Raw genomic sequence first — 43,051 nt, 5'->3', positions numbered from 1 at the left:
GGACGTGGGAAAGCAAAAGGTTGTGTAGCAACATTTATTGAGCGAATGACACGGTGGTATGTTGGCTTTTTGATACCGGATCGCTCAGCTCAATCAATGGAAAGAGCAGTACGTCTACTTCATACTAAATTACCCAAAGGCGCTATAAAAACAGCCACAACAGACCGAGGTAAAGAATTTAGCTGCTATAAAGTGTTAGAAAATAACTTGAAAATTGATGTTTATTTTGCGGATGCCTATTCTTCTTGGCAGCGCGGAAGTAATGAAAATGGGAATGGATTACTTCGCGAGTTCTTCCCTAAGAAAACAAATTTTGAAGAAGTATCACCAGAAGAACTAACAGAATCATTAAACTATATCAACAACCGACCAAGAAAATGTCTTGGTTGGAAGACTGCAAACGAGGCTTTTAATGAGCAATTGTTGCACTTAATTTGACAAATCATCAATAATAAAAAGCCACTCATTTGAGTGACTAATATTTTTATTGCTTATGAATATATATTAAAAACTCCAACCATAAGATTTCACTTCAATTGTAGAAATATTTTTTATAACCTCTGATGGTACATCAGGATAACTTAATTCGAAACCAGCTTCACTACCAGGTGCGATTCCTACATCAACACTACCTTTTAACGCTCCTAATAAATTTCCGTTTGCATCAAATAGAGCCGCAGCTAAACGTACATCATCTTGTTGTTCTTTAGTAATATTCTTGACAACACCAGTTACCTTGTATCCGAAATCTCCTGCGATACCTTTTGTACCACTAACTTCTAAAACGTTAAGATCCTGTTCGGTTTTATTGAAACTGAAATAAACCTAACAGAATCAGAGCGTGCCATCGTTTAGAGAATAGAGAACGCCCAGTGCCATTTTATAAATGGCTAAATGAACGTGATGATCGTACACAATCTACAAGTGGTGGAGAATAAGAAAATGCTTTTGTGATATAAGTTCTGAAAAATTATGAATTAACTTTTAAATTACATTTGCGTAAAAGAGTCCAATATCTACATTCGCAATAACTAGCGCTATTGCAGGTACATGGTGGATCCCAGGTATTGGGGAAATTGTAATTACTACTGCTGGAGACATTTTAGTAGGTGGTGCAGTAATCAAAGCAGGTACATGGATTTATAATACATAGAAGCTTATTTTGCTGAAAGAACTTATAATGAACATAAAAAAAAATGGACTAAAACAGATTGTCACACAGTAGATAGTAATAAAAATAAATTACCTATGACTGGAATTCCTCTTACTAGTCGTGACAGAACTGCAAATGGCGCTTGGAACGGAAAAGTTGAGCAAAGAAGATATTATGATAAAAATGGGAATGCTGACATGGATATTGACTATACAGATCATGGCAATCCAAAGCAACATCCAAAAGTACCCCATAGACATGACTGGAATGGTTATAACGGAGGCCCTGCGTATTAAAAAGGAGGTAAATATATGACAGAAAATGAATACTTAGAATTCATAAGCCATCTCGCAATGAATGATGAACTGAATTTTAGTTATAAAGATGATGATTATTGGATAAGTCATAATCCTGGTAAATCCTATCTAACAAGATCTAAAGATCAATATTCTCAAGAATTTAATGGATATGAAGAACTCCTTGAAAAGGGAACAATAGAAGGCAAGAAAATCTCGGAAATATATTCAGAAATAAAATGGTGAAATAGACTGTTTTATTGTTCAACCGTGATGGATGGTCTTAAAATCAAGGTAAACATTATAGTTATTAACCAGCGTTGTGGTATGTCCTCCTGGGACGTCTATAGGTTCAGATAGAATAAGTTTGAATCAACTGAAAAGCGCTTCAGATCCTTTGTTATCAAGGATTTGAAGTGCTTTTCCTTTTTCGAGAATAAGTTAGAAAAGGATGGAGAATGAAAAGCGAGAAAAGTTTTTATGGAGAAATATATCATATCATCTAAAAAAAGAAACTTTAAAAAAATGGAGAAAGAAAATATCACTGCATACTAAAAAAAGTTATAAAATTATCGTTTAATAGGCGGAGCATAAATCAATGTTTATGCTCTCTTTTTTTGTTTTTGTCTATAAACCTGTCGATTATACTGCTGGTACGACGCTATCAGACGCTTCTCAAAAGCTACAAAAAGAAGAGGTTTTTTAAATTAAAAGATTAATATAATTTATGAAAACTCCATATCCAAATTTTTTTAGGGAGTAAAGCATTTTCATTACAAGCAGATAATCTGTATTTATCGTTAATTTCATTAGTAAATATAATATCGTTTTCATAAATCTCAAAAGAAATTGATGTTAAAGGGAAAGAAAGATCTTCCCCAATAGGTTTAATAAGGAACTCAACCTAATCAATTAGTAGCTATCTTTATGGAAAAAGGGTGGGAACAAGTTGTCGGTGTACTTGGTATTTTACAATCTGGTTCAGCATACGTACCTATTGATCCGGCACTTCCGAATGAACGTATTCTATATCTACTGCGTTCTACAGGTGTAAAAATTATTCTTACCCAATCAGGAATGAAATCTCAAATAGAATTACCAGAAGAGATATCTATTTACGAAGTAAATGAGCAATTTTTGTCAGATTGGTCTGACGAACCGTTGCCATTCGTTCAAAGTCCTGATGATTTAGCCTATGTAATATTTACTTCTGGCTCCACAGGTGATCCAAAAGGAGTGATGATTACTCATTCTGGTGCAGTAAATACCATTATTGATATAAACAGCAAGTTTAATGTAACGGAGAAAGATCGTGTGATTGCACTTTCAGCCTTACATTTTGACCTATCAGTCTATGATATATTCGGAAGTCTTGCCGCAGGTGCTAGTATTGTCATACCTGATGCAGATGCCGGGTTTAATCCAAAGCATTTGGAATGGCTTTTGAGCATTGAGAAAGTTACAGTGTGGAATTCAGTCCCTGCTTTAATGGAGATGTTTATGAATCATTTATCGCAGAAAAATGGATATGCTGACAATCTTAGACTAGTTATGCTGAGCGGGGATTGGATAGCCGTTTCGTTGCCAGAACTTATTCGTTCGTATTCATCTACAGAATTAATTATAAGTTTAGGAGGTGCAACTGAGGCTTCTATTTGGTCTATTTTCTACCCTATTGAAAATTTGCAAGCTAGTAGTAAAAGTGTACCTTACGGAAAAGCGCTTTCTAAACAAAAAATGCTTGTCTTAAATGAGTCACTAGAACCTTGCCCTGATTGGGGTACAGGACAAATTTATATAGGTGGTATAGGATTGTCTACTGGATATTGGAAAGACCAGGTCCGAACAAATGAGAATTTTATCTATCATCCTAAGACGAAAGAACGTTTATACCGAACAGGAGATTTGGGTAGGTATTTACCAGACGGCAACATTGAATTTATAGGTAGAGAAGACTTTCAAATAAAAATTAATGGATATCGTATTGAAATAGGTGAAATTGAATATATGTTACTTCAACATCCTGCGATAAAAGATGTAGTTGTTACTGTGGCTGACGAAGGAACAACAAAAGACTTTTGGCTTTTTATATACAGGCCCATGGAGAAACTGTCGAGAGTAGAAATTTACGAACATTTCTTATTCAAAAATTACCCGAATATATGATTCCAAAAAATTATATAAAAGTTGATAATTTCCCTTTAACTTCAAATATGAAAGTAGATCGTCAACTTCTAATAAGAAATGTAGATGTAGAGAGCTTAACAATTAATTGTTACGAAAAACCTCGGACTGTAGTAGAAAAAAAATAGCCGAAATATGGTCTAGTTTGCTTGCATTGGATAAAATAGGCGTACATGATAGCTTTTATGAACTTGGAGGAGATTCTTTACAATCAATGAAAATGATTGAGGAAATCCGAGAAACTTATCAAATCAATTTCCCTTTAAGGGCGTTATTACAAACCAGTACAATTGAAGAGATGGCCACTTATATTGAAGAGCAATTGGAAATAGAAAACAATTCGGTTAAAGCAAGGTCGTTTGAAGGGAATGTTAAAAATGAATCAGTTAACTCTCATTAAGTACAATCCATGGATCGTTACTTTTAAAGCTATAAAGGCACCACGTCTACGCCTTTTTTGCTTCCCTTTCGCTGGGGGGAATGCCCTAACATATAAAGATTGGGGTGACTATTTACCTGAAGATGTTGAGGTATGCTGTATTCAATTACCTGGTAGAGGGAATCGATTGCTCGAGAAGCCAATTTCTAATCTTCCGAATCTTTTAGATGCACTCCAAGAAGCATTTTTGTCGTTTATAGATGATGTTCCTTTTGTATTTTTTGGACATAGTATGGGCGCATTAATAGCCTTTGAGTTCACCCGTCATTTGGAGAAGCGTCATGGTGTTCGTCCAGTTTGTTTATTTGTCTCTGCTCACAGAGCACCACATTTACCACGGAAATCTTCAACTTTTTATCATACTCTACCAGATAATGAACTTTTAGAAAGGGTGAAGAGTCTAAATGGAACACCAGATTGGTTCTTTGAGGAGCAAGAACTTGTTCAACTCTCTTTACCTATGATAAAAGCTGATTTAGAAATATGTGAGTGCTATGTTTATGAACGAGGGCCGTCTCTGAAAATTCCTATCATTGCGTTTGGCGGAACACGAGATAAAGAAGTGAGTGAAGAGAGTATTTTGGAGTGGGAAAAAATTACAAATTCATCCTTTCAAATGTTTTTGTTACCAGGAAATCATTTCTTTTTAAATAGCTCGCAGGATCGTCTTCTTTCTGAGATATATAAATATATACGTACCATATAAAGTCGTGTATAAATGGATAATCCCTGTTAACAGGATGTTAAAGAGCTTCGAAAATGTGTATACATATGAACGTTCGATAAAGAGGGTTCGAGCATTGAAGAGTTTTTATATCCACTTATTTGTATATATAATTGTTAATTTAGGATTGATAATTATTAACTTATTCTCTTCACCGGGAAGCTTATGGTTTATTTATACTTTACTAGGGTGGGGAATCGGAATTGTAGCACATGGTATTTCAGTATTTAGTAGTGGCACGTTTTTGGGGAAAGAATGGGAGAAGAAGCAGTTAGAAAAATATATGAATAAAAAATAAATTCAACTTTAATAATAAATAATTTCGATTTACCTGAGACGTTTCAAAAGCTCAATGTTTTTGAAACGTTTTTTCTTCTATTTAGATGCATGAAAAGGATTTGTTGAATAAATTTGGACTGGAATTCCACCAATTCGAAGTGTTAAGTGCTTGATGTGTCTAAGAGGCAAAAACTTAAATATGCAACTTATTAAAGAAAATAAACACCTTGTAGTTAATTTAATACATTTCATTTAGATTTTTAATTTTATGGAAAATTAGGTGGTATTATTATTTATAGTGGCATGGAGGTCTAGATGAAAATAAAGATAAATATCGAAAAGCAATATGATGAAATAGAAGTACACATTTATGCAAATGAATATAACGCTGAAATTGAACAGTTGATGAAACAATTAAAAAAGAATGAAGTTAATGTCATTGATGGGTATAGGGATAATGAAATTCACATGTTAAAAACAAATGATATTCACTGTATCTATGCAGAAGGTATAAAAGTTTTTTTTCAAACTGAAGAAGAAGAATTTGACTCAAAGCGGAGAATTTATGAATTGGAACAATTACTTGGCGACAAATTTGTGCGTGTCAATAAATCAACTCTTGTTAATATTTCCAAAATTACCTCTATACAATTAGGGCCACTTGGATCAACACAACTATTTTTAGAAAATGAGATTTCCGTTGTTGTGAGTCGAAATTATTTAAAGAAACTAAAACAAGCACTCGGTATTGGGAGGAATTAACAATAAAAATTTTACAAAATGGGATAATTGGACTTCTTATTGGATTAAGCACGTCCTATGTAATAATAACACTGGGTAGTGTTGCTAACCCAGGTAGTTTAATTAGTGGTCAAGATCTATTAAGAGAGCTATTGACTGCAGCAATTATGGGTATTTTAATTGGCATTGCAACACTTATATTTGAAACGGGAATTGTGTCTTTCAATGTCCAATTAACACTTCATTTCTGTTTTGTTACTATTTGTGTCTTCGTCGCAGGACTTGTCGGCTCTTGGTTTGAATTATCAAAATGGCATACCATCTGGCCTGTTTTTTTAATTGAAGCCATCGCCTATATCATTATTTGGATTCTATTATGGCTACTAACAAAGCGTGAAGTAGATGAAATTAATAACTTATTACAAAATAGAAAGAGAGGTTAGTTAAATGGAATTAGTAATTGACGTGAAAAATTTAAGTAAGAAATACGGTTCACATGAAGCCGTGAAGGGAATTTCGTTTGAGGTAAAGAAGGGTGCATTATTTGCATTTTTAGGGACAAATGGTGCTGGAAAATCTACATCTATTGAAATGTTGTGTAGATTGTTGGAAAAAACTTTAGGATATGTAAAAATTAATGGTGTGACTCTAGGTAGTCGAACAAATAATTATTTAATTCGAAAAGCAATTGGCGTTGTTTTTCAGCAAAGCATTTTGGACACACGTCTAACAGTGAAAGAAAATATCTTACATCGAGGTAACATATATAACTTGACAAAAAAAGAATTACAAGAAAACTGGGGATTTGTGAATCGCTATTTACATTTAGAAGATATTGCGAAGAAAAAATATGGGACATTATCTGGCGGTCAAAAGCGACGTGCAGATATTGCAAGAGCAATTATTCATAAACCAACTATTTTATTTTTAGATGAACCCACAACAGGCCTTGATCCACAAACACGCGTCTTTGTTTGGGATGCAATTAAAAAGCTACAAGAAGAAACGAATATGACAATTTTTTTGACTACTCATTATATGGAAGAAGCTGCTGTAGCAGATGAAATAGTAGTAATGAAGGAAGGAAAAATCGTGTCTAAAGGTACACCAAATACATTAAAAGAGCAATATACATATGATGAATTATTTGTCTTTTTTAATAACGGTGTAGATGGTTCATCATTACTAACGCAAAACAATCTTAATTTTGATGAGAAAAATGGCGAGTATCGCGTGCGTGTTCAATCTACCATTCATGCACTTGATATTTTAAAGGAACTTCAGACTTTTATCAGCTCATTTGAAGTAAAGAAAGGTTCGATGGACGATGTATTTATTCGTATCAATGAGGAGGTGCCATTAACATGAACACAATGTTGAATTTGGTTAATAGGCATAATAAAGTATTTCGACGTGATCGTATGCTTGTATTTTTTTCAATCTTATCAGTGATTATTGTTATCATGCTGTATGCGATTTTTATTCAAAAAACACAAGTAGATGCTATTGAACAATTAGTACCAGCATCGGATCAATTGAAAACTATGGTGAATGAATGGATGGTTGCAGGCTTACTCTCCATTATTGCTGTAACTACGACGTTAGCAGCTCTAGGTATTTATATAAAGGACTTAGAGACAAAAGTAATGGCTGATTTTTTAACAACTCCTAATGCACGTGCAAAAATTCAATTAAGCTATGTTATCAATTCCTTGCTTATTGGCTTTGTTTTATCGCTTATTGGGTTAATTGCATGTCAATTATTTATTGTGTTCATGGGCGGATCCTGGTTTACGTTTGAAAAAATAGTTCAACTCATTGGGATTATTGTACTTGCGGTTACACTAAGCAGTGTTTTTAACCTATTTCTTACTCTGTTAGTCTCAACACAAAATGCTTTTTCAACTTTAAATACAGTCGTAGGTACCGCTATTGGTTTTTTATGCGGAGTGTATGTGCCACTTGGCGCAGTACCTGATTTTGTACAAAAAATAATCATGGTATTCCCGATTAGTCATACAACAGTTTTGTTTAGAGAAGCTTTGATGCGTGATTCCCTTGATAAAGTTTTTGAAGGAGCACCTGAAGCAGGAAATACTTATGAAATTCAATTTGGTGTCCATTATGAATGGAACGATATGATTTTTTCCCCTATGCATAGTGTAATTTATATTATTGCTTCTATTATTGTTTTTACGCTTATCTCATTATGGCTATATGGCAGAAAAAACAAATAAATATTTACTCAACTTTCGTACACTAAAATATCAAGACATTACTTTCCAAACCTTAGTTAGGACGACCAACTAGCAGCAAATTATAAGTTTTTATTACTACTTATTAATGGACTAGAGGTATTTATTCGTTAAATACACATTATAACTTCATTTGCACTAGTGGAAGAACCACATACGTACTTACCGTACGTATGTGGTTCTTTTTGTTAATCAGCATGTTTGTGTCCCTTATAGGAAAAGTGTTTAAAACAAATTTGAATATAAATTACCGTACTTGTAGATGCGTCCAAAAAATGTTAAAACCCCTACTAGTTTATAAAGTTCATCCTTATATCATAGTTAGAGTCATTGTATACAAGGTTGTGAACAGCTAGAGCCAACTCGAAGGACGATACGATTTTATGCCGTTTTCCCTGTTTTAGAATAATTTATATAAAAAACGGAAAGGAATATGTGTAAAAATGTTGGAGTTGATAGTGATGGAATTTGATAAAGAGAAAGAAGTTTACTGCTACAGCTGTCGAAAAAAAACTGTATTTACTCGAAAAGATATGCATAATAAAAATGGGGTAGACAGTCACTGTAGTGAATGTTCTGGTTTTTGGTTTGAATGGCAAAATCGAGCCGTGGAGAGAGAAATGGAAAAGTGGATTGAATATAATAAACGGCTCATAAATTAGCATAGTTAATGATAGCACAAGAGGAGCTAAAACTTATAAAAAGCGTTATAATACAATAGGAAGAAACTCAATAAAGAGAGATGGATTTTAACATGAACGAACAATTAGAAGATTGGATTACACGTTTTCAAAAGGAGAAAGATATAGAGGCTCTCGCAAACTTAAAAGATTATTGCTACTATATGATTGAACCTTTAATTGAGGAATTTACGGAGAAATACGGTAACGATGCTGGGGAGTTATTACGATTAAAATGGGATAAGCGTTTTTATTTTATTTTTACAAAGTATCAATTAAATGTTGGGCTGCCTTTAGATTCTTTCGTTAAAAATACGTACCGTTTTTATTTTATGCAGGTTTTAAAAAAAGCGGGCTATTGAATTACATATAGGGGAGTGTTTCAAATTTGAACATGGCTCCATAAAAAATCCTTGGCTCGTATAAAAGCGAGACAAGGATTTTTGTGTTTTATCATGCTCTTTGGCAGGAGAATAACGGCCTGTAAAAGCCTAATTGGGGAAGACTAATCTTCAGTAGGGGATGAAGAAAAGCGCCTACTGATGAAAGTTTCTCTTTATTGATACATCATATCTTCTGCAAGGTGGGCAAATACCTCACCGATAATGGAGTCTTCATCATAAACGGAAGAACCTGTATTTTCCTCAGGTTGCGCAAATGGAACTTGAGCGAGAATACTTGTCTGAAGCTCATCTGCTAATTTTTCTGCGCCACCTTGACCGAATAAATAGTTCTTTTCACCATTTGAGTTTTCGAAGTAGGCCATGTTTTCAACTACACCAAGAATCGTATGTTTCGTATGTTGAGCCATCAGACCTGCACGAGAAGCAACATGAGAAGCTGCAAGGTGTGGTGTTGTGACAATAATTTCCTGCGCTTGTGGAATCATTGCCGCCATATCAATGGCTACATCTCCTGTACCAGGTGGTAAGTCTATAAGGAGATAATCTAATTCATCCCAATGTGTATTGACAAGGAAATTACGAATCCATTTGTTGAGCATTGGGCCACGCCACATGACAGGTTGGTTTTCGTTTGTGAAAAAACCCATCGACATGATCTTCACACCATGACTTATTACTGGAATAGCCGTTTGGTCAATCATTGTTGGCTTTTGTTGAATCTTCATCATGGCAGGAATACTGAAGCCATATATATCGGCGTCTAAAATACCTACACGTTTTCCAAGACGGGCAAGAGCTACTGCTAAGTTAATTGTCACGGTAGATTTACCGACGCCACCTTTACCACTAGTAACTGCTATAAATTTAACACCAGAATCGGGAAGAAGCATTTTAGGCATACCTTTATCCGTCACTTTTTCTGATTTTAAAGAAGCTGTTAAACTACGACGTTCGTCATCTGTCATAGAACCAAATGTAATGGAGACTTTTGATGCGCCGATCGCTTTCAACGCTTCTTCAACATCTTGTTGGATTTTGGCTTTTAAAGGACATCCTTGAATAGTCAAAATAATATCAAGTGAGATATCCGTACCGTTGACTTGAATATTGCGTACCATATTCAAGTCAACGATGCTTTTATGAAGTTCTGGATCATCGATTTTCTGCAAAGTTTTTATAATGTGTTCGTTCGTTAGCATATTAGAAACCACCTTCCTATTTTAGGCCTTTGCCAAGCCCTTTTAAGAAGTGAACGCCAAAGTTTACAGCACGATTAACATCAGGATCGTTTAACATTTTGAACAACTTAAAGGCACTAACCTTTTCGTCCGATTCAACGGCCTTGTTCGCTTCATTTATACCAGTATTTAAGCCCTCAACAAGCTTTGTTGTTGTTTCGGGATTCAGTTCGGTTAATGCTCCCGCAACACCCATTAAGTTGTTGATAATATTCGTCACTGGCTTACGCGTTAATTGACCAAGAGCAATATGTGCAACATCCTCTTTTGCTTCAAGTAGTTTCGTAGCAGCTTCTAGCGCTCCAATATCATTTAATTCTGCCATGATCGTAAAGACCTGGTTCACCATTTCTTCATTCTCAGAAAGAAGTTGCTTTAAATTCTCTAACTTTTCTTCCTTTAGTTGTTCTTCTGTTTTTTGCGCTTTTTGAATTGTCGTAATTGGTGCTGCCATGAACTCACTCCCTTTCGTTAGTTGTTAAGTGAACGTAGCCAGGACGATTCCATTTACGTTGTACCTCAACACCATTTTGTGGATGACGTTTTTTATAACGCGGATTTGTTCTAGGAAGTGGTGATTTTCCTTTTTGTTTCAATACTTCAACGCGTACTTTTGTTTGTTTATACGCCGGAGTCGATGTATTGATGTCTCCAGCTGGGCCCGTTAAGAAATTAATCGCTGAATCTTTGCTAACCGAGTTCATTGGTAAGAAAAGTTCATTTCCTTGTACGCGATCTGTTACTAGGGCATTTAATTTTAATGCGCCTTGAGGAGACACTAAACGAAGAAGAGCTCCATCTTCAATGCCGCGTTCTTTTGCTAGTTCTGGTGATACTTCAACAAAAATTTCAGGTACTTTCGATTGAATACCTTTTGATTTATTTGTCATATTACCTTCATGGAAGTGTTCAAGCATACGGCCATTGTTAATATGACAGTCATATTGCGCTTCATATTCAACCGGTCTAATCCAATCATTTAAAGCAAAACGAGCTTTTTTGTCAGGGAAATTAAAACCATCTTCATATAGTAAAGGTGTGTCTTTACCATCATGGCTACCCCAACAGAAGCTACCCCAATTTTCTAATACATCATAGTTCGCTTGCGAGAAGAATGGAGCAAGACTAGCCATTTCAGCAAAGATTTCACTTGGGTGACTGTAATTCCAGTCAGCACCTAGGCGACGTGCTACTAATTGAAGGATTTCCCAATCGGCTTTTGATTCACCAAGTGTTGGTAATACTTGATATAGTCGTTGTACACGACGCTCTGTATTCGTGAACGTACCTTCTTTTTCAAGAGAAGGTGCTGCTGGTAAAATAACATCCGCATATTGTGCTGTACGTGAAAGGAAGCAATCTTGTACAACAAAGAAGTCTAATTGTGAAAGTACTTTATCTACATGGTTAGCATCGCAATCTACAAGTGCCATATCTTCCCCAACTAAATACATTGCTTTCATTTTACCTTCCATGATCGCATCTAACATTGCCATATTCGTACGACCTGGTTCAGGTTTGATTTTCACACCATATGCTTCTTCAAATTTCTTACGTGCTTCGTCGTCTATTACTTTTTGATTACCTGGTAATAGATTTGGTAGTGTACCCATATCACAAGCACCTTGAACATTGTTGTGACCACGAAGAGGGTAGGCACCTGCACCTGGACGACGATAGTTACCAGTAGCTAGAAGTAGGTTAGAAATTGCAGCTGATGTATATGAGCCACCTGTATTTTGTGTAACACCCATACCCCAAAGTACACATGTACCGTCAGCATCACGAATCATTTCAGCAACATTTATCAACGTTTCTTTTGCAATGCCCGTTTCTTTTTCTGCATATTCTAGTGTGTATGTTTCAAGTACATCTTTAAAATCATCAAAGAAGTGCACGTTCTCTTTAATGAAGGCTTCATCATGCCAACCTTGATCGATCATATATTTTGTAACGGCCATTAACCATACTTGGTCTGTTCCTTGTTTTGGACGCATGAAAATATCAGAACGCTCAGCCATTTCATGTTTGCGAACGTCGGCAACAATTAATTTTTGACCGTGTAACTTATGGGCACGTTTTACACGAGTAGCTAAAACAGGGTGACCTTCTGCAGGGTTGGCCCCAACAATAATAACAAGGCCAGCTTTTGCGATATCTTTGATCGTTCCAGCGTCGCCACCTATACCAACTGTGCGTAGTAGGCCATCTGTAGCTGGAGATTGACAATAGCGTGAGCAGTTATCAACATCGTTTGTTTCGAATAATTGACGTGCCATTTTTTGAATTAAGTAGTTTTCTTCGTTTGTAATTTTTGAAGAAGAAATAAAGCCGACAGAACCAGAACCGTGTTCTTTTTGAATGCCACCTAGTTTAGTAGCAATTAAGTCAAGCGCTTCATCCCATGAGGATTCAACAAATGCATCATTTTTACGAATTAATGGTTTTGTAATTCGTTCTTCAGAGTTGATGAAGTCCCAACCGAATTTTCCTTTTACACAAGTAGAAATAGCATTTACAGGACCGTCAGAAGGTTGCACTTTTAAAATTTTGCGGTCTTTTGTCCAAACTTCGAACGAACAACCTACTCCACAGAAAGTACAAACTGTTTTTGTTTTCTTCGTACGTTTACTACGCATTGCAGCTTCGACTTCAGAAACAGCGAAGATACCGCTATACCCAGGTTCAACTTCCTTAATTAAATTAATCATCGGATCTAATGTATCTTGTTTAAGCCCAGTCATAAAACCAGCTTCACCAAGCATTGATTTTTCCATTAAGGCATTACATGGACAAACTGTAACACATTGTCCACAGCCTACACATGAAGAATCGTTAATGGCAACGCCTTCATCCCAAATTACTTTTGGTCTTTCGGCTTCCCAGTCAAGAGATAATGTTTCATTAACTTGTAAGTTTTGACAAACCTCTACACATTGTCCACATGCGATACATTGGTTTGGATCATATCGATAAAACGGGTGAGACATGTCTACTTCGTGTGGTTCAACTTTTGGTTGATAAGGATATTTTTGATGTTCGATTTCCATTAATTCTGCTGTGTTGTGTAATGAACAATTTCCGTTGTTATTATCGCAAACTGTGCAGTACAGCAAATGATTTTCTAGTAAACGGTCCATCGCTTCCGTTTGTGCAGCTTTCGCTTTATCAGAAGTAAGTTGGATATCCATGCCGTTTAGTGCTTTTGTTGAACAAGAGCGAACTAATTGTCCATTCACTTCGACGATACATGTATCACAAGTTTCGATAGGATCAACAGCTGGTACATGACAAATTTGTGGATGGGCGATGCCATTTTGATTAATGGTATCAAGTATTGTAGCTCCCTCTGCTACATCATACGGTTGGCCATTAATTTTAATTGTAGTCAAGGTATTTTCCTCCTTTTGCTCTTTGAGACTTATTTGACAACAGGTTAATACTTAGGATAAACGGGAATAGAGTTACGAGTTTTTTTATTTTAATTGTCTTGTTATTTTTAAAAAATTGTCTTGTTAATGTCATTTCCCAATTTGTCCAATTTCTACACCAACATAGATGCAAAAACATGTAGTATTAGTTGTCGATGTTGATATTGCTCAAAAATAAAAAAATCCACCATGAAAAGGCATGTACTAACATGCTATTTATTCATGGTGGATAAAATTCTTAACAGGCCTTGCTAAAAATTCAATCAACTTTTATTTTTTATTCAATATAACTATAGAATTTAAATATTAAAACCACCATGCCTATAGTTCAAACTTATTTGTATGAAACCATGACAAAGGAACCAAAATACTTTCATTCCATATGTAATACCAATTATTATAGCCTTTTCAGCCAAAATCGACAATATTTATAATAAAATTTATCTTCATTCAGTAGAAATTCCTATCTCAGAAGGTAGTTAGATAAATTCAGATGTAGCTTCTTTTTCAATAGGTTTCCCTACTTCCTGAATGAAGATAAAGCCTCCGGCGGATGTCACGGATTTTGAAAGGAATGAATTGTGCGGGCACAATTCAAAATCCGGACGCAATTACGCCAAGGCTTAATTGATCGAGGACTGATAATAATTATCATTGGATATTTTCTCTTTAATTTTTATTTAAGTTGCTATATTATTAACAAACTGTAAGGGTGACCCCGTGAACATTGGATAAAAAAGATTAATTACGTTGGGAGAATCGTTAAAATGTCAAAAAAAGTGCATGAGTTCAACGACATTATTCGAAAACTACGCAAAGATATATTTGGAAAAGGACCAGAGCGTATTCATACAGTTTTCGTAGAGAACATGGCTGTCTCAACTTTATATGGTAATATCACACCGACAGAAAAATTTATTGCGAGTACGACTGAAGGGTTAAAAATGGTTCATGCTGCACGTACAAGAATGATTCAAGATTTGTATACTAAATCACCTCCAGACGGCATGGAAGAATTGATGGGCACTAAGTTACTCCATTTATTTTCAGATATCAAAATTGAAGAGGATTTTGCTATTTCTGTCTTTGTTTTTGAAGATAATATTAGTGAATAAAGGGGATGCCATATGGAACGCGCAGTAACTAGAGAAATAATACGTGTTGAAGGTAATCAAATCAAAGAAATAGAAGATACTGTTGTCACAGAATATGCGGTCACAGTGAAGATTAATGAGCAAGAATTCGTGACGATGGTTTGCACACCAGAGTATGTAGAAGATATGGTTATTGGCTATTTGGCTTCTGAACGAATTATTCGCGATTACGAAGATATTGAAGCCATTTGGCACCAAGAAAAAGAAGGTTTTGTGCACGTTAAAACAAAGCGTGTGAATCCTTACTTTCAACAAATTCAAAATAAACGTTACATTACTTCTTGCTGTGGCATGAGCCGCCAAGGGTTTGTTTTTGCTAATGATGCATTAGTAGCTAAAAAAATGGAAGGCATTCATGTGCGTATTACTACAGATGATTGTTTTCGTTTAATGCGCGATATGCAAGATTTGGCCGAAACATTCAAACAAACTGGTGGTGTTCATAATGCAGCGCTATGTGATGCGAATGGCGTTTTATTAAGCCGAATAGATATTGGGCGTCATAATGCCTTAGATAAAATTTATGGTTATTGCCTAAAAAACAAAATTAGCATTCAGGACAAAATTATCGTATTTAGCGGAAGGATTTCATCTGAAATTTTACTTAAAGTATCGAAAATTGGCTGTGAAATTGTGCTGTCTAAATCGGCTCCAACAGAATTAGCATTGCAATTGGCAGAGCAACTCGGTATTACGACGGTAGGCTTTATTCGCCAAAATACACTTAATATTTATACACACAAAGAACGTATTCAATTACCTACAAATAAAATGAAAGGAAGAGATTAACATTACTAGTCTACAAGACCAACTACACAGACCATTAAGAGATTTAAGGATATCCGTAACAGACCGTTGTAATTTTCGTTGTCAATATTGCATGCCTGCAGAAGTATTTGGTCCAGATTACGCTTTTTTACCGTCCGATAAAATATTGAGTTTTGAAGAAATCGAAAGATTAGTAAAGATTTTCGTTTCATTAGGTGTGAAAAAAGTACGCATTACTGGTGGTGAGCCTTTACTACGTCGTGATCTGCCGACATTAATTGAACGTCTACATCGTATAGCTGGAGTGGAGGATATTGCCTTAACGACCAATGGCACATTGTTGAAAAAATATGCCAATGAATTGGCGAGAGCAGGTTTATCACGAGTAGCTATTAGTCTAGATTCTCTAAATGAGGAACGTTTTTTCGAGATGAATGGCCATCGAGGAAAGGTGAAAACTGTATTAGAAGGTATAGAAAAAGCGGCAGAAGCGGGCTTACAAGTGAAGATCAATATGGTCGTTCAAAAAGGAAAAAATGAGCAAGATATCATTTCGATGGCAGAATATTTTAAAGAGAAACAGCATATTCTTCGCTTTATTGAATATATGGATGTCGGTAATTCGAATGGTTGGCGGCTAGATGAAGTTGTGTCAAAGAAAGAAATCATTGACCAAGTCCATCAACTTTCCCCTCTGCATCCTGTTGACCCTAATTATAAAGGGGAAGTGGCTACACGTTATCAATATGAGGATGCTCAAGGTGAAATTGGCGTAATATCATCTGTAACAGATTCGTTTTGCTCCAGTTGTTCACGTGCCCGTATTTCGGCAGAGGGAACATTATATACGTGCTTATTTGCAACAGAAGGTACGAATCTACGAGAATTGTTAAGGTCAGGGGAAGATGATGAAACGATTACCCAATGCATTTCGAATGTTTGGGAAAATAGAAAAGATCGCTATTCCGATGAACGAAATGAACAGACAATGGAAAAAAGGAAACACTCAAAAATTGAAATGTCACATATCGGTGGTTAGACGAAATAGAGTGGTATTAGTTAGTGCTGTTAGTATGGGTGTGAAAAACAGAAAAAAATCGGCAAAATAATGCCGATTTTTTATCTTCATTCAGCAGAAAACTACTGCCCTAGAAGCTGCGATATGGATGCGTATGAGGTTTCTTTTAAGTGGGTGTCCAAGTACCTGCTGAATGAAGATAAAGCCTCCGGCGGATGTCACGGATTTTCAAAGGAATGAATATAAGGATGTTAGCCTAAAACCTTCGCATCCTGCGAAAACGGCTAACTGACCTGCATCCTGCAGGCCTTAGCACAATTCAAAATCCGGACGCAATTACGCCAAGGCGAAATCGATTTGATGTTTATTTATGCACAAAGTCGCCACTTTTTCCGCCCGTTTTTTGAACGAGGTATGTTTCTTTAATCACCATAGATTTGTCGACGGCTTTACACATATCATAAAAAGTCAGAGCAGCAATGGATACAGCAGTTAATGCTTCCATTTCGACACCTGTTTTACCATTACATTTAACTGTAGCTTGAATGTGAAGTTCGTAACCTACTTCTGCTTTTGTATATTCGAATTGTAGATCTGTTCCTTGTAACATAATCGGATGGCACATTGGGATAATATCAGCAGTTTTTTTAGCACCCATAATCCCAGCAATTTGTGCCACTTGCGTAGGGTCGCCTTTTTTAATGCCTCCCTGTTGGATAGCTTGATAGACTTCATCGGATAACGTGATTGTACTACGAGCGATCGCTGTACGGTTTGTGATTGTTTTATCTGAAATGTCGACCATTTTCGGACGACCTTCTTCATTCCAGTGTGTAAAATTACTCATTATTAGACTCCCTTTCAAATGTTTGTAGCCAATCTTGTTGAGAATTGATATTGATAAATGTGGAGCTTTCTTCAAATGGGACATAACATACTTGAAGTTGCTCTAACAAGACTTTCATACTACGCTTGTTTTGTTGGACTAATTGCTGTGCTTTTGGTAAAGCGCTGCGTCGATATAAAGCAGCAAGAGGTTGTAATCTTGAAGCTTGTTCAGGAACAATCGCATCATAACGATCATCGATAAATGTGAGCATAGTTTGGACAAATTCTGCATCAATAAAAGGCATATCACTAGCAATGACGAAAAACCACTCTACTTCCGGGAAACTTGTCATTATATTATGCAAGGCAAACAGAGGACCTTGATGAGGCTGTTTTTCAATAATCCATTGGACATTTTCTTCTACAAACTTTGATTGCAAGCTAGCATTCGTAGCAATAATTAAAGGCTGTAGTTGATTTTTTTGTAAGGCTATGAGACTGTGCTTATACAAAGGTAGACCAGCAAATAATTCAAACATTTTCGGTTGACCATACCGTGAAGATTGGCCGCCAGCTAAGATAACACCAGCCATTTTCATATGCGATTCAACTCACCGACAAAATGTTGAACAGTAGGAAGAATTAGTTTTGTCATGGCAAGTGTCACGGCATTAGTTGAACCTGGTAGTACATAGATAGCCGTTTTATCGCGACTGCCTGCTGTTGCACGACTAAACATGGCTTTTGGGCCAATTTCTGCATAACTTAGTGTTCGAAATAATTCACCAAAGCCCATCATTTCTTTTGCGAAAAGAGGGAGGATCGTGTCGTAAGTTTGGTCTCTCGGTGTAAATCCTGTTCCTCCTGTTACGATAATGGTATTAATGCTTTGATCTTCGCACCATTTGAGTACATGATTTGAGATTTCGAGAGGTTCATCTTTTGACATTTGGTAGTCTACTAATTCAAATGAAGCTTCTTGAAGTAATGATTGAATACGCTGACCACCACAATCATCCGCCTTCGTGCGTGTGTCACTCACTGTTAAAATGGCAGCTCGGATAAGAAGTTCGCTATGTGTGGGATGCAAGGTAAAAGACCTCCATTTATAAAGTTGTTTTTGTTTTTGCTGAAAAACATTGCTTTTATTATAAAGCTATATATTAAAAGGTCAAACTAAAATTCATAGAAAGAAAGGCAAAAACGTTTATGCATAATAGATATTCTAGACAACAATTATTCAGCCCAATCGGAGAGAACGGGCAGCTACTACTAAAAGAAAAGCATGTCCTGATGATAGGAGTGGGTGCTTTAGGTAGTGCTAGCGCTGAGGCGCTTGTAAGGGCAGGCGTCGGAAAGTTGACGATTATTGATCGTGATTATGTAGAGTGGAGTAATTTACAAAGACAACAACTATATACCGAACAAGATGCGCAAGAACAAGTACCGAAAGTAATCGCTGCAAAAAAACGACTACAAAGCATTAACGCAGAGGTAGAAATTAACGAATATATTCTTGATGCGTATACAGAGCAAATAATCCCACTGCTTGCAGATGTAGATATTATGGTGGATGCAACGGACAACTTTGATATTCGTTTTATGATGAACGATCTTGCACAAAAATATCAAATTCCTTGGGTTTATGGTTCTTGTGTTGGCAGTTATGGCGCTACTTATACGATTGTGCCAGGTAAAACACCTTGTTTACATTGTTTGCTAGCAGCGATGCCCAATACAGGGATGACATGCGATACAGTAGGAATTATAAGTCCGACTGTTCAAATCGTAGCAGCTTATCAGGTGGCTGAGGTATTAAAGTTTTTAGTAGGTGATGAAGAAGCATTACGAAAAAGTTATTTAACTTTTGATGTTTGGCAAAATCAACACTATGAAATCAACGTTGAAAAAATTCGTAATCATGATTGTCCATCCTGTGGCAAAAATCCGACCTATCCGTATTTATCATACGAAAATCAAACAAAGTTAAACGTATTATGTGGTCGCGATGCTATTCAAATACGTCCAGTAAAAACGATTCATTATAATTTTGATCAGCTCGCAGTTCAACTTAGTCCCTATGGTGATATTCAGCAAAATCCTTATTTACTATCTTGCCAAGCAGAAGATTATCGACTAGTGATTTTCCAAGATGGACGAGTTGTCATTCACGGTGTACAAGATATACAAAAAGCTAAAACCATTTATTATCGTTTATTCGGATAAAGGAGTGTTGTAAAATGTTGAAAAAAAGAAAACCGATCGCTATTGGAGAAGCTGTTCAACGTGTCATGGAGTTTGCCTTCCAAGAAAAAATAGAAGTCGTTTCACTACAGCAAGCACATGGACGTTTTTTAGCAGAAGATGTTGCTGCGGACCAAGATGTACCAGCGTTTGATCGTTCACCTTATGATGGTTATGCTATTCGCTCGGTCGATAGTCAAAGGGCAAGTTCCGACAATCCCGTAACCTTTAAAGTAGTAGGGGAAATTGGCGCGGGCTATGTATTTGAGGGAGAAGTCGGTGATCGAGAAGCGGTGCGCATCATGACAGGAGCTCCTATTCCGAACGGATGTGATGCAGTCGTTATGCTAGAATTAACGCACACATTTGAAGAAGACAATCAACCTTATATGTCGATTAAACGCTCTTATGAAACAGGAACAAATATTTCCTATAAGGGAGAAGACGTTCAAAAAGGCGCAATTCTTATGGAAAAAGGACAATACATCAATCCAGGTGTTGTCGCATTACTTGCTACTTTTGGTTATGATCAAGTACCTGTTTTTCGAAAACCAATCGTTGGCGTAATTGCAACAGGAAGTGAATTACTAGAACCAAGTGATGCTTTACAGCCAGGAAAAATTCGTAATAGTAATGCCTATATGATAATGGCTCAAATTGAACGTGCTGGAGCAACCGTCAAATATTTTGGTAAGTTTAGCGATGATCTAAATTTATGTATTCAAGCTGTTGAAAAAGCTCTTCAGGAAGTAGATATATTGATTACAACAGGAGGAGTATCAGTAGGTGATTACGATTACTTACCTGCCATTTATGAAGCCATTGACGCACAAGTACTGTTTAATAAAGTGGCGATGCGACCAGGTAGTGTAACAACTGTTGCTGCTCGAAATGGTCAATTATTATTTGGACTTTCAGGTAACCCATCAGCGTGCTATGTTGGTTTTGAATTATTTACACGACCTATTATTCGTACGGCTTTTGGCAATAAGCAACCACATTTACGTAGAGAGCACGCTATTTTAAATGCGGACTTTAAAAAACCGAATCCGTTTACTCGTTTTGTGCGTGCTACTGCTTCTTACGAAAACGGTCAATTAGTTGCAGTTCCCTCTGGTTTTGATAAATCTAGTGCAGTTTCTTCCTTAGCAGAGGCCAATGCTTTTATTGTATTACCAGGTGGATCACGTGGATACGAAAAAGGCATGCAAGTTGTCGTCGTATTGTTAGAAGATTTGCAGGGAAGTGAGTGGCCATGGGACATCATCGAGAAATCTTACAAATCGTAGGCTATCAAAATAGTGGCAAGACAACGTTAATGGAACAGCTCATTACACAAGCCACCACAGAAGGTTTTCGTGTAGGAACAATCAAGCACCATGGACACGGTGGTATCCCTATGATCGAAAGTTCAAAAGATAGTGTTCGTCATGAGAAGGCTGGCGCAAGTGTCACAGCAGTTGAAGGAGAAGGTACTTTGCGCATGAGTATTCACCAAAGTAACTGGCAGCTTGCTGATATACTAGCTATTTATGAAACATTTAATATGGATATCATTTTCATTGAAGGCTATAAAAATGAAGACTATCCGAAGGTTGTTCTTTTGCGCAAGGCGGAAGATAAATCTTTGCTAGAAAAAGTAAGCAATATCATCTGTGTTCTTTATTGGCCTACATATCCACTAAATAAACCGTTAGATTATCCAATTTTTTCGATTCAAGAAGAAGCACAATATATAGAGTTTTTAATGCAGGAAATGAGGAAAAAATCATGACTACAGCATTGTTTGAAATCATTGATAAACCAATTGATGTTGAAGAAGTTAGACAAAAAGTATCAGATCGAAATGCTGGTGCGATCACTGTTTTCATCGGAACAGTACGTGAAATGACGAAAGGCAAGAAAACACTACATTTGGAATATCAGGCTTATCCAGCTATGGCTATTAAAATGTTTGAACAAATATCTAAAGAAATACAAGAACGATGGTCAGAAGCGAAAGTAGCCATTACACATCGTGTTGGCCATTTAGAAATCTCGGATATTGCCGTAGTAATTGCGGTGTCATCACCACATCGTAAAATAGCCTATGAAGCCAATGAATATGCTATTGATCGTATTAAACAAATTGTGCCTATTTGGAAAAAAGAGTATTGGGAAGATGGGACCGAATGGATTGGTGATCAATTAGAAAATGTTCCTTATCCAAAAGGAAATCCATCCATCAGTGAGGAGGAATCTTGTGATTAACATATTACTATTTGCTCACTTACAAGAAAGTATCGGTGAGTCAAAATTATGTGTAGATCTGGCAGACAGAACAATTGGAGAAATTAAAGAATGGATGGAAAAACAATATCCACACATTCATTTACAACATGTTATGACAGCAGTAAATGAGGAATTTGCAACAAATACAACGATTGTAACAAAAGGGGATACAGTCGCGTTTATTCCGCCCATTAGTGGAGGGTAAAAGAAAAGATGTAGTTGGTACAGTTTAGGTACCGACTACATCTTTTATTCTATTTATCTTGAAAAATCCGTTAGTAGGAGAAGAAACCCCGCTAAGTTCACTTTATGCCTTTATGAGATGAACGCTCAGAAGCATAAGGAAGGAAATACCTATCATACAAATCACCCATGACCAAGCGAGTGACATGTTACCTGAGCCAATCGCCATGTAAATAGCAAGCGGCGTCGTTTGCGTTTTGCCTGGAAGGTTTCCTGCAAACATTAAGGTTGCACCAAATTCACCTAAAGCTCGTGTGAAACTTAAAATTCCACCTGAGACAATTGACTTTAAGGCAAGAGGGATAGAAATAAAGAAAAAAACTTGCCATTTGTTAGCACCATCAACAAGTGCAGCGTTCTCAATGTCCCCATCAACAGATTCAAAGCCAGTTTTTGCTGATTGATACATTAAAGGAAATGCCACAACAGTAGAGGCAATGACCGCCGCCCACCATGTGAACATAATGGGTTGATTAAAAAGCCATGTAATCAAGTTACCTAGCACACTGTTTTTACCAAAAATAATAATTAGAAGAAAACCTATTACAGTAGGAGGTAATACTAATGGTAAAAGTAATACTGTTTCTAGAAATAATTTTCCTTTGAAATTACGTTTTGCCATCCATTTACCAAATAGAATACCAGTTACTATCACAATTACTCCTGACACAAGCGCTATTTCGATAGAAAGTTTAAGAGGTGACCAGAAATCCGTACTCATCTATTAATGAGTTTCTTGAAAGCCGTATTTTTTAAATACTTTCATCGCTTGCTCACTTTGTAAATAGTGATAAAAATCTTCCGCTTCTTTTGCATGCTTACTATCTTTAATAACACCTACAGGATAAATAATAGGTGTATGGGTATCTTCTTTAGCTGTAGCAACGACATCGACTTTTTCTGACACAAGGGCATCTGTTTTATAAACCAACCCTGCTTCAACATTTTCAGTTTCTGTATAAGTTAGAACTTGTCGTACGTCTTTTGTATACACTACTTTTGATTCTACATTTTCCCATAGGTTCATGTTTTTCAATGTCTCTATGCCGTACTTGCCAGCAGGAACCGTTTCAGGTGTACCAACAGCAATCTTATCAACTTTTGTTAAGTCTCCAAATGATTGAATATGTTTTTCATTTTTCTTAGGAACGATTAACACTAATTCGTTCGCTAAAAGATCCGTTCCTTGTTTTTTGTCGATTAAATCTTTTTGAACTAGCTCATCAAACTTATCTTCTGCTGCTGAAAAGAACAGATCAACAGGAGCACCTTCTAAAATTTGCTGTTGTAAAGCACCAGAACCACCAAAGTTAAATGTGATTTTAATATTATCGTGCTCATTTTCATAGGCTTTTTGAAGTTCTTCTAATGATTCTTGTAAACTAGCTGCCGCAGAAATGGTTAATTCAATTGGTTCGTTTGTTTTGTTGTTGCTCTCTTGGCTACTACAACCTGCTAAAATGCCTACCAGTAGTAACAATGAAGCTATTAAACTATAATACTTTTTCATTTTGATTATACTCCTTTTATAACTCGTTATAACAAGACATAACTAATTATAATTAGTTATGTCTAAAAAAGAAATACCAAATTGCTAGAAATGCTCAAGATGTTAAAAATATGGTTCATCACCAAAAGTTGTGGATGACTTTTGTAAAACGTATACTAGTAAATAAGTTGATCCTCGTTCCGTCTGGGCGACTCCTTGGGGATTGGCGATACAGGAACGAAGCTAAAACCATCACCTTCTGTGATAACGCCTTCGTGAACGCCCAGTCGGAACGGAAATCAACCACACGTTTTGGTGATGATCCAAAAATATTATAATTACGTTACTATTGTAATCAATAGAAGTATAAGGGGAGATTTTTTACATGTCACATGAACATTCCTATACGATTGAAGAGGTTGCTCAATTATTAAAGGTTTCGAAATTAACGATCTACGATTTAGTGAAAAAGGGGGATTTACCTATTTTTCGTGTAGGTCGTCAAATGCGTGTGGATAGAACCGATTTACAATTATATATCCAAAAGAGCAAGACAGGGGCAACTCCTGCTGCTTCTACAGCCTCGACTACTCCTTCGATAAAAAATAAAAAAATTATTATTAGCGGACAAGATTTAGCTTTAGATTTATTAGGAAAATATATAGAGAAAAAACAATCAAATAAAGTATTGCGCTCGCATGAAGGTAGCTTTAATGGTGTCATGGCGCTGCATAACGGGGATTGTGATATTGCTAGTTTACATTTGTACGATGGTGATACAGGGGAATATAATACACCTTATTTAAAAAAGATTTTTGTAAGTCACTCTTATATTCTTCTCAATCTGATTTCACGCCGAGCAGGCTTTTATGTTCAAAAAGGAAATCCATTGCAAATTCAATCAATAGATGATTTTAAGACTAAATCATTAAAATTGATGAACCGTGAAAAAGGTTCAGGTGCTCGTACTTTCCTAGATGAACAATTACGTATTCATCACATATCTCCATCCTCAATAGATGGGTATAACGAAGAAGAAATGAGCCATATAGATGTAGCCTCTGCTGTCGCAAATGGGTATGCAGACATCGGCATAGGCATTGAAAAAATATCAAAACTCATAGAGGTTGACTTTATACCACTTATTAGAGAACGTTATGATATTGTCTTATTAAAAACACCTGAAAACCAACTGCTGATTGAATCGGTAAAAGAGATTTTAAATTCACCAGAATTCCAATCAGAAGTAGTCGCACTAGGAGATTATGACGTCACTCAAATGGGACAAGTTATATATGAAACGCTTTAACTTCTTTCGGTACTATAAATTAGGGTGTCATTCAGAAGATACAATACATGCAACGTGAAGTAGTTGATGGGAGCGACTCCTTAGGGATTAGCGTGACAGATGAGACCTTAGAGCGAGCAAGTAAAGGAACGAAGGCTAAGACCATCACGTGCTGTGATAACGCCTGCGTGACCAACCTCGTGTCACTGACCGCTTCGCTTTCGGCAAAAAAACATCCTGTCGCTGTTGCCCTAAGCCGCAAATCGTATGCGCTAAACCAGACGGACCTACTAATACAAAGAATGTGCATTTTTCAATATGTGTTAGCTTAATAAAGCTCATTTGTTAAACTTCATTTCAAAGGATAACTAAAATAAAAGTCATTGTAATATATTATATTGAAGATTAATAAGGAATGAATAGGAAAGGAACTTGTGATTCTTTTTGCTTCAAATGGGTTTTCCTTTTTATCTTCTTGCTTAAAATATTAAGTAAATTCAAGGTTCAACTAACGAGTGTATTGATCTAAAAAGGATGAAATATACCTCGTAGTTGAACTTATTTTTGTAACGAAGCGGGTAAGTAAAGAAACTAAATTTTAGAAAATCTACATTTGCACTAGACAAATATGATTTTTTCTTATATATTAAGTATAATAAAATCGTTTTCAAGAGAACAATAAATTCACATATTACAAAGAGTAATCGTGTTTTGTTTGATGCTTTTTGTAATATGTGGATTTTTTCTTTTGAACTAAAATGATTTTACTTAAATACAATTAATGGAGGTCATGCAAAATGGCACAAGGTACAGTAAAATGGTTTAACTCAGAAAAAGGTTTTGGATTCATCGAAGTAGAAGGTGGAAATGACGTTTTCGCTCACTTCTCAGCTATCCAAGGTGACGGCTTCAAAACTCTTGAAGAAGGTCAAAAAGTAGAATTCTCAGTAGAAGAAGGCCAACGCGGACCTCAAGCTACAAACATCGTAAAACTTTAATTTTAATGATGTAACCATAAAAAGGCATCCTTTCAGTAGGATGCCTTTTTTTTATGCAAAAAAAGAAGTGTTGTAATGGAAAAAAGATTGGTTAAAAATAAGTATAAAAATTGGTTCATCATCAAAAGTTGTGGATGACTTTTGTTAAAACGTCTACTATGTAAATAGTTGATTGGAGTGGAGACTGGGCGACTCCTCGGGGATCAGCGATAGAGGAACGAAGGCTAAAAGCATCACATCATGTGATAACGTCTTCGTGACCAACAGCGTGTTGGCCCGAGACCCTGCAGCGCAGCGGATGTTTTCTGTGCGAAAGCGAAGCGTCAGCTACAAATGTTTTGACTGTGCGAAAGCGTAGCGACAGCAACACCAAAAGCGGCTCATCGGACGCCCCAGGAAGCTCTGCTCTGCGCGAAAGCGAAGCGGCAGCAACAAAGCGCCCAGTAGGAACGGAAATCAACCACTCGTTTTGGTTATAATCCGTAAAATTGAAATTTGATACAAGTTTGATCGTCTACATAGTAAGAAGCATAAACTTTGAAGCGTAGGGGGATATATATGAGTAAGAAAAATTTGATAATTATGATAGTAGCATTTATTGTGGAAGTTTTAATTACGTATTTTATTGCTTCATTTTTCTCCGTAAGAATGATCGAGGTAATGTTTTTCACTGGTATAGTCTTCGCTGGGGGCACTTTTTACTTTTCAAGTAGTGGGGGAGTTATATCTAGATTATTTGCATCTCAAGTTAGTGGGCAAACAGGCATACTTTTGAAAAGAGAACGTTTCACTTATAAATTAGGTCCGATATTTACTGCTTCAATTATATTCTTTTTAATTGGATTGGTATTCTTTATCTTATTGGTTTGGGGAATAATCCCTCCTAGCCAAGCTTAAATAATGGTGGATCAACAAAACTATTTACTCTATACACCTATAGAGAATTGCTGTAGACAAAGTTACAGTAACTTTGTCTACAGACCCCCTATCATAAAATTAATCGCTGAGCATTGCTTTTAATGTTCGTTTTTGCCAGCCTAGCTTGAAGTATGCGTATTGTAATACAAAATGTACACAGAAGGCAGCAGGGTAAGCAATCCAAACGCCATTTAGCTCGAATGTAGTGTAGTGCGATAAAACAAACGCCAATGGTACCTCGACTACCCAAATGGCGATGACTAGGAAAATTGTAGGCCATAAGACAACACCCGTAGCTCGCATTGTAGCTGAAACGGTTTGTGTATGGCCAAAAATTAAATAACTCCAAAACGCGATATATAAATAATCCTTGGCGATAAGTACCGTGTCCTGTTTATCAATAAAGAAAGATAAAATAGGCTCCGCAAATAAATACATGATTAAAATAATCGCGCCACCTAAAATATAGTTAACGAGCACACCAAATTGGCGAATTTTTTTTATCATATCCGTAGAGTTTGCCCCTAAAGCTTGCGCCACAAATACTGAGGTCGCAATAGCAATACTCATCGCCGGCACCTGTGCATAGCTAGCGACCTGATTGACAACACCGTAAGCAGCAGTAGCATCGGAGCCGTAAACATTAACAAAGCCTATTACAGCAATTTCTGCTACAGAGATTGCAACCATACTAATGCTTGCCGGAATGGCTAATTTTAATAATGAAGCTAAAATATCCTTCTTTAATTTAAAATGCTGTAGAATCGATTTGTCTAAGCGTAAAATATGCTTTGTTTTATGCAAGTAGGCAAATAATAATAACATCGTCACTAGATTGGATAAAACAGAGGCATAAGCAGCGCCGTTCAAACCAAATTTAGGCAGACCTAGCCAGCCGAAAACTAATGGTGGTAGGAAGGCGATATTTAAAATAACACTTATGACTAAAAATAAAAAAGGTGTTTTGGAATCACCTACACCACGCATAAAGGTTGTGTACACCAAATACCAGAACATAATTGGTAATGTGAAAAATAAGATTTGAGCATAGCTTATACTCATATCTAAAATATTTGCGGGTGTTTGCATAAAGCGTAAAATCCACTCAATAAAAAAGCCACCAAAAATTGCGACAACAATCGATAAAATCGTTGTAAAGGCTAAAGTTACCCCTACAACCTCCTTCATCTTCTCATGATTGCCAGCCCCATACGTTTGCCCTACTAAAATCGAGCTTCCTGAGCCAATCCCAATAGCAAATGCCATTAAAAAGAAGAAGAATGGAAAAAATGCTGAAATTGCGGCTAGCGCATCAACACCTAAATTGCGCCCAACTATAAACATGCCAAAGACTTGCCCTAGTGACTGCAGCACATTCGCTAGCATAACTGGGATTAAAAAGTTAAAAAAAGCTTTTTGCAGTTTCTTATCATCATGTAAAATTTGTTGGTTCATTTTTATCCCCTCTTGGGTTTTAATAACCCATTTCCTTTAAAATATGTGATAGCGTGCGCAGGCGTTCGCCAATTAGTTCACCATCCGCACTTAAAGCTTGATTAAAGAGCTTAATATCCTCATCAATTTGTTCATTTTCCGTACATACTTCCACTGTCATTGCATCCCCTTGTAAGCCAATACGTTTAATAACAGGGTTTTCTTCATCATATAAATGATCGTAGCGATAAGCTTCCTTAAAATGAAGCTGAGATTCACATACTAATATAGCAAGGTCAAGCACACGATGAAGTGGTAATTCTTCCGATTGACGTGACCATTTACCACCTGTATGACGCCACACTTTAGCCGAAATATCAACCTTGCCTCTGTCATTCCATTGAGCTAAGCCAAGTGACAGCCCTTGCGCATCTGTATGATAAGCAGTGCGCCCATCAATATTGGCATAATTTTCAGCAACAATAACAGGTTTATGCTTTAAATGAGTAGGTATTTTCATCAATTACATCCTCCTTTGTTAGTTCAATTTTTAGTAATTTAGTAAATTACTGCATTAGTAAATATAACATTGGACAAATCCGGAGGTCAATCTTTATGTGGAAAATTTTTCGTATAATGGGTCCGACGAACAAATTAGTTGAAATGTTATATTGTAACACTGCATTGATTAAAGGGGATAGTTACTACAATTTATAGAGAGTAGACTGAATTCGTTAAATTGGTTAAAATGGTAATTGGTTTATATAATGGAAATCAAATAGGCATTATACTTTGAATATCGGAAAAACGAATGAAAGAGGGTAATAGAATGAGAATCCAACCTACAAATAATAATTACATAAATACGATTAAAAAAGGTGAAAATAATAGACTATCTCCAGATTTATTTTTAGATAAAAATAAAGAGGCAAAAGTGAAATATGAAATTATAAGAGAAGGTGGTTATATTCGTCATTATATAACAAAATTAAATGGTGAAAGAGTAATGATTAAAGAAACAAAATTACCAAAGGGACAAGATACAAATCAAAGCACAGGCGGGATGACCGACGTTTTGTTGGATAGCCTAATCAATCAATTTACAAAAACTTTAGATCACCAAAAATCTGATGAATTATTAAAAAACGGAATAGCAGGTCAGAAAGCCAAAGAAAAATTAATGTTAGCTTATCGAAATTCAATCTAGGTACGTTTTAAGAGAAAACGATAATTAAAAAGGGTTATGTAGGTGATTGTTTGTGCAGGTTAAAAAGCGTTTAGGTTATTATATATCTGCTTTGTTAGTCGTATTACTTGTAGGAATTGTTGTGAAAAATGTATTCATAAAAGAAACAACAGTCAATCCGATAGTAGAAAATGAAGATGGAACAAAACAGCTTGTTTTTGATGCAAAATTAACACGATTAGACGAATCAACAACAACATTTAAAGAATACAATGGAAAGGTCCTAATCGTTAACTTTTGGGCATCTTGGTGTGGACCATGCCAAGAAGAGGCTTCTGAATTTAGGGATTTTTATAACAATAAAGCAGAAAATGTTGAGCTGTTAGCGATCAATGCAACTTCTAATGATAGTAGTGAAAATGCCATGAAATTTCAAGAAACATACAATTTGAATTTCCCTATATTTCTTGATATAGACGGTAAGCTTCAAAAATCATTTGAAATAATGGCTTATCCAACAACTTTTATATTTGATTCTAAAGGTATATTGAAATACTCGATAAAAGGAGAGCTTAATCAAAAAGAATTAAATAAATATATTGATACACTCTACTAAACTGTAAACACTGTTCCTTTACGATGGGAGCACTTTTCTGTTGGTGTCACTTTTAAGAAAAGAGGGGGATTTTTATGTATCAGCGTTTAAATGATTTTTTTAAGTCTTGGGCGTTCGAAGCAAATTGTACACAGGGGTTATTAAATAATCTAACTGATGAATCTCTTAAACAGGAAATAACGTCTGAAAATTGGACTTTAGGACGTATTGCTTGGCATACTGTTACTGCAATTCGAATCATTACTTCAAATACAAGTTTACCATTTGATGCTCCATCTAAAGATTATCCTGTTCCCACTTCAGCACAATTTATTGCAGATAGCTATTCCCAAACTAATACTGCATTTGTGAAAGCAGTAAAAACAAATTGGACTGATCAAACCCTTCACGAGGACATCAATTTTTTCGGTCAAGAAATGCGAATTGGTACATTGTTAATGTTCTTGATTCAACATCAGAATCATCATCGGGGACAAATGACGGTTCTTATGCGACAGGCGGGATTAACTGTCCCAGGCATTTATGGGCCAGCTAAAGAGGAGTGGGCAAATTTCGGTATGGAAGCTCCAAAAATGTAAAATTAATTAGGACGATGATAGTGTGAAAATAGCTGTATTATCAGATATTCATGGACATAAAGATGCATTAACAGCAGTGTTATATAAAATAAAGAAGTATCGATAAGATATATAATTTAGGTGACACTCTTTACGGACCGTTATTCCCGTTAGAAACATATGAAATGATAAAGAGTACAAATATTAAAAGTGTAAGTGGGAATTGTGATCGGATATTGTTGGAGTCTTCATCGGAAAATCCAACCGTGCAATATGTAATAAACGTGCTCTCAGAAGAACATAAAAGTTGGTTAATTAACCTGCCATTGTCGATTCAGACAGATGATTTTTACTTTTGTCATGCTTCACCTGAAAATGATGAGCTATATATGTTGAATGAAATAACGCCAAATGGTGTTACTTTAAAACAGACAGAGGAAATAATGAAATTAGTAAAAGATATCCCACAAAATATTATTTTTTGTGGTCACTCCCATTTTCCAACGATTGTTTATTTACCTAATAACAAAATCATTATTAATCCAGGCAGTGTCGGTTTGCCTGCTTATGAAGAAGTTGAACCGTTCTATTATAAGATTGAATCCGGTACACCATTTGCGAATTATACAGTCGTAGAAAAGCGGAATGGTGAATGGATGATTGAGCAGTTAAGCATCCCTTATGATACTAAGGTAGCTATTAAACAAAGTGAAGTTCAAAATAGGTCTGATTGGGCCAGAGCATTAAAATGTGGAAGAGTTTAAGGTGGTATTTTAATTTCTCTCAGCGGGTGTCCAAACATTCGCTGAGAGAAGCTAAAGCCTCCGAGGCAATTATGCCAAATTAATAGGATAATAAAGTAAAAGGACTTGTTGATAAATCATACAAACAAGTCCTTTATTGTATCATTTTAAATATTGACGTGAGCTTTGCTCCTTCGCTGTAATTACTTTTAGTAGGTCCTTCTTTTGGATAAATAAAATAACAGAGGCTTGAACTGTCATTGCTAAGACGAGCAGAATGAAGTGAGAATTGTGACTGAAATTTAATGAAAGAAAATAAAATATTGGTGCAGATGATAAGTATGAAATATATTGGTTTTTAGTTACTAAATAAATTATGGTTGAAATACATGTAGTTACTAAAAGGAGTTCAAGTAAAATCTCGATGGAAGCACTATCAATAGTATTAAGTAATTCGTTTATATAGGACATATTACAAACGCCCCTCCTTAATCTTTTTAGTAAATTGTAACATATTAGGTAATAGTTTGAAAGAAATGGTTCTGTTTGAGATCCTCATTGTGGAAATATTTTTTTTAACAATAAAAAGAGGCTTTCCTATAAATATTTGGAAAGCCACAAGTTTATCATTATAGTTCTTCCTGAAAATAAATTTTGTAAAATTTGCGATTTGTAGATTCATCGTAGCCTACTTCAATTAGTTCTTCCACTTGCTCGATATCCTGTACATTTACCTGGATTTCAATATTAGAATCGAGTTTAATTTTCCGTTTATATTTTTTTTCAGCCTTTTCAAGCGCACTTTCAGAAATTACGGTTTCATATGGTTTTACCGAATTTATAATAATATCTTTTTGTGTTGGTTCAGCATTATCAAATACTGTTTCAATATAATTATTTACTTGAAATTCATCTTCATTTCTAAAGTAATCAAGCGTTTTGTTTAAAAGCCCAAGTTTCTCGGTATTTGTAAAGCTCTCTTCTTTTAAAATATATTTTTTGCATTCTGTTAACGCTAAATTCGTTTTGTAATAATGTTCATCAGCTGCTTTAATCTTTAAAAATCGTTCTTGCCAGTAGACAATATCTTCTTTCCTTTTTGTTTTCATAAAGACAGCAGGTGCCTCATCCGTTCCCATATCTACGATAATGGCCATGTTATTAATTTTCTTTACATTAATTCCATCAACACCATTGACGACCATTTTGTTGTGATCGTTTTTTACATCTAAAAACATTTCCTTTTCATCAATTTTAACGATGGCGATTATTTTTTTAGCTTCTGTAGCTAGAAAACAATTGTCAAATAATCCAATAAACAATTCGCCACTTTTAATGTTAGGATGTTGAGATACACTATGTAAGTGTTTAGCAATGTTGATTGATTGTTCTAAGAAACTAGTCTCCTGATCAAATATTGCCCTCACATATGTGTAAACCTCGTTTAAGGCAATGTCTGTTTCATGAAAAAATTCGAATTGCTGCTCTAAATCGATTTTGCTAAACGCTAGCTGTATAAAAGCTGCCTCTAGCATGACCTCTGGCTGTGATAATGATTCCTCACCTAACACGAGTGTATCGTCAATAAAATGTAAAATATATTGTAATAACTTACTTTCACTTACTTCAAGCATGTTTTCCACCTTCTAAAATTTCATTGTAGATAATATACCATATCATATCCCTCGCAACATTTTCATGTATTTTATTTTTACGAATAATAAAATAAAAAAGAGCATTGAATACATGCATTTAAGAGATTTGTTGATACATCTGTTATAAGGAGAGACTATGGGTTCTTTATTAAATAGGGGAAACTCCTTTGAAATCACAAGTGCATAACCTTAAATTGATATTGATGGTAGCGGAAGTATACTAGGATTAAATGGAACTATGCATGAAGAAATCTACAAAGCGAAGAGGTCTTGATATGCTTTATAACATTAAACCAATAGCTGTAGTGAGCAATAGTCGAACAATGATTGAAGACGACAATTGGGGTGGCGTCATGTCTACTATTGAATTGACAAAAGATATGTATGAATCATCTTTAAAGGGGATTGATGATTTTTCTCATTTAGAAATAATTTTTTATTTTGACAAAGTGGCAGCTGAAAAAATTCAATATGAAGCGAGACATCCAAGAAATAATACGGACTATCCGGAAGTCGGTATTTTTGCACAGAGAGGTGAAAATAGACCTAATAAAATAGGCGTAACAGTTGTAGAATTACTAGAATTAAAAGATAGAACATTAATCGTTAAAGGCTTAGATGCTATTGATGGAACACCAATCATTGATATAAAACCTGTAATGAAAGAATTTTTACCGAAAGGTGAAATAAAACAGCCATGTTGGGCAACTGATTTAATGAAGAATTATTGGGACTAGTATATATTGAAACCGAGAGACTAGTAATTCGTCCATATGCTTTCACTGATTTGGATGAGTTATATGCAGTCGTTTCTGAGCCTAGTTTTTACTAATTTATCCCAGAGGACGTGCCGAGCCGCGATGATGTTCAGCGAGTAATAGAGTGGTCCATTCAATGTAACTTAAAAAACAGGCCAACTAAAATACATAAGCTTAATCTAGCTATTGTAGAGAAGCAGAGTCAAAAATTAATTGGTTATTGCGGGCTTGGCCCCGAAGATGCAAAAGACACAGAAGTCGAAATTTATTACGGTATTTCTGAAGCTTATAGAGGGCGAGGAATAACAGCTGAAGCAACAAAAGCTTTGATGAATTATGCATTTTATAAGATTGGTTTGCCAAAAATTATTGCTGTTGTTCATCCTGAAAACATGGCATCTTTACGAATTGTAGATAAACTGGGAATGAGCTATGAATATACGTATAACAATCTTAATTCGGAATTGAAGGATTTTGAAGGACTGCTTCATTATTCTATAGATGCTAAAGCATATCAATGAAGTAAATGAATATGTAAAGCTTAAATTCTTCCTCGAGGATAAGTCTTAGATGAGATCCTGGATCGGATGAAGCGAGTTAGGGGAACGGAGGCTAAATGCATTACGTATTTTGATAACGCCTTTTGTTGATGCTGCTGCTTCGCATTCGCGCATAAACCCTTTTGCGGTCGCTTCGCTTTTCGGACAAACGACGCCCTGTGGAAGGCGCTCAGTCGGAACGGATATTTACCCCTCGTCCACGTTAAATTCATTAAGATAATAGCTTTTCAATAACATGGGACTTCTACTTAAATGAGTAGAAGTCTTTGTTTGTTATTGAACAAAATACATACGTCCATTCTCATATCCCCTTATGCATTTAAAACAGAATAGTCCTATTTTTCTGATTTTTAAGACCGTCTTAAGGTTACGATTAAATAGCTATAAGGTTATTACGTTATTCTTTCTTTAAATGAATGGAAAGGGGAAACATGATGGGATTGAAACGGGTTTCGTTCGTTGATAGTCTTCGTGGATTTAGTTTGCTTGGGATTTTACTTGCTAATTTAGTAATTTTTCAATATGGCATGCATGGAGCCTTAAAAAATTTATCATCACAAAGTGCAGGGGATTTTGTGAGGGTATTTATTGGTGGATCTTTTATGCCTATTTTTACACTGTTATTTGGATTTTCTTTTATAAAGCTAATTGAATCTGTACGCGAAAAAGGGATGAAGAGTCGATGGATTATACTTCGACGGAGCATGGGACTCATTTTATTAGGCTGGCTGCATACTACATTTATATGGGAAGGTGACATACTCTTATATTACGGTTGTATGATTCTGTTTTTGTTACCATTCATTAATCGAAAAGCAAAAACAATTATCATATGGGCTAGTATTTTCTTTGTATTTTCAGTCGCAATTATAATGAATATTAACTTAAATCTCCCAGCAAATCAGCAGGATATCAATGCATATATTGAAAAAGCAGATACCATTTATGCACATGATAGTTATTTAGATGTCGTTAATTTTCGTCTAAATAGGCTAATGCCTGAACAAGAAACATCTATCCTATTATTTGTAGCGCCATTATTTTATGCACCGTTGTTTTTACTTGGTATGGCGCTTGCAAAAATGCGGGCATTTGTAAATATAGAGCGGGAACAAAAGTGGTATAAGCTAGGTATGATACTTGTACCTATAGGGATACTATGTAAATATTTGAGTTTAAAAGAAGGAGATTTGTCAACTATGCTTCAGATGAGTGGGGCACAAGTTTTAGCGTTAGGCTATGTATGTGTAGCCGCCTTACTCTATAAGAAATGGCGTACGTCGTCTATTATTCATGCCTTTGAATGTGTTGGTAAGCTGTCTTTAACTAATTATTTAATGCAATCTATTATTTGTACAACTGTATTTTTTGGCTATGGTTTTGGGTTGTTCGGAAAATTAGGTGTCTTGAATGGGATGTTATTTGGATTAGGCATTTATTGTGTGCAGTGCATTGGCAGCGTCTTATATTTTAAAAAATTCAAGCGTGGCCCATTTGAGCAGGCTTTACGGATATGGACGAATTGGTCGATTGATGGTCGATTAAAGCGAAAAGAACAGAGTATTAATAGTGATTGAATAATTTTACAACAAAGGGGATGAGAGAAATCCCCTTTGTAACAGCAGCCCTCGAATATGGTTCTAGTGAATAAGAGTAAATACTATATGTCCTGGTAGTGAATAACGAATTTGACGAAGGGAATAGAGATGAATCCAGAGGAAAACGAACCATGCGAAGTCTCGTATCGCCAGAAGAGATTGCAAATGTGTTAGGTTTCTTAATTTCAACGGATACTTGATGGTGGATTAACTTCTTAAAAATCATGAAATTTTAATGATCAAAGGATGAAATGAATGGAAAACCGTATTGATCAAAAACTAAGAGAGACCTCTCACTAATGCCACCTATAGAATTAGACAATTTGGAGGCTACTTGGAGGATTAGTAGCAACTGCTCAACCTGCTCCGATAGCAGACAAGATTTTTGTTGAAAACAAAACAAAATGATGCAAGGACCAGATGATAATGATTCACTATGTTTTAGAATTTAGGAGCCATAGGAAAAGGTGGAGGAAATGCCAGCGCTTTTATGGATTCATGGAGGAGGGTATGTACTAGGTGCTCCAGAGGGTGATGATTTACTATGCCAACGGTTTGTGAATGAAGCAAATTGTATTGTAGTATCGTTGGACTATAAAAAGTCGATTTCATTAAAGTGATACCTAAAGTAAAAGGAATCTGCGTACATTAAAGTATGCAGATTCCTTTTATATTGATTATTGTGCAATAGATTGTGCTTTATCGATAATTTCTTGTGGGATGTCGATTGTTTTTAGGTGATTGAATTCAGTGTATGTCACAACTGATTTTGTTTTCATTGATAGTTCTTGATCTTCAACTTTCATTTTTAAATCGAAATTCATATCCAATTTATTTGTATCGAAAGTCTTTTTATCAATTTCTAGAACATAGTGTATTTTATCGATTGTTAAGTTATCAAGTGGGTTTTCTTCAAGACCCATATCTTTCATTGATTTGCTAATTTCTGAATCGATAAGTTCTTTAAATTTATCGCCCTTAGCGTCTAAAGATAAGATATATGCATTATCTGTTTGCTCGAATTTGAAATCTTTGATAAAGTTTTTAAGCTGTTCTAATTGTGCCTTAGCGTCTGCAGATGATGCAGTTTGTTCCATCATTGCATCAAATTGCTCGTTTGGTAATTTATACCAAGTTTTAGTTGTTTCATCCTTCATAAAAAAGCCTTGATCTTTCTTCATGTACATATCAATCGGCATTTCCATACTTTTTTGATCTGCACTAGCCATATCTGGCATTGTCATTGAACCTGATAAGTGCATAGCAATAGGATCGGTAACTACATCCATATCCATTTTCGATTTGATGGAAAACTCCATAGATTGTTCGCCTGATCCAATTTTGGAATCTTGAGTCGTCTCCATTTTTGCACTCGTGCTTTTAATGTCAGCTTGGCGTTCTATCGCTTTTTCATACACTTGCTCTAAAGTGAGTTTACTTTTATTAGTTGTGTCTTTCTTAGGGGTAGCGCTACTGTTACAGGCAGCTAGTGTCAGTGCTAGTGCTCCAACACTTAAAACTTTTAAAAATTTGTTCATTACTTTCATCTCCTATTCGTTGGTAAAAACATTACCTATTAGTATACATTACTATAATAGTAAAAGTTTCATTATTTTAAAAACAGTACTAATTCAAAAATAAAATAATAGTAAATACCTATCGCATGTCTTGATTGATAAGTCTTCTTACTCACTATGAGTAGCAAGAAAATTTATTCATAAATAATAATAAATGATTAATAAATCCGTTGCTAGTTATTGTGAAATATTGCAATGGTGTTTTTTTTAACTAAAACGTGGGGGTGATTTCCGCTCTGGCTGGCGCTTAAACATTTGTTGCTGACGCTTCGCTTTCGCACAGAGCAAAGCTTCCTAGGGGCGGGACGTCCGATGAGCCACTTGAGCAACGAATGTTTTCTGTGCGAAAGCGTAGTGCTAAAGAGGCTACAGTAATAGGAGGTTAGTAACGAAGGCTTTTATTTTTACCGATGCAGGTTCAAGTACAACGCCGATTCCAGACGCAATTATGCAGAGGAATAATTAATATGGTCAGTGATTGCTATGTTTGCATAAGGAAGAGTAGGGGGAGGGTTGTTCGGTTTTGAGTTGGGTCTACTTTCAATGGTGGAAAAATCTATTTACAAAAAGAAAAAGCCGAGAAAATGATATCATTTTCTCGGCTTTGTTTATCAATTATAGCCCCAGATCATTGCGAATAATGTACCAATGATTGTGACAACACCTACGAATACTGAATATAAAATCGTTGTATATAACGTTTTCTTGTCTTCAGATTCACCGATGTGCATGAATAATACTAATTGTACAGTTGCTTGCGCAAGAGCAGTTATTAGTAAAACGGCGAATGCCATGTTAAGAGACATATCGAATTTAATAACAGCTAAAGCTACAACAGTTAGTAATAGTGAGAAGCCGAAGCCCATCACATGTTGTTTTGGGAATAGTTCCTTCATCAGCTAATCAGTCCTTTCAAGTAGACGAAGCTGAAGATGAAAATCCAAACAACGTCTAAGAAGTGCCAGTACAGTGAGAAGATAAACGCTTTGTTAGCCGTTTGTGGGTTTAAACCACGGCTAGCTACTTGGATTAAAATTGCAACGCCCCAGAAGAAACCGAATGTTACGTGGGCACCGTGCGTACCAAGTAAAGTCATTAATGCCGATAAGAATGCACTTGTTTGAATTGTTGCACCTTCATCAACATATGTGATAAATTCATCAATCTCAATGCCTAAGAAGCCAAGACCTAATAGAAGTGTGATGATGAAAAATGCCATCATCGCTTTTTTATTGCCAATACGCATTGCGTGAACACCAAGACCAATTGTGAAACTACTAGTTAATAATAAGAAAGTTTCCCATAATACTGGTGTTAATTCGAAAATCTCAGCGCCATTTGGGCCACTACCTGTACGTGTTTGAAGTGTGAAATACACTGTAAATAGTGTGGCGAATAATACGATTTCGGCGCCAAGGAAAACCCAGAAACCGAAAATTTTCAAGCGATTTTCTTCTGTACTATATTCTAATGGAAGTGAAGAATCGATTTTCATATTATTTATCACCTCTCAAGCTTTTCTCAGTTGCCATAACTTCTTCAACTGAAATGTATCGACCATGATCTTTTTCAAATGAACGGTGAATCATAAAGCCGAATACACCAATCATACTAATGATGGCTGGAATCCATAGATTAAATACAGCGAAGAATGCTGCAAGGAAGAAGAATCCGCTCATCCAGAATGGTGTGCCAGTGTTGTTAGGCATGTGAATCTTTTCAATTTTACCTGCTGTAATATCGCGACCTTCTTTTTTCGCGAACCAGAATTCATCTAAACGAGTAACAGTTGGAACTACTGCAAAGTTATATTCTGGAACTGGAGAATGAGTAGCCCATTCTAACGTACGACCATCCCAAACATCTGCTTTTTCATTACGTGGCATATGTTTCCAGCTGTAGTAAATGTTATATACGATTAACGCAAAGCCGACAGCAAGACCAATACCACCGATGAACGATAGCATGTTCAATGGACCGTAGCCAGTTGACTCAGAGTAAGTGTACATACGACGAGCGTAACCATCTAAACCTAAAATGAATAGAGGGAAGAATGTTACGTTAAAGCATACTGCGATAAACCAGAAACCAGCTTTACCTAGTTTTTCATTTAAACGGAAACCGAACATTTTTGGCCACCAGTAGTGGTAACCTGCAAGTACACCGAATACTGTACCTGGAATTAATACATAGTGGAAGTGGGCAACTAAGAACATCGTATTATGATATTGATAGTCAGCACTTGCCATTGCTAGCATTACCCCTGTAACCCCACCAATTGTGAAGATAGGAATAAAGCCAAGAGCATAAAGCATAGGAGTTGTAAATTGAATTTTACCGTGTCTCATTGTGAGCAACCAGTTAAATATTTTAACCCCTGTCGGAACAGCGATTGCCATTGTAGTAATAGAGAATACGCTGTTTACCATTACACCGTGACCCATTGTATAGAAATGGTGGGCCCATACTAAGAATGATAGTAACGAAATTACAACCATACTCATAACCATTGATTTATAGCCATATAAGTTTTTGCGTGCAAATGTCGCAATGATTTCAGAGAAGATACCGAAAGCAGGTAGGATAACGATATAAACCTCAGGATGTCCCCAAACCCAGAATAGGTTGGCCCAAAGCATATCCATACCGCCATTTTGCATGGCAAAGAATTGTGTACCGAATTGACGGTCAAGCATCATTAAAGCAAGTGCTACAGTTAATACTGGGAATGCAAATACGATAATAATGTTTGTTATTAAAATTGACCAAGTGAACATTGGCATTTTCATTAATGTCATACCAGGTGCACGCATTTTAATGATTGTTGCGATGAAGTTAACACCAGTCATTAACGTACCAATCCCTGATAATTGTAAAGCTAAAGAATAGTAGTTGTTCCCAACAGATGGACTAAATTCTGTCCCAGAAAGTGGGAAGTATGCTGTCCAACCAGCATCAGGTGAACCACCAATGATAAATGATAGGTTTAGTAAACCGCAACCAGCTGCAAATAGCCAGAAGCTGACTGCATTTAGACGTGGGAAGGCAACGTCACGTGCACCAATTTGCAGTGGGATAACAACGTTCATTAAACCAATTACGAATGGCATAGCCATGAATAAAATCATTAATAAACCGTGTGTTGTGAAAATCTCATTATAGTGTTGTGCATCAAGAAGTCCATTATCAGGAACTGCCGTTTGTGCACGCATTAACAATGCATCGATACCGCCGCGGAATAGCATCAAAAGTGCTGTAGCGATATACATAATACCGATTTTTTTATGGTCAACAGTTGATAGCCAGTTTTTGTAGAAATAGCCCCACTTTTTGAAATACGTAAGGCCAGCTACGATAACCACTGCTCCAACTACGATACTAATAGCTGCCGCTAAAATCATCGGTTCTTGCATAGGATGGAATACTTCTTCCATACTCATTGGATGCGCTCCTTTCGGGTAAAAAAATTAATGTGAATGTGTAGCTTCAGAATGATTTCCATGATCCATTTTAGAGTGATCCATTTCTTTCTCAGACATATTCATATCACTATGATCCATGTCTCCCATTTTCATGTGTTCACTGTGTTCCATTGGAGCAGGTCTAAATTCTAAGTGTGTAGATGAATAGCTTGAACGACCAACATGTTCTGCTTTTAATAGTTCATCAAATTTTTCTTCTGTTAATGGTTTTTCTTTTGTTTTTACATCAGTAGCCCATTTGTCGAAGTCTTCTTGTGTCATAGATTGCGCTTCAAATTCCATTTCAGCAAAACCGCGACCACTGAAGTTAGAGTTTCGGCCCATGAATGAACCAACCTCATCTGCAGCAAGGTGAATAGTTGTTAACATGTCACTCATCGCGTATTTTTGACCAGCTAATTGCGGAATCCAGAAACTTGTGATTGGTCCGAAAGAGTAAAGTTTGAACTCAATTGGACGGTCAGTTGGAATATTTACATAGTTTACAGTTTCAATGCCTTGCTCTGGATAACTAAAATGCCATTTCCAGTTAGAAGATGATGCGTAAATAACAAGTGGCTCTTTATTGTCATAACCTTCTGGTGTTGACTCTACCGTACTTGTTGTTCTTACAGTAACAATTGCTAAGAATGCCACTATGATAATAGGGATAACTGTCCATGTAATTTCAAGTAGATGACTACCCTCTTCGTGAGGAGGCTCATAATCGGCAGGTGTTTTTGAAGCACGGTATTTTGTTAACATAAATGCTAAAAGCACGTACACGACTAGTAATATAAAGGCCATTGTAATAATGGATAAAATAATTGTGTCTGATAATGTTTTGGCATTTGGCCCTTTTGGATCAAAGATTGTTAGGGGTTCGCAGCCAGAAAGAACTGCAAGCGCACCGAATGCAATAAACATTAAGCTTAACTTTTTCTTCATGTTTGACTCCTTTCTATAAAACGGCTATTCATAAATTTCATTTGTTTTATATAGATCGAATTTATAAATAGTGGGTAATACGGTCACCTCTTTTAGTTGTTGTACCAATCAAATAATAAGAAAAACTTACAATGGCATGGTTCATAATGAAACATTGAATCTAGTATTTGATTGGTCTAGTGCAAGCGTTCGCAAAATCATTAATTTGTGTAATCGATTTTTTAGACAAAGTATCATAATCAACCGACACAAAATGTCTTTGTTTGCAAATAGGATTATACGCTCGTTTCAAAGAAAAAAAATTATTTTTTTATATTTTTAATAGTAAACCGGGGATGATTATGAACATTTTTTGAACAAAAATCGTTATTTCAATATTAGTATTTTTGCATTTAATTAAATAAACACTGTTGAAACGTTGAAAACACTGAGTTTCTTGTGTTTAACCATGTAAATAGTTTTTTTTGTGAAAATATCATTTCACATTTTAGACTTCATTTTGTAATAAAATTGCCGCTATGTTGAGGTTTTGAGTGCTTTTTTGTTGCGTTTTTTTGAAAGATGAGTACGCGAAAAGATGGATTATGGATATATCAGGATAAATTTTAAATGTAAGGGATGAATGGGAAGGGGGATAATATTAATTATGTTAATATAATTATTAGATTCCATATAATGTAATACGAATATTTTATCCAAAAAGTAAAAATAGCAAACTAAGGATATCCTCGGTTTGCTATTTTTGGTTACAAAGACGAAAATAAATGTTCTAAGCAGAAAGAAAGTGATTTATCTTTATTTGACACAAATACGCCAGGTAATGAGTATGATTTTAAGCTCCTAACTTTAGCCATTTTGCTACTTGTCCATAGATAGTATTTTGAAGTTTTGGGGCTAGGTTATTCATCTTTAAGG

The 43,051-nt window shown here is 35.8% G+C and carries 49 protein-coding genes and 2 pseudogenes (1 of these 51 running past the window's edge); 32 read left to right on the top strand and 19 right to left on the bottom strand.

The features are described from left to right. Positions 1-438 (top strand): IS30 family transposase (locus C7Y47_RS12525; protein ID WP_142509085.1); only part of this gene is annotated, 438 nt, incomplete at its 5' end. Positions 439-504: 66 nt separating this feature from the next. Here the strand turns inward: C7Y47_RS12525 and C7Y47_RS26105 are convergent. Beyond that, complete coding sequence (locus C7Y47_RS26105; protein ID WP_221887671.1) at positions 505-759, bottom strand: FxLYD domain-containing protein; 255 nt, start codon at positions 757-759, stop codon at positions 505-507. 489 nt (positions 760-1,248) lie between these two features. Here C7Y47_RS26105 and C7Y47_RS12520 point away from each other — a divergent pair, with 489 nt between their 5' ends. The 12 genes and pseudogenes from C7Y47_RS12520 to C7Y47_RS12465 all read left to right on the top strand — a co-directional run bounded on the left by C7Y47_RS12520 (position 1,249) and on the right by C7Y47_RS12465 (position 9,113). Next, complete coding sequence (locus C7Y47_RS12520) at positions 1,249-1,449, top strand: hypothetical protein (protein ID WP_185903477.1); 201 nt, start codon at positions 1,249-1,251, stop codon at positions 1,447-1,449. A 15-nt stretch (positions 1,450-1,464) separates the two neighbouring features. Next, a complete protein-coding gene (locus C7Y47_RS12515; RefSeq protein ID WP_142509084.1) occupies positions 1,465-1,695 on the top strand; it encodes a hypothetical protein in 231 nt (76 codons plus the stop codon). A gap of 660 nt (positions 1,696-2,355) precedes the next feature. Further along, positions 2,356-3,615: pseudogene (locus C7Y47_RS12510) on the top strand (amino acid adenylation domain-containing protein); the annotation flags it as partial. A gap of 106 nt (positions 3,616-3,721) precedes the next feature. Next, the gene (locus C7Y47_RS12505) at positions 3,722-4,033 is read left to right on the top strand and encodes a phosphopantetheine-binding protein (protein ID WP_142509082.1); all 312 of its coding nucleotides are present in this window, start codon (positions 3,722-3,724) and stop codon (positions 4,031-4,033) included. Next, positions 4,011-4,778 (top strand): thioesterase II family protein, encoded by a 768-nt coding sequence (locus tag C7Y47_RS12500; RefSeq protein WP_185903475.1) that lies wholly within the window; start codon positions 4,011-4,013, stop codon positions 4,776-4,778. Before C7Y47_RS12505 ends, C7Y47_RS12500 begins: the two co-directional genes overlap by 23 nt. Before the next feature lie 34 nt (positions 4,779-4,812). Beyond that, positions 4,813-5,094 (top strand): 2TM domain-containing protein, encoded by a 282-nt coding sequence (locus C7Y47_RS12495; RefSeq protein WP_142509080.1) that lies wholly within the window; start codon positions 4,813-4,815, stop codon positions 5,092-5,094. A gap of 296 nt (positions 5,095-5,390) precedes the next feature. After that, positions 5,391-5,837 carry a LytTR family DNA-binding domain-containing protein gene (locus tag C7Y47_RS12490; protein WP_142509079.1) on the top strand — a complete coding sequence of 149 codons (447 nt, stop codon included), beginning with the start codon at positions 5,391-5,393 and terminating at the stop codon, positions 5,835-5,837. A 2-nt stretch (positions 5,838-5,839) separates the two neighbouring features. Continuing rightward, the gene (locus C7Y47_RS12485) at positions 5,840-6,259 is read left to right on the top strand and encodes a DUF3021 domain-containing protein (protein WP_142509078.1); all 420 of its coding nucleotides are present in this window, start codon (positions 5,840-5,842) and stop codon (positions 6,257-6,259) included. A 4-nt stretch (positions 6,260-6,263) separates the two neighbouring features. Next, the gene (locus tag C7Y47_RS12480) at positions 6,264-7,184 is read left to right on the top strand and encodes an ABC transporter ATP-binding protein (protein WP_142509077.1); all 921 of its coding nucleotides are present in this window, start codon (positions 6,264-6,266) and stop codon (positions 7,182-7,184) included. After that, on the top strand, positions 7,181-8,053 hold the full coding sequence (locus C7Y47_RS12475; protein ID WP_142509076.1) for an ABC transporter permease: 873 nt from the start codon (positions 7,181-7,183) through the stop codon (positions 8,051-8,053). Before C7Y47_RS12480 ends, C7Y47_RS12475 begins: the two co-directional genes overlap by 4 nt. A gap of 479 nt (positions 8,054-8,532) precedes the next feature. Beyond that, on the top strand, positions 8,533-8,733 hold the full coding sequence (locus C7Y47_RS12470) for a hypothetical protein (RefSeq protein ID WP_142509075.1): 201 nt from the start codon (positions 8,533-8,535) through the stop codon (positions 8,731-8,733). 92 nt (positions 8,734-8,825) lie between these two features. Further along, entirely contained in the window at positions 8,826-9,113 is a 288-nt protein-coding gene (locus tag C7Y47_RS12465; protein WP_142509074.1) for a hypothetical protein, read from the top strand. A gap of 194 nt (positions 9,114-9,307) precedes the next feature. On the opposite strand, the gene C7Y47_RS12460 is transcribed toward C7Y47_RS12465, so the two are convergent. The 3 genes from C7Y47_RS12460 to fdhF are packed head-to-tail and all read right to left on the bottom strand — an operon-like array spanning position 9,308 to position 13,785. Further along, positions 9,308-10,354, bottom strand: coding sequence for an Mrp/NBP35 family ATP-binding protein (locus tag C7Y47_RS12460; RefSeq protein WP_142509073.1), 1,047 nt, complete (start codon positions 10,352-10,354; stop codon positions 9,308-9,310). Positions 10,355-10,370: 16 nt separating this feature from the next. Continuing rightward, positions 10,371-10,847, bottom strand: coding sequence for a DUF1641 domain-containing protein (locus C7Y47_RS12455; protein ID WP_142509072.1), 477 nt, complete (start codon positions 10,845-10,847; stop codon positions 10,371-10,373). Positions 10,848-10,851: 4 nt separating this feature from the next. Next, positions 10,852-13,785, bottom strand: coding sequence for a formate dehydrogenase subunit alpha (fdhF, locus tag C7Y47_RS12450; RefSeq protein WP_142509071.1), 2,934 nt, complete (start codon positions 13,783-13,785; stop codon positions 10,852-10,854). A gap of 806 nt (positions 13,786-14,591) precedes the next feature. Between fdhF and C7Y47_RS12445 the strand changes: the two genes are divergently transcribed. Genes C7Y47_RS12445 through moaA form a run of 3 tightly spaced genes read left to right on the top strand, consistent with a single transcriptional unit; the run spans position 14,592 to position 16,785 of the window. Further along, positions 14,592-14,939, top strand: a complete 348-nt coding sequence (locus tag C7Y47_RS12445; protein WP_142509070.1) for a DUF2294 domain-containing protein — start codon at positions 14,592-14,594, stop codon at positions 14,937-14,939. 12 nt (positions 14,940-14,951) lie between these two features. Next, positions 14,952-15,767 carry a formate dehydrogenase accessory sulfurtransferase FdhD gene (gene fdhD, locus C7Y47_RS12440; RefSeq protein WP_142509069.1) on the top strand — a complete coding sequence of 272 codons (816 nt, stop codon included), beginning with the start codon at positions 14,952-14,954 and terminating at the stop codon, positions 15,765-15,767. 1 nt (position 15,768) lies between these two features. Then, a complete protein-coding gene (gene moaA / locus C7Y47_RS12435; protein ID WP_142509068.1) occupies positions 15,769-16,785 on the top strand; it encodes a GTP 3',8-cyclase MoaA in 1,017 nt (338 codons plus the stop codon). Positions 16,786-17,128: 343 nt separating this feature from the next. On the opposite strand, the gene moaC is transcribed toward moaA, so the two are convergent. The 3 genes from moaC to C7Y47_RS12420 are packed head-to-tail and all read right to left on the bottom strand — an operon-like array spanning position 17,129 to position 18,682. Continuing rightward, the gene (moaC, locus tag C7Y47_RS12430; protein WP_142509067.1) at positions 17,129-17,611 is read right to left on the bottom strand and encodes a cyclic pyranopterin monophosphate synthase MoaC; all 483 of its coding nucleotides are present in this window, start codon (positions 17,609-17,611) and stop codon (positions 17,129-17,131) included. After that, positions 17,604-18,191, bottom strand: a complete 588-nt coding sequence (locus tag C7Y47_RS12425; RefSeq protein WP_142509066.1) for a molybdenum cofactor guanylyltransferase — start codon at positions 18,189-18,191, stop codon at positions 17,604-17,606. The genes moaC and C7Y47_RS12425 overlap by 8 nt, the downstream gene beginning before the upstream one ends. Continuing rightward, a complete protein-coding gene (locus C7Y47_RS12420; RefSeq protein ID WP_142509065.1) occupies positions 18,188-18,682 on the bottom strand; it encodes a MogA/MoaB family molybdenum cofactor biosynthesis protein in 495 nt (164 codons plus the stop codon). The genes C7Y47_RS12425 and C7Y47_RS12420 overlap by 4 nt, the downstream gene beginning before the upstream one ends. Positions 18,683-18,801: 119 nt before the next feature. Here C7Y47_RS12420 and C7Y47_RS12415 point away from each other — a divergent pair, with 119 nt between their 5' ends. The 5 genes from C7Y47_RS12415 to moaD are packed head-to-tail and all read left to right on the top strand — an operon-like array spanning position 18,802 to position 22,312. Then, on the top strand, positions 18,802-19,818 hold the full coding sequence (locus tag C7Y47_RS12415; protein WP_142509064.1) for a thiazole biosynthesis adenylyltransferase ThiF: 1,017 nt from the start codon (positions 18,802-18,804) through the stop codon (positions 19,816-19,818). A gap of 17 nt (positions 19,819-19,835) precedes the next feature. After that, positions 19,836-21,125, top strand: coding sequence for a molybdopterin molybdotransferase MoeA (locus C7Y47_RS12410; protein ID WP_305067655.1), 1,290 nt, complete (start codon positions 19,836-19,838; stop codon positions 21,123-21,125). After that, positions 21,086-21,610, top strand: coding sequence for a molybdopterin-guanine dinucleotide biosynthesis protein B (gene mobB, locus C7Y47_RS12405; protein WP_185903474.1), 525 nt, complete (start codon positions 21,086-21,088; stop codon positions 21,608-21,610). The genes C7Y47_RS12410 and mobB overlap by 40 nt, the downstream gene beginning before the upstream one ends. After that, the gene (locus tag C7Y47_RS12400) at positions 21,607-22,086 is read left to right on the top strand and encodes a molybdenum cofactor biosynthesis protein MoaE (RefSeq protein WP_142509061.1); all 480 of its coding nucleotides are present in this window, start codon (positions 21,607-21,609) and stop codon (positions 22,084-22,086) included. The genes mobB and C7Y47_RS12400 overlap by 4 nt, the downstream gene beginning before the upstream one ends. After that, a complete protein-coding gene (gene moaD / locus C7Y47_RS12395) occupies positions 22,079-22,312 on the top strand; it encodes a molybdopterin converting factor subunit 1 (protein WP_142509060.1) in 234 nt (77 codons plus the stop codon). The genes C7Y47_RS12400 and moaD overlap by 8 nt, the downstream gene beginning before the upstream one ends. A 102-nt stretch (positions 22,313-22,414) precedes the next feature. Here moaD and modB read toward each other — a convergent pair whose 3' ends face one another. Together modB and modA are read right to left on the bottom strand one after the other, a co-directional pair. Beyond that, entirely contained in the window at positions 22,415-23,071 is a 657-nt protein-coding gene (modB, locus tag C7Y47_RS12390) for a molybdate ABC transporter permease subunit (RefSeq protein WP_142509059.1), read from the bottom strand. A gap of 3 nt (positions 23,072-23,074) precedes the next feature. Continuing rightward, a complete protein-coding gene (gene modA / locus C7Y47_RS12385; RefSeq protein ID WP_142509058.1) occupies positions 23,075-23,860 on the bottom strand; it encodes a molybdate ABC transporter substrate-binding protein in 786 nt (261 codons plus the stop codon). 364 nt (positions 23,861-24,224) lie between these two features. Here modA and C7Y47_RS12380 point away from each other — a divergent pair, with 364 nt between their 5' ends. From C7Y47_RS12380 to C7Y47_RS12370, 3 genes are all read left to right on the top strand, one after another. Beyond that, positions 24,225-25,148, top strand: a complete 924-nt coding sequence (locus C7Y47_RS12380; RefSeq protein WP_142509057.1) for a helix-turn-helix transcriptional regulator — start codon at positions 24,225-24,227, stop codon at positions 25,146-25,148. Positions 25,149-25,924: 776 nt separating this feature from the next. Next, the gene (locus C7Y47_RS12375) at positions 25,925-26,125 is read left to right on the top strand and encodes a cold-shock protein (RefSeq protein WP_049667605.1); all 201 of its coding nucleotides are present in this window, start codon (positions 25,925-25,927) and stop codon (positions 26,123-26,125) included. Between the two features lie 558 nt (positions 26,126-26,683). After that, a complete protein-coding gene (locus tag C7Y47_RS12370; RefSeq protein ID WP_142509056.1) occupies positions 26,684-27,022 on the top strand; it encodes a hypothetical protein in 339 nt (112 codons plus the stop codon). 99 nt (positions 27,023-27,121) lie between these two features. Here C7Y47_RS12370 and C7Y47_RS12365 read toward each other — a convergent pair whose 3' ends face one another. Both C7Y47_RS12365 and C7Y47_RS12360 read right to left on the bottom strand, forming a co-directional pair. Continuing rightward, on the bottom strand, positions 27,122-28,498 hold the full coding sequence (locus C7Y47_RS12365) for an MATE family efflux transporter (protein WP_142509055.1): 1,377 nt from the start codon (positions 28,496-28,498) through the stop codon (positions 27,122-27,124). Between the two features lie 19 nt (positions 28,499-28,517). Then, positions 28,518-28,997, bottom strand: a complete 480-nt coding sequence (locus C7Y47_RS12360; RefSeq protein ID WP_142509054.1) for a DUF6530 family protein — start codon at positions 28,995-28,997, stop codon at positions 28,518-28,520. Between the two features lie 309 nt (positions 28,998-29,306). Here C7Y47_RS12360 and C7Y47_RS12355 point away from each other — a divergent pair, with 309 nt between their 5' ends. The 4 genes from C7Y47_RS12355 (at position 29,307) to C7Y47_RS12340 (ending at position 31,600) form a co-directional block, all read left to right on the top strand. After that, positions 29,307-29,684, top strand: coding sequence for a hypothetical protein (locus C7Y47_RS12355; RefSeq protein WP_142509053.1), 378 nt, complete (start codon positions 29,307-29,309; stop codon positions 29,682-29,684). Between the two features lie 52 nt (positions 29,685-29,736). Further along, on the top strand, positions 29,737-30,279 hold the full coding sequence (locus C7Y47_RS12350) for a TlpA family protein disulfide reductase (RefSeq protein WP_142509052.1): 543 nt from the start codon (positions 29,737-29,739) through the stop codon (positions 30,277-30,279). Between the two features lie 74 nt (positions 30,280-30,353). Then, a complete protein-coding gene (locus C7Y47_RS12345; protein ID WP_142509051.1) occupies positions 30,354-30,857 on the top strand; it encodes a DinB family protein in 504 nt (167 codons plus the stop codon). 98 nt (positions 30,858-30,955) lie between these two features. Continuing rightward, complete coding sequence (locus C7Y47_RS12340) at positions 30,956-31,600, top strand: metallophosphoesterase family protein (protein WP_366151272.1); 645 nt, start codon at positions 30,956-30,958, stop codon at positions 31,598-31,600. 141 nt (positions 31,601-31,741) lie between these two features. Here C7Y47_RS12340 and C7Y47_RS12335 read toward each other — a convergent pair whose 3' ends face one another. Further along, positions 31,742-32,050 (bottom strand): hypothetical protein, encoded by a 309-nt coding sequence (locus C7Y47_RS12335; RefSeq protein WP_142509050.1) that lies wholly within the window; start codon positions 32,048-32,050, stop codon positions 31,742-31,744. A gap of 158 nt (positions 32,051-32,208) precedes the next feature. Then, positions 32,209-33,213: a nucleoid-associated protein gene (locus tag C7Y47_RS12330; protein WP_142509049.1), complete on the bottom strand. Its 1,005-nt coding sequence runs from the start codon at positions 33,211-33,213 to the stop codon at positions 32,209-32,211. Positions 33,214-33,509: 296 nt separating this feature from the next. Between C7Y47_RS12330 and tsaA the strand changes: the two genes are divergently transcribed. From tsaA to C7Y47_RS12310, 4 genes and pseudogenes are all read left to right on the top strand, one after another. Further along, on the top strand, positions 33,510-33,971 hold the full coding sequence (tsaA, locus tag C7Y47_RS12325) for a tRNA (N6-threonylcarbamoyladenosine(37)-N6)-methyltransferase TrmO (RefSeq protein WP_142509093.1): 462 nt from the start codon (positions 33,510-33,512) through the stop codon (positions 33,969-33,971). Between the two features lie 110 nt (positions 33,972-34,081). Further along, positions 34,082-34,513 carry a GNAT family N-acetyltransferase gene (locus C7Y47_RS12320; RefSeq protein ID WP_185903473.1) on the top strand — a complete coding sequence of 144 codons (432 nt, stop codon included), beginning with the start codon at positions 34,082-34,084 and terminating at the stop codon, positions 34,511-34,513. Positions 34,514-34,986: 473 nt separating this feature from the next. After that, on the top strand, positions 34,987-36,129 hold the full coding sequence (locus C7Y47_RS12315; protein ID WP_142509047.1) for a DUF418 domain-containing protein: 1,143 nt from the start codon (positions 34,987-34,989) through the stop codon (positions 36,127-36,129). Between the two features lie 500 nt (positions 36,130-36,629). Beyond that, positions 36,630-36,749 (top strand): annotated as a pseudogene (locus C7Y47_RS12310) (alpha/beta hydrolase); the annotation flags it as partial. Positions 36,750-36,827: 78 nt separating this feature from the next. On the opposite strand, the gene C7Y47_RS12305 reads toward C7Y47_RS12310, so the two are convergent. The 6 genes from C7Y47_RS12305 to C7Y47_RS12280 all read right to left on the bottom strand — a co-directional run. After that, a complete protein-coding gene (locus C7Y47_RS12305) occupies positions 36,828-37,688 on the bottom strand; it encodes a DUF6612 family protein (RefSeq protein WP_142509046.1) in 861 nt (286 codons plus the stop codon). Positions 37,689-38,338: 650 nt separating this feature from the next. Next, the gene (gene qoxD / locus C7Y47_RS12300) at positions 38,339-38,623 is read right to left on the bottom strand and encodes a cytochrome aa3 quinol oxidase subunit IV (RefSeq protein WP_142509045.1); all 285 of its coding nucleotides are present in this window, start codon (positions 38,621-38,623) and stop codon (positions 38,339-38,341) included. After that, entirely contained in the window at positions 38,623-39,222 is a 600-nt protein-coding gene (gene qoxC / locus C7Y47_RS12295; RefSeq protein ID WP_142509044.1) for a cytochrome aa3 quinol oxidase subunit III, read from the bottom strand. Before qoxC ends, qoxD begins: the two co-directional genes overlap by 1 nt. A gap of 1 nt (position 39,223) precedes the next feature. Beyond that, on the bottom strand, positions 39,224-41,167 hold the full coding sequence (gene qoxB, locus C7Y47_RS12290; RefSeq protein ID WP_142509043.1) for a cytochrome aa3 quinol oxidase subunit I: 1,944 nt from the start codon (positions 41,165-41,167) through the stop codon (positions 39,224-39,226). Positions 41,168-41,194: 27 nt separating this feature from the next. Continuing rightward, positions 41,195-42,136, bottom strand: coding sequence for a cytochrome aa3 quinol oxidase subunit II (gene qoxA / locus C7Y47_RS12285; protein ID WP_142509042.1), 942 nt, complete (start codon positions 42,134-42,136; stop codon positions 41,195-41,197). 832 nt (positions 42,137-42,968) lie between these two features. Continuing rightward, a protein-coding gene (locus C7Y47_RS12280) for a DUF2785 domain-containing protein (protein ID WP_142509041.1) crosses the window boundary here: on the bottom strand, positions 42,969-43,051 show its end. It continues 760 nt past the right edge of the window; only the last 83 of its 843 coding nucleotides appear in the window; its start codon lies beyond the right edge, outside the window — the gene reads right to left on this strand; it ends in the stop codon at positions 42,969-42,971.

It is taken from the genome of Lysinibacillus sphaericus (genome assembly GCF_006864135.1).
Taxonomy (GTDB): Bacteria; Bacillota; Bacilli; order Bacillales_A; family Planococcaceae; genus Lysinibacillus.
This window is presented reverse-complemented; position numbering and strand designations above follow the sequence as displayed.

What these genes read in the sequence shown, in the direction of transcription:
- C7Y47_RS12455 (WP_142509072.1), bottom strand. Translation starts at nt 10,847, where the DNA reads ATGGCAGCACCAATTACGACAATTCAAAAAGCGCAAAAAACAGAAGAA.
- C7Y47_RS12515 (WP_142509084.1), top strand. Translation starts at nt 1,465, where the DNA reads ATGACAGAAAATGAATACTTAGAATTCATAAGCCATCTCGCAATGAAT.
- qoxB (WP_142509043.1), bottom strand. Translation starts at nt 41,167, where the DNA reads ATGAGTATGGAAGAAGTATTCCATCCTATGCAAGAACCGATGATTTTA.
- modB (WP_142509059.1), bottom strand. Translation starts at nt 23,071, where the DNA reads ATGAGTACGGATTTCTGGTCACCTCTTAAACTTTCTATCGAAATAGCG.
- C7Y47_RS12475 (WP_142509076.1), top strand. Translation starts at nt 7,181, where the DNA reads ATGAACACAATGTTGAATTTGGTTAATAGGCATAATAAAGTATTTCGA.
- qoxD (WP_142509045.1), bottom strand. Translation starts at nt 38,623, where the DNA reads ATGAAGGAACTATTCCCAAAACAACATGTGATGGGCTTCGGCTTCTCA.
- C7Y47_RS12490 (WP_142509079.1), top strand. Translation starts at nt 5,391, where the DNA reads ATGAAAATAAAGATAAATATCGAAAAGCAATATGATGAAATAGAAGTA.
- C7Y47_RS12445 (WP_142509070.1), top strand. Translation starts at nt 14,592, where the DNA reads ATGTCAAAAAAAGTGCATGAGTTCAACGACATTATTCGAAAACTACGC.
- C7Y47_RS12305 (WP_142509046.1), bottom strand. Translation starts at nt 37,688, where the DNA reads ATGAACAAATTTTTAAAAGTTTTAAGTGTTGGAGCACTAGCACTGACA.
- C7Y47_RS12315 (WP_142509047.1), top strand. Translation starts at nt 34,987, where the DNA reads ATGGGATTGAAACGGGTTTCGTTCGTTGATAGTCTTCGTGGATTTAGT.
- moaC (WP_142509067.1), bottom strand. Translation starts at nt 17,611, where the DNA reads ATGAGTAATTTTACACACTGGAATGAAGAAGGTCGTCCGAAAATGGTC.
- C7Y47_RS12470 (WP_142509075.1), top strand. Translation starts at nt 8,533, where the DNA reads ATGGAATTTGATAAAGAGAAAGAAGTTTACTGCTACAGCTGTCGAAAA.
- C7Y47_RS12360 (WP_142509054.1), bottom strand. Translation starts at nt 28,997, where the DNA reads ATGAAAATACCTACTCATTTAAAGCATAAACCTGTTATTGTTGCTGAA.
- C7Y47_RS12345 (WP_142509051.1), top strand. Translation starts at nt 30,354, where the DNA reads ATGTATCAGCGTTTAAATGATTTTTTTAAGTCTTGGGCGTTCGAAGCA.
- C7Y47_RS12355 (WP_142509053.1), top strand. Translation starts at nt 29,307, where the DNA reads ATGAGAATCCAACCTACAAATAATAATTACATAAATACGATTAAAAAA.
- C7Y47_RS12400 (WP_142509061.1), top strand. Translation starts at nt 21,607, where the DNA reads ATGACTACAGCATTGTTTGAAATCATTGATAAACCAATTGATGTTGAA.
- C7Y47_RS12520 (WP_185903477.1), top strand. Translation starts at nt 1,249, where the DNA reads ATGACTGGAATTCCTCTTACTAGTCGTGACAGAACTGCAAATGGCGCT.
- C7Y47_RS12465 (WP_142509074.1), top strand. Translation starts at nt 8,826, where the DNA reads ATGAACGAACAATTAGAAGATTGGATTACACGTTTTCAAAAGGAGAAA.
- fdhD (WP_142509069.1), top strand. Translation starts at nt 14,952, where the DNA reads ATGGAACGCGCAGTAACTAGAGAAATAATACGTGTTGAAGGTAATCAA.
- C7Y47_RS12365 (WP_142509055.1), bottom strand. Translation starts at nt 28,498, where the DNA reads ATGAACCAACAAATTTTACATGATGATAAGAAACTGCAAAAAGCTTTT.
- C7Y47_RS12335 (WP_142509050.1), bottom strand. Translation starts at nt 32,050, where the DNA reads ATGTCCTATATAAACGAATTACTTAATACTATTGATAGTGCTTCCATC.
- modA (WP_142509058.1), bottom strand. Translation starts at nt 23,860, where the DNA reads ATGAAAAAGTATTATAGTTTAATAGCTTCATTGTTACTACTGGTAGGC.
- C7Y47_RS12370 (WP_142509056.1), top strand. Translation starts at nt 26,684, where the DNA reads ATGAGTAAGAAAAATTTGATAATTATGATAGTAGCATTTATTGTGGAA.
- tsaA (WP_142509093.1), top strand. Translation starts at nt 33,510, where the DNA reads ATGCTTTATAACATTAAACCAATAGCTGTAGTGAGCAATAGTCGAACA.
- C7Y47_RS12460 (WP_142509073.1), bottom strand. Translation starts at nt 10,354, where the DNA reads ATGCTAACGAACGAACACATTATAAAAACTTTGCAGAAAATCGATGAT.
- C7Y47_RS12415 (WP_142509064.1), top strand. Translation starts at nt 18,802, where the DNA reads ATGCATAATAGATATTCTAGACAACAATTATTCAGCCCAATCGGAGAG.
- C7Y47_RS12495 (WP_142509080.1), top strand. Translation starts at nt 4,813, where the DNA reads ATGTTAAAGAGCTTCGAAAATGTGTATACATATGAACGTTCGATAAAG.
- C7Y47_RS12330 (WP_142509049.1), bottom strand. Translation starts at nt 33,213, where the DNA reads ATGCTTGAAGTAAGTGAAAGTAAGTTATTACAATATATTTTACATTTT.
- C7Y47_RS12480 (WP_142509077.1), top strand. Translation starts at nt 6,264, where the DNA reads ATGGAATTAGTAATTGACGTGAAAAATTTAAGTAAGAAATACGGTTCA.
- qoxC (WP_142509044.1), bottom strand. Translation starts at nt 39,222, where the DNA reads ATGAAAATCGATTCTTCACTTCCATTAGAATATAGTACAGAAGAAAAT.
- C7Y47_RS12375 (WP_049667605.1), top strand. Translation starts at nt 25,925, where the DNA reads ATGGCACAAGGTACAGTAAAATGGTTTAACTCAGAAAAAGGTTTTGGA.
- C7Y47_RS12425 (WP_142509066.1), bottom strand. Translation starts at nt 18,191, where the DNA reads ATGAAAATGGCTGGTGTTATCTTAGCTGGCGGCCAATCTTCACGGTAT.
- C7Y47_RS12500 (WP_185903475.1), top strand. Translation starts at nt 4,011, where the DNA reads ATGAATCAGTTAACTCTCATTAAGTACAATCCATGGATCGTTACTTTT.
- C7Y47_RS12380 (WP_142509057.1), top strand. Translation starts at nt 24,225, where the DNA reads ATGTCACATGAACATTCCTATACGATTGAAGAGGTTGCTCAATTATTA.
- qoxA (WP_142509042.1), bottom strand. Translation starts at nt 42,136, where the DNA reads ATGAAGAAAAAGTTAAGCTTAATGTTTATTGCATTCGGTGCGCTTGCA.